The sequence below is a fragment of the Kosakonia arachidis genome (genome assembly GCF_900116535.1).
Taxonomy (GTDB): Bacteria; Pseudomonadota; Gammaproteobacteria; order Enterobacterales; family Enterobacteriaceae; genus Kosakonia; species Kosakonia arachidis.
Window position 1 is genome coordinate 385,070 of record NZ_FPAU01000002.1, and the last position, 56,977, is coordinate 442,046.

The 56,977-nt window shown below is 51.6% G+C and carries 57 protein-coding genes and 1 tRNA gene (2 of these 58 cut by a window edge); 31 read left to right on the top strand and 27 right to left on the bottom strand.

Going from position 1 to position 56,977, the window contains the following annotated elements; translation table 11 throughout:
• The 3 genes from speA to yqgG all read right to left on the bottom strand — a co-directional run.
• On the bottom strand, positions 1–848 hold the 5' portion of the coding sequence (speA, locus tag BM427_RS09955; RefSeq protein ID WP_090121243.1) for a biosynthetic arginine decarboxylase. 1,129 nt of this gene lie to the left of the window's left edge; 848 of the gene's 1,977 nt are visible here — the first part of the coding sequence; its start codon is at positions 846–848; its stop codon lies beyond the left edge, outside the window.
• Between the two features lie 8 nt (positions 849–856).
• Entirely contained in the window at positions 857–1,039 is a 183-nt protein-coding gene (gene yqgB / locus BM427_RS26340; RefSeq protein WP_139234401.1) for an acid stress response protein YqgB, read from the bottom strand.
• 93 nt (positions 1,040–1,132) lie between these two features.
• Positions 1,133–1,276 carry a small protein YqgG gene (gene yqgG / locus BM427_RS26250; RefSeq protein WP_280116120.1) on the bottom strand — a complete coding sequence of 48 codons (144 nt, stop codon included), beginning with the start codon at positions 1,274–1,276 and terminating at the stop codon, positions 1,133–1,135.
• Between the two features lie 417 nt (positions 1,277–1,693).
• On the opposite strand from yqgG, the gene metK reads away from it, so the two are divergent.
• From metK to ruvX, 8 genes are all read left to right on the top strand, one after another.
• Positions 1,694–2,848 (top strand): methionine adenosyltransferase, encoded by a 1,155-nt coding sequence (gene metK / locus BM427_RS09965; protein WP_090121246.1) that lies wholly within the window; start codon positions 1,694–1,696, stop codon positions 2,846–2,848.
• Between the two features lie 395 nt (positions 2,849–3,243).
• Entirely contained in the window at positions 3,244–4,638 is a 1,395-nt protein-coding gene (locus BM427_RS09970; protein WP_090121248.1) for a sugar porter family MFS transporter, read from the top strand.
• A 79-nt stretch (positions 4,639–4,717) separates the two neighbouring features.
• Entirely contained in the window at positions 4,718–5,224 is a 507-nt protein-coding gene (locus tag BM427_RS09975) for a SprT family zinc-dependent metalloprotease (RefSeq protein ID WP_090121249.1), read from the top strand.
• Positions 5,225–5,310: 86 nt separating this feature from the next.
• Positions 5,311–6,009, top strand: coding sequence for a deoxyribonuclease I (gene endA, locus BM427_RS09980; protein ID WP_090121251.1), 699 nt, complete (start codon positions 5,311–5,313; stop codon positions 6,007–6,009).
• Positions 6,010–6,101: 92 nt separating this feature from the next.
• Positions 6,102–6,833, top strand: a complete 732-nt coding sequence (gene rsmE, locus BM427_RS09985; protein ID WP_090121253.1) for a 16S rRNA (uracil(1498)-N(3))-methyltransferase — start codon at positions 6,102–6,104, stop codon at positions 6,831–6,833.
• 13 nt (positions 6,834–6,846) lie between these two features.
• Entirely contained in the window at positions 6,847–7,794 is a 948-nt protein-coding gene (gshB, locus tag BM427_RS09990; protein WP_090121254.1) for a glutathione synthase, read from the top strand.
• A 118-nt stretch (positions 7,795–7,912) separates the two neighbouring features.
• A complete protein-coding gene (locus tag BM427_RS09995; RefSeq protein WP_090121255.1) occupies positions 7,913–8,476 on the top strand; it encodes a YqgE/AlgH family protein in 564 nt (187 codons plus the stop codon).
• Positions 8,476–8,892: a Holliday junction resolvase RuvX gene (ruvX, locus tag BM427_RS10000; RefSeq protein ID WP_090121257.1), complete on the top strand. Its 417-nt coding sequence runs from the start codon at positions 8,476–8,478 to the stop codon at positions 8,890–8,892. The genes BM427_RS09995 and ruvX overlap by 1 nt, the downstream gene beginning before the upstream one ends.
• Positions 8,893–9,044: 152 nt before the next feature.
• Here ruvX and BM427_RS10005 read toward each other — a convergent pair whose 3' ends face one another.
• Positions 9,045–9,737, bottom strand: coding sequence for an IclR family transcriptional regulator domain-containing protein (locus tag BM427_RS10005; protein WP_090121258.1), 693 nt, complete (start codon positions 9,735–9,737; stop codon positions 9,045–9,047).
• Positions 9,738–9,802: 65 nt separating this feature from the next.
• On the opposite strand from BM427_RS10005, the gene BM427_RS10010 reads away from it, so the two are divergent.
• Complete coding sequence (locus BM427_RS10010) at positions 9,803–12,061, top strand: FAD-dependent oxidoreductase (RefSeq protein WP_090121260.1); 2,259 nt, start codon at positions 9,803–9,805, stop codon at positions 12,059–12,061.
• Here the strand turns inward: BM427_RS10010 and BM427_RS10015 are convergent.
• Positions 12,058–13,038, bottom strand: a complete 981-nt coding sequence (locus BM427_RS10015; RefSeq protein WP_090121261.1) for a type IV pilus twitching motility protein PilT — start codon at positions 13,036–13,038, stop codon at positions 12,058–12,060. The two genes, BM427_RS10010 and BM427_RS10015, sit on opposite strands and share 4 nt — an antisense overlap.
• Positions 13,039–13,055: 17 nt before the next feature.
• Here BM427_RS10015 and BM427_RS10020 point away from each other — a divergent pair, with 17 nt between their 5' ends.
• Genes BM427_RS10020 through hemW form a run of 5 tightly spaced genes read left to right on the top strand, consistent with a single transcriptional unit; the run spans position 13,056 to position 16,363 of the window.
• On the top strand, positions 13,056–13,760 hold the full coding sequence (locus tag BM427_RS10020; RefSeq protein ID WP_090121263.1) for a YggS family pyridoxal phosphate-dependent enzyme: 705 nt from the start codon (positions 13,056–13,058) through the stop codon (positions 13,758–13,760).
• Between the two features lie 18 nt (positions 13,761–13,778).
• Positions 13,779–14,345, top strand: coding sequence for a YggT family protein (locus BM427_RS10025; protein ID WP_090121264.1), 567 nt, complete (start codon positions 13,779–13,781; stop codon positions 14,343–14,345).
• The gene (gene yggU, locus BM427_RS10030) at positions 14,342–14,632 is read left to right on the top strand and encodes a DUF167 family protein YggU (RefSeq protein ID WP_090121266.1); all 291 of its coding nucleotides are present in this window, start codon (positions 14,342–14,344) and stop codon (positions 14,630–14,632) included. Before BM427_RS10025 ends, yggU begins: the two co-directional genes overlap by 4 nt.
• Before the next feature lie 8 nt (positions 14,633–14,640).
• Positions 14,641–15,234 (top strand): XTP/dITP diphosphatase, encoded by a 594-nt coding sequence (locus tag BM427_RS10035; RefSeq protein WP_090121267.1) that lies wholly within the window; start codon positions 14,641–14,643, stop codon positions 15,232–15,234.
• Positions 15,227–16,363: a radical SAM family heme chaperone HemW gene (gene hemW, locus BM427_RS10040; protein WP_090121269.1), complete on the top strand. Its 1,137-nt coding sequence runs from the start codon at positions 15,227–15,229 to the stop codon at positions 16,361–16,363. The genes BM427_RS10035 and hemW overlap by 8 nt, the downstream gene beginning before the upstream one ends.
• A 52-nt stretch (positions 16,364–16,415) precedes the next feature.
• Here the strand turns inward: hemW and wzz(fepE) are convergent, their stop codons facing one another.
• From wzz(fepE) to trmB, 4 genes are all read right to left on the bottom strand, one after another.
• Positions 16,416–17,537, bottom strand: a complete 1,122-nt coding sequence (gene wzz(fepE), locus BM427_RS10045; protein WP_244316547.1) for an LPS O-antigen length regulator Wzz(fepE) — start codon at positions 17,535–17,537, stop codon at positions 16,416–16,418.
• 227 nt (positions 17,538–17,764) lie between these two features.
• Positions 17,765–18,484 carry a YggN family protein gene (locus tag BM427_RS10050; RefSeq protein ID WP_090121270.1) on the bottom strand — a complete coding sequence of 240 codons (720 nt, stop codon included), beginning with the start codon at positions 18,482–18,484 and terminating at the stop codon, positions 17,765–17,767.
• A 55-nt stretch (positions 18,485–18,539) separates the two neighbouring features.
• The gene (locus tag BM427_RS10055; RefSeq protein WP_090121272.1) at positions 18,540–18,866 is read right to left on the bottom strand and encodes a YggL family protein; all 327 of its coding nucleotides are present in this window, start codon (positions 18,864–18,866) and stop codon (positions 18,540–18,542) included.
• The gene (gene trmB, locus BM427_RS10060) at positions 18,866–19,585 is read right to left on the bottom strand and encodes a tRNA (guanosine(46)-N7)-methyltransferase TrmB (RefSeq protein ID WP_090121273.1); all 720 of its coding nucleotides are present in this window, start codon (positions 19,583–19,585) and stop codon (positions 18,866–18,868) included. The genes BM427_RS10055 and trmB overlap by 1 nt, the downstream gene beginning before the upstream one ends.
• Before the next feature lie 142 nt (positions 19,586–19,727).
• Between trmB and mutY the strand changes: the two genes are divergently transcribed.
• The 4 genes from mutY (at position 19,728) to BM427_RS10080 (ending at position 23,760) form a co-directional block, all read left to right on the top strand.
• Positions 19,728–20,777 (top strand): A/G-specific adenine glycosylase, encoded by a 1,050-nt coding sequence (gene mutY / locus BM427_RS10065; RefSeq protein ID WP_090121275.1) that lies wholly within the window; start codon positions 19,728–19,730, stop codon positions 20,775–20,777.
• Positions 20,778–20,805: 28 nt separating this feature from the next.
• The gene (locus tag BM427_RS10070) at positions 20,806–21,081 is read left to right on the top strand and encodes an oxidative damage protection protein (protein WP_090121276.1); all 276 of its coding nucleotides are present in this window, start codon (positions 20,806–20,808) and stop codon (positions 21,079–21,081) included.
• A gap of 104 nt (positions 21,082–21,185) precedes the next feature.
• Entirely contained in the window at positions 21,186–22,268 is a 1,083-nt protein-coding gene (mltC, locus tag BM427_RS10075; RefSeq protein WP_090121741.1) for a membrane-bound lytic murein transglycosylase MltC, read from the top strand.
• 238 nt (positions 22,269–22,506) lie between these two features.
• Positions 22,507–23,760 carry a nucleoside permease gene (locus tag BM427_RS10080; RefSeq protein ID WP_090121277.1) on the top strand — a complete coding sequence of 418 codons (1,254 nt, stop codon included), beginning with the start codon at positions 22,507–22,509 and terminating at the stop codon, positions 23,758–23,760.
• Between the two features lie 303 nt (positions 23,761–24,063).
• On the opposite strand, the gene citG is transcribed toward BM427_RS10080, so the two are convergent.
• From citG to BM427_RS10120, 8 genes are read right to left on the bottom strand one after another with little or no spacing between them, the layout of a single operon-like run.
• On the bottom strand, positions 24,064–24,894 hold the full coding sequence (citG, locus tag BM427_RS10085) for a triphosphoribosyl-dephospho-CoA synthase CitG (protein WP_090121279.1): 831 nt from the start codon (positions 24,892–24,894) through the stop codon (positions 24,064–24,066).
• Positions 24,872–25,411 carry a citrate lyase holo-[acyl-carrier protein] synthase gene (citX, locus tag BM427_RS10090; protein ID WP_090121280.1) on the bottom strand — a complete coding sequence of 180 codons (540 nt, stop codon included), beginning with the start codon at positions 25,409–25,411 and terminating at the stop codon, positions 24,872–24,874. The genes citG and citX overlap by 23 nt, the downstream gene beginning before the upstream one ends.
• Positions 25,408–26,934 (bottom strand): citrate lyase subunit alpha, encoded by a 1,527-nt coding sequence (citF, locus tag BM427_RS10095; RefSeq protein WP_090121282.1) that lies wholly within the window; start codon positions 26,932–26,934, stop codon positions 25,408–25,410. Before citF ends, citX begins: the two co-directional genes overlap by 4 nt.
• Positions 26,935–26,944: 10 nt before the next feature.
• Positions 26,945–27,820 carry a citrate (pro-3S)-lyase subunit beta gene (gene citE / locus BM427_RS10100; RefSeq protein ID WP_090121283.1) on the bottom strand — a complete coding sequence of 292 codons (876 nt, stop codon included), beginning with the start codon at positions 27,818–27,820 and terminating at the stop codon, positions 26,945–26,947.
• On the bottom strand, positions 27,817–28,110 hold the full coding sequence (gene citD, locus BM427_RS10105) for a citrate lyase acyl carrier protein (RefSeq protein ID WP_090121285.1): 294 nt from the start codon (positions 28,108–28,110) through the stop codon (positions 27,817–27,819). Before citD ends, citE begins: the two co-directional genes overlap by 4 nt.
• A gap of 17 nt (positions 28,111–28,127) precedes the next feature.
• Positions 28,128–29,147 (bottom strand): [citrate (pro-3S)-lyase] ligase, encoded by a 1,020-nt coding sequence (gene citC, locus BM427_RS10110; RefSeq protein ID WP_090121286.1) that lies wholly within the window; start codon positions 29,145–29,147, stop codon positions 28,128–28,130.
• Between the two features lie 17 nt (positions 29,148–29,164).
• Positions 29,165–30,034 carry a fumarylacetoacetate hydrolase family protein gene (locus BM427_RS10115; protein WP_090121288.1) on the bottom strand — a complete coding sequence of 290 codons (870 nt, stop codon included), beginning with the start codon at positions 30,032–30,034 and terminating at the stop codon, positions 29,165–29,167.
• A gap of 22 nt (positions 30,035–30,056) precedes the next feature.
• Complete coding sequence (locus tag BM427_RS10120; RefSeq protein ID WP_090121290.1) at positions 30,057–31,421, bottom strand: 2-hydroxycarboxylate transporter family protein; 1,365 nt, start codon at positions 31,419–31,421, stop codon at positions 30,057–30,059.
• A 335-nt stretch (positions 31,422–31,756) separates the two neighbouring features.
• Here BM427_RS10120 and BM427_RS10125 point away from each other — a divergent pair, with 335 nt between their 5' ends.
• Both BM427_RS10125 and BM427_RS10130 read left to right on the top strand, forming a co-directional pair.
• Positions 31,757–33,394, top strand: a complete 1,638-nt coding sequence (locus BM427_RS10125) for an ATP-binding protein (RefSeq protein ID WP_090121292.1) — start codon at positions 31,757–31,759, stop codon at positions 33,392–33,394.
• The gene (locus BM427_RS10130) at positions 33,384–34,076 is read left to right on the top strand and encodes a response regulator (protein WP_090121294.1); all 693 of its coding nucleotides are present in this window, start codon (positions 33,384–33,386) and stop codon (positions 34,074–34,076) included. The genes BM427_RS10125 and BM427_RS10130 overlap by 11 nt, the downstream gene beginning before the upstream one ends.
• Before the next feature lie 26 nt (positions 34,077–34,102).
• Here BM427_RS10130 and BM427_RS10135 read toward each other — a convergent pair whose 3' ends face one another.
• On the bottom strand, positions 34,103–36,238 hold the full coding sequence (locus BM427_RS10135; RefSeq protein WP_090121296.1) for an ornithine decarboxylase: 2,136 nt from the start codon (positions 36,236–36,238) through the stop codon (positions 34,103–34,105).
• A 400-nt stretch (positions 36,239–36,638) separates the two neighbouring features.
• Here BM427_RS10135 and BM427_RS10140 point away from each other — a divergent pair, with 400 nt between their 5' ends.
• Together BM427_RS10140 and BM427_RS10145 are read left to right on the top strand one after the other, a co-directional pair.
• Complete coding sequence (locus tag BM427_RS10140; RefSeq protein WP_090121298.1) at positions 36,639–37,355, top strand: DUF554 domain-containing protein; 717 nt, start codon at positions 36,639–36,641, stop codon at positions 37,353–37,355.
• A 105-nt stretch (positions 37,356–37,460) separates the two neighbouring features.
• Positions 37,461–37,536: transfer RNA gene (locus BM427_RS10145), tRNA-Phe, on the top strand.
• 439 nt (positions 37,537–37,975) lie between these two features.
• Here the strand turns inward: BM427_RS10145 and BM427_RS10150 are convergent.
• Positions 37,976–38,230, bottom strand: a complete 255-nt coding sequence (locus BM427_RS10150) for a hypothetical protein (RefSeq protein ID WP_090121301.1) — start codon at positions 38,228–38,230, stop codon at positions 37,976–37,978.
• 629 nt (positions 38,231–38,859) lie between these two features.
• On the opposite strand from BM427_RS10150, the gene hflK (BM427_RS10155) reads away from it, so the two are divergent.
• Genes hflK (BM427_RS10155) through BM427_RS10170 form a run of 4 tightly spaced genes read left to right on the top strand, consistent with a single transcriptional unit; the run spans position 38,860 to position 44,661 of the window.
• A complete protein-coding gene (gene hflK, locus BM427_RS10155; protein WP_167518556.1) occupies positions 38,860–40,692 on the top strand; it encodes a protease modulator HflK in 1,833 nt (610 codons plus the stop codon).
• On the top strand, positions 40,689–41,684 hold the full coding sequence (gene hflC / locus BM427_RS10160) for a protease modulator HflC (protein WP_090121305.1): 996 nt from the start codon (positions 40,689–40,691) through the stop codon (positions 41,682–41,684). Before hflK (BM427_RS10155) ends, hflC begins: the two co-directional genes overlap by 4 nt.
• Positions 41,684–42,754, top strand: a complete 1,071-nt coding sequence (hflK, locus tag BM427_RS10165; protein WP_090121307.1) for a protease modulator HflK — start codon at positions 41,684–41,686, stop codon at positions 42,752–42,754. Before hflC ends, hflK (BM427_RS10165) begins: the two co-directional genes overlap by 1 nt.
• Entirely contained in the window at positions 42,751–44,661 is a 1,911-nt protein-coding gene (locus BM427_RS10170; protein WP_090121308.1) for a heavy metal translocating P-type ATPase, read from the top strand. The genes hflK (BM427_RS10165) and BM427_RS10170 overlap by 4 nt, the downstream gene beginning before the upstream one ends.
• Positions 44,662–45,108: 447 nt before the next feature.
• Here BM427_RS10170 and BM427_RS10175 read toward each other — a convergent pair whose 3' ends face one another.
• Positions 45,109–45,828 carry an SDR family oxidoreductase gene (locus BM427_RS10175; protein ID WP_090121310.1) on the bottom strand — a complete coding sequence of 240 codons (720 nt, stop codon included), beginning with the start codon at positions 45,826–45,828 and terminating at the stop codon, positions 45,109–45,111.
• Between the two features lie 41 nt (positions 45,829–45,869).
• Positions 45,870–46,700 (bottom strand): SDR family NAD(P)-dependent oxidoreductase, encoded by an 831-nt coding sequence (locus BM427_RS10180; protein WP_090121311.1) that lies wholly within the window; start codon positions 46,698–46,700, stop codon positions 45,870–45,872.
• Between the two features lie 105 nt (positions 46,701–46,805).
• On the opposite strand from BM427_RS10180, the gene BM427_RS10185 reads away from it, so the two are divergent.
• Positions 46,806–47,633: a helix-turn-helix transcriptional regulator gene (locus BM427_RS10185; RefSeq protein WP_090121313.1), complete on the top strand. Its 828-nt coding sequence runs from the start codon at positions 46,806–46,808 to the stop codon at positions 47,631–47,633.
• 943 nt (positions 47,634–48,576) lie between these two features.
• Here the strand turns inward: BM427_RS10185 and cspG are convergent.
• The 4 genes from cspG to BM427_RS10205 form a co-directional block, all read right to left on the bottom strand.
• A complete protein-coding gene (gene cspG, locus BM427_RS10190) occupies positions 48,577–48,789 on the bottom strand; it encodes a cold shock protein CspG (protein WP_090121314.1) in 213 nt (70 codons plus the stop codon).
• 930 nt (positions 48,790–49,719) lie between these two features.
• A complete protein-coding gene (locus BM427_RS10195; RefSeq protein WP_090121316.1) occupies positions 49,720–50,052 on the bottom strand; it encodes a hypothetical protein in 333 nt (110 codons plus the stop codon).
• A 48-nt stretch (positions 50,053–50,100) separates the two neighbouring features.
• Positions 50,101–50,514 (bottom strand): hypothetical protein, encoded by a 414-nt coding sequence (locus tag BM427_RS10200; RefSeq protein ID WP_090121317.1) that lies wholly within the window; start codon positions 50,512–50,514, stop codon positions 50,101–50,103.
• Between the two features lie 134 nt (positions 50,515–50,648).
• Positions 50,649–51,371: a hypothetical protein gene (locus BM427_RS10205; protein ID WP_090121319.1), complete on the bottom strand. Its 723-nt coding sequence runs from the start codon at positions 51,369–51,371 to the stop codon at positions 50,649–50,651.
• A 707-nt stretch (positions 51,372–52,078) separates the two neighbouring features.
• On the opposite strand from BM427_RS10205, the gene BM427_RS10210 reads away from it, so the two are divergent.
• From BM427_RS10210 to BM427_RS10225, 4 genes are all read left to right on the top strand, one after another.
• Positions 52,079–52,372 carry a hypothetical protein gene (locus BM427_RS10210; protein ID WP_090121321.1) on the top strand — a complete coding sequence of 98 codons (294 nt, stop codon included), beginning with the start codon at positions 52,079–52,081 and terminating at the stop codon, positions 52,370–52,372.
• Between the two features lie 12 nt (positions 52,373–52,384).
• Positions 52,385–53,002 carry a hypothetical protein gene (locus BM427_RS10215; RefSeq protein WP_090121323.1) on the top strand — a complete coding sequence of 206 codons (618 nt, stop codon included), beginning with the start codon at positions 52,385–52,387 and terminating at the stop codon, positions 53,000–53,002.
• Between the two features lie 807 nt (positions 53,003–53,809).
• Positions 53,810–54,352 carry a hypothetical protein gene (locus BM427_RS25720; RefSeq protein WP_167518555.1) on the top strand — a complete coding sequence of 181 codons (543 nt, stop codon included), beginning with the start codon at positions 53,810–53,812 and terminating at the stop codon, positions 54,350–54,352.
• A complete protein-coding gene (locus BM427_RS10225) occupies positions 54,345–54,839 on the top strand; it encodes a FidL-like protein (protein ID WP_090121327.1) in 495 nt (164 codons plus the stop codon). Before BM427_RS25720 ends, BM427_RS10225 begins: the two co-directional genes overlap by 8 nt.
• Positions 54,840–55,375: 536 nt before the next feature.
• Here the strand turns inward: BM427_RS10225 and BM427_RS10230 are convergent.
• A complete protein-coding gene (locus tag BM427_RS10230) occupies positions 55,376–55,795 on the bottom strand; it encodes an SgcJ/EcaC family oxidoreductase (protein WP_090121743.1) in 420 nt (139 codons plus the stop codon).
• A 771-nt stretch (positions 55,796–56,566) separates the two neighbouring features.
• Positions 56,567–56,977, bottom strand: partial view of a PACE efflux transporter gene (locus tag BM427_RS10235; RefSeq protein WP_090121328.1) — the 3' portion only. 36 nt of this gene lie beyond the right edge of the window; only the last 411 of its 447 coding nucleotides appear in the window; the start codon falls outside the window, past its right edge — the gene reads right to left on this strand; it ends in the stop codon at positions 56,567–56,569.

A 56,977-nucleotide genomic window follows, 5' to 3' on the forward strand; every position in this document is an offset into this window, starting at 1 on the left:
ATATCACGGATGTTGGCCATCTGCGAGCCAAGGTGGAAGTGCAGCAACTGAATACTGTCCAGACGCCCGCGCTCGCGCAGGAGCTCCACCAATTGCAGCACCTGCGTTGCCGCAAGACCAAATTTCGATTTCTCGCCACCGGAGGATTGCCATTTTCCGGAACCTTGTGATGCCAGACGCGCGCGTACGCCGAGGCGCGGCACCACGTTCAGGCGTTCAGCTTCTTCCAGCACGATGGCGATTTCGGTCATTTTCTCAATCACCAGATAGACCTTGTGGCCCATCTTTTCGCCAATCAGCGCAAGACGAATGTATTCACGATCTTTATAACCATTACAGACAATCACCGAACGGGTCATGCCGGCATGAGCCAGCACGGCCATCAATTCCGCTTTGGAACCGGCTTCCAGCCCCAACGGTTCACCGGAATGGATCAGGGATTCAATAACACGGCGATGCTGGTTCACCTTGATCGGGTAAACCAGGAAGTAATCGCCATTATAGCCGTAGGACTCACGTGCGCGTTTAAACGCGGCATTAATCGAGCGCAGACGGTGTTGCAGGATCTGTGGGAAGCAGAACAATGCAGGCAGACGTTGCCCCTGTACTTCACGTGCTTTTACCAGCTGTGCCAGGTCGACACGGGCTTCCGGAACGTCCGGATCCGGGCAAACGCTGATATGGCCCAGCTCGTTGACGTCGTAGTAGTTATTGCCCCACCAGGCAATGTTATAAGTACGAAGCATCTTGCTGGCTTCCTGGGAGCTCATCGCAACCTCCTGCATGGAACGTAGGACACCCTGTTCGCCTGCTGACGAAGGCGAAAATGAAGACATGTCGTCAGACATAGCGAACCTCAATCTATAAAAGTGTATACCCTGCGCGCATCACGCTGGCCGGTTGCCAAAGCGCGAAGAGACACAGGTATAAAATAGTCGACTACTATCGCAGTGACACATAGCGATAACAACCCATAAACAGCCTGGCTTAGCTTGATTTCAGCCCAACGCCACGCCTGTGCGACCGGTTTCTTTTTCATATCATTGTAAAACACGCATCCGAACGTCTATATGACAGCCCGGCGAAACCACGAGAAAACCCCTGTATTAGCAGGAGAGCCCTTGTTCAGGTATCACAACGCCTTACCGGCCCTGGAATCCTGGGAAGCGCCGAAATGGGTATAACATCGGCAGGTTTGCAGATTAGAAATGCAGGTTGCGGGGAATAAATGCACGCCAGAACGGCGCGACAGATTCTGCGGAAAACAACGGTTCATTATCTCTTATCACCTCCAACGCAAGCCATAGCGACCCGCGACAAGCCAAGGCCCTGAATCAACTGCTTAACCCGGCTGGAAGTGGCGACACAGCGTTTTGGCCGTGCGCTTTTTTTAAGAGCCGCGCGCGGCGTTTTATACCGACAACGATGTGAAAATGCAAAATAAAAAAGCTGTGTTTGCCGCATTGTCAGGAAAAATTTCCGTCACTATTTGTGTCAGGTTGAGGCAGGAATCAAAAAAAGGCTGGAAATGGGTTCAACAACTGACCTAAAATAGCCATCCAGATGTTAATCCATCCAGATTGATTAACTCTCAGACTTCTTGTGCCATCATCTGCAATCTGCGCCGCCAGGCGTGAAAACATCCGGGCACAGAATTCGAGCTAACCGTATTACTCCAGGGTGAAAACTTACTATGGCAAAACACCTTTTTACGTCCGAGTCCGTTTCTGAAGGGCATCCTGACAAAATTGCTGACCAAATTTCAGACGCCGTGCTGGATGCTATCCTCGAACAGGATCCGAAAGCGCGCGTAGCATGCGAAACTTATGTCAAAACCGGTATGGTGCTGGTTGGCGGTGAAATCACTACCAGCGCATGGGTCGATATCGAAGAGATCACCCGTAATACCGTACGCGAAATCGGCTATGTGCACTCCGACATGGGCTTTGATGCCAACTCCTGTGCCGTACTTAGCGCCATTGGTAAGCAATCTCCGGACATCAACCAGGGTGTTGACCGTGCCGATCCGCTGGAACAGGGTGCTGGCGACCAGGGGCTGATGTTTGGTTACGCAACCAATGAAACTGACGTGTTGATGCCAGCTCCGATCACCTACGCACACCGTCTGGTGCAGCGTCAGGCTGAAGTGCGTAAAAACGGCGTCCTGCCGTGGCTGCGCCCGGATGCAAAAAGCCAGGTCACTTTCCAGTATAATGACGGCAAAATTGTCGGCATCGATGCTGTCGTTCTTTCTACCCAGCACGCTGAAGACATCGACCAGAAATCGCTGCAAGAAGCGGTCATGGAAGAGATCATCAAGCCAATCCTGCCGACCGAATGGCTGAACGCTTCCACAAAATTCTTTATCAACCCGACTGGCCGTTTCGTTATTGGCGGCCCAATGGGTGATTGCGGCCTGACCGGTCGTAAAATCATCGTTGACACCTACGGCGGCATGGCTCGTCACGGTGGTGGTGCATTCTCCGGTAAAGATCCGTCGAAAGTTGACCGTTCCGCAGCTTATGCGGCTCGTTATGTAGCGAAAAATATCGTTGCTGCGGGTCTGGCCGATCGTTGTGAAATTCAGGTTTCCTACGCTATCGGTATCGCAGAACCGACGTCCATCATGGTGGAAACGTTCGGTACAGAGAAAGTGTCGTCCGAAAAGCTGACGCTGCTGGTCCGTGAATTCTTTGACCTGCGTCCGTACGGTCTGATCCAGATGCTGGATCTGCTGCATCCGTTCTACAAACAAACCGCTGCATACGGCCACTTTGGTCGCGAAACTTTCCCATGGGAAAAAACCGACAAAGCTGCACTGTTGCGTGAAGCTGCCGGCCTGAAATAATCCGCTGACAGCTTTCCTCTAAAGGCCAGCCTCGTGCTGGCCTTTTGCATTTATCGTTCTTTCAGCGCAGTTATTTTTCGCTGTCTATACTGTTAACATGCACAGGTATTTTCTGAAAGCGATTACACCTTACCGTTTCGATGTTTTTTTCAGATTTTTCCTTTTGAAAAAGGAGAGAAGCAGGTCCGTTACATTACATTTCGGTTTAGTCTGAAACTTCTCCCTTACCCTCACCTTTTAACGTGAACAATCCTATAATATTTAACACTTTTATTTACATTGCCGGTCTTATTGGAATGTAAACGATTACACTGATGTGATGTACGTCACTTAATTTTGCCGGTAACTGGCCTATTTTTGTCACCGGAAAAACCAATACAACAATGGAGGGCATCATGCCTGACAATAAAAAACTGAGGTATTCAAATAAGGCGATGACCTTTTTTGTTTGTTTCCTCGCTGCACTGGCAGGGTTACTTTTCGGTCTGGATATTGGGGTTATTGCTGGTGCGCTGCCCTTTATCACTAAAGACTTTCAAATTAGCTCACATACACAGGAGTGGGTGGTCAGTTCAATGATGTTCGGCGCCGCTGTCGGTGCTGTCGGCAGCGGCTGGCTCTCCTGGCGCCTGGGGCGTAAAAAAAGTTTGATGATTGGTGCCGTACTGTTTGTAGCAGGGTCACTGTGCTCTGCCGCCGCGCCAAATGTGGAAGTGTTGATTATTTCCCGTGTGCTGCTTGGCCTGGCCGTTGGGATCGCTTCTTATACTGCGCCGCTCTATCTTTCCGAGATCGCACCGGAAAAAATTCGCGGCAGCATGATCTCCATGTATCAGTTGATGATCACCATCGGTATTCTCGGCGCATATCTCTCGGATACGGCCTTCAGCTACAGCGGCGAATGGCGCTGGATGCTGGGGGTGATCATCATTCCGGCAATTTTGCTACTGATTGGCGTCTTCTTCCTGCCGGACAGCCCGCGCTGGTTTGCCGCTAAACGCCGCTTCCACGATGCCGAGCGCGTGCTGTTGCGCCTGCGTGACACCAGCGCGGAAGCGAAAAACGAGCTGGAAGAGATCCGTGAAAGTCTGAAAGTGAAACAAACCGGCTGGGCACTGTTTAAAGAGAACACCAATTTCCGCCGTGCAGTATTCCTCGGCGTGCTGTTGCAAATCATGCAGCAGTTCACCGGTATGAACGTCATCATGTACTACGCGCCGAAAATCTTTGAACTGGCGGGGTACAGTGACACCAACGAGCAGATGTGGGGCACCGTTATCGTTGGTCTGACCAACGTGCTGGCAACCTTTATCGCTATCGGTCTGGTAGATCGCTGGGGACGTAAACCGACGCTGGTGCTGGGCTTCCTGGTCATGGCCGCCGGGATGGGGATTCTCGGTACGATGCTGCACCTCGGCATCCACTCACCTTCAACGCAGTACTTTGCAGTCGCTATGTTACTGATGTTCATTGTGGGTTTTGCCATGAGCGCCGGTCCACTGATCTGGGTGCTGTGCTCCGAAATTCAGCCGCTGAAAGGCCGCGACTTCGGTATTACCTGCTCAACCGCCACTAACTGGATTGCCAATATGATCGTCGGCGCAACCTTCCTGACGATGCTGAACTCGCTAGGCAATGCCAATACCTTCTGGGTGTATGGCGCGCTAAACCTACTGTTCATCCTGCTGACCCTGTGGCTGGTACCGGAAACCAAACACGTTTCGCTGGAGCACATCGAGCGTAACCTGATGCGCGGCCGTCCGCTGCGCGAGATCGGTTCCCATAATTAACCCTTCAGGCTTCCTCTGCGGAGGAAGCCTCTGTTTTGCCTGTTGCACTCGCGCTTCGCCGATCCTATTCTCTGCAACTATGAAAACGCCCCGCCTCCCCATCGCCGTCCAGCAAGCCGTTATGCAGAGCCTGCGGGATAAACTTGCCCTTGCGAACCAGAAACTGGGGCGCAGCTATCCTGAACCTAAAGTGGTGTATCAACAGCGTGGCACAGCTGCGGGCACCGCCTGGCTGGCAGATTACGAAATCCGTCTTAACCCCGTGCTGCTGCTGGAAAACCAGCAGGCATTTATTGGAGACGTGGTTCCGCATGAGCTGGCACATCTGTTGGTGTGGAAACATTTCGGTCGCGTTGCGCCGCATGGTAAGGAGTGGAAATGGATGATGGAGAGCGTGCTTGGTGTCCCTGCCCGCCGCACGCACCAGTTCGAATTGGAATCGGTACGACGCAATACTTTCCCATACCATTGTCAATGCCAGCAGCACCAGCTTACAGTGCGCCGACACAACCGCGTGCTGCGCGGCGAGGCCGTTTACCGCTGTATACGCTGTGGCGAACCGCTTATTGCCGACACGACTAACTGAATCCATTAAGAAATTTTCCGCGCTTACTGATTGCATCAGACAACACCTTCCGTTACGTTGCGAACTCGTTTCACAGGGAGTTCGCTATGTTTCGTCTTTTCTTACTTTTCATCACATTGGTCGCCGTTCCCGCTTTCGCATCGAATGGCATAAACAGCTTTGCCCAGGCAAAAGCGGCAGGAGCCAAAGTTAACGCCGACGCACCAGGCGACTTCTACTGTGGCTGCAAGATTAACTGGCAGGGTAAAAAAGGCGTGGTTGACCTCGTTTCCTGCGGTTACAAAGTGCGAAAAAATGAAAACCGCGCCAGCCGCATTGAATGGGAACATGTGATGCCCGCGTGGCAGTTTGGCCATCTGCGCCAGTGCTGGCAGGATGGCGGACGGAAAAACTGTGCCAAAGATCCGGTCTATCGCAAAATTGAAAGCGATATGCACAACCTGCAACCTGCCGTCGGTGAAGTGAATGGCGATCGCGGCAACTTTATGTATAGCCAGTGGAATGGCGGCGATGGCCAGTATGGCCAGTGCGGCATGAAGATTGATTTCAAAGCAAAGCTCGCTGAGCCGCCAGACCGCGCCCGCGGTGCAATTGCCCGCACCTATTTCTATATGCGTGATCAATATCAGCTCAGCCTTTCACGCCAGCAAACGCAACTGTTTATGGCGTGGGATAAGCAGTATCCGGTGACGGAATGGGAATGCACACGCGATGCGCGCATTGCCGAGGTGCAGGGCAACCACAACCCTTACGTGCAGCGCGCTTGCATGGCACGAAAGAGCTAACCTACACTAGCGACAACTGATTATTGACAGGTGCAGCGGTGCACTTTTCACTCATAAGCCGCTGCATCGCCTGACAGACGGAATTTCAACACATGCGTATTCCCCGCATCCATCACCCAGAACCTCTTCAGCCGGGCCATGAAATCGCGCTGAGCGAAGATGCCGCAAACCACGTTGGCCGCGTGCTGCGTATGGGGCCGGGCCAGGCCATTCAACTGTTCGACGGATCCAATCAGGTGTTTGACGCTGAGATTGTCCGAGTGGATAAGAAAAGCGTGATGGTCAACATTGTGCGTAGCGAAGTGGACGACCGTGAATCCCCGCTGCATATCCATCTCGGTCAGGTAATGTCGCGCGGCGAAAAGATGGAATTCACTATTCAGAAGTCCATCGAGTTGGGCGTAAGCCTCATTACGCCACTTTTTTCTGAGCGCTGCGGGGTTAAACTGGACACCGAGCGCCTGAACAAAAAGCTCCAGCAGTGGCAGAAAATCGCCATTGCCGCTTGCGAACAGTGTGGTCGTAACCGTGTGCCGGAAATTCGCCCGGCGATGGATCTGGAAGCGTGGTGTGCCGAAGAATATGACGGTCTGAAACTGAACCTGCATCCGCGCGCCAGCCAGAGCATTAACACACTTCCACTGCCGGTTGAGCGCATCAGATTGCTGATAGGCCCGGAAGGAGGCCTCTCTGCCGATGAGATCGCCATGACCGCTCGCTATCAGTTTACGGATATTTTGTTGGGGCCACGCGTACTGCGTACAGAAACTACGGCGCTTACCGCCATCACCGCGCTTCAGGTCCGCTTTGGCGACCTGGGTTGAAAGGAGAAGCAGAATGATCAAGCTTGGCATCGTGATGGATCCCATCGCGGACATTAACATCAAAAAAGACACCAGCTTCGCCATGCTGTTGGAAGCACAACGCCGCGGCTATGAGCTGCACTATATGGAGATGGCGGATCTTTACTTGATCAATGGTGAAGCCCGCGCCCGCACCCGCATGCTTTCCGTCGAACAGAACTACGACAAATGGTACGAATTCGGTAGTGAACAGGATATATCGCTGGCCGATCTGGACACCATCCTGATGCGTAAAGATCCGCCGTTCGACACCGAGTATATCTATGCGACCTATATTCTTGAACGTGCGGAAGAGAAAGGCTCGCTGATCGTTAATAAACCGCAGAGCCTGCGCGACTGTAATGAAAAACTGTTCACTGCCTGGTTCCCGGATCTGACGCCGGAAACGCTGGTTACGCGCAACAAAGCGCAGTTGAAAGCGTTCTGGCAAAAGCATACCGATATCATCCTTAAACCGCTGGACGGCATGGGCGGCACGTCAATTTTCCGCGTCAAAGAAGGCGATCCGAATCTGCCGGTGATTACTGAAACGCTGACCGAACTGGGTAGCCGTTACTGCATGGCGCAAAACTATCTGCCGGCGATCAAAGATGGCGACAAGCGCGTGCTGGTGATTGACGGTGAACCGGTGCCTTACTGCCTGGCGCGCATTCCTCAGGGCGGTGAAACCCGCGGCAACCTGGCAGCGGGCGGCCGCGGCGAACCGCGTCCGTTAAGCGAAAGCGACTGGGCGATTGCGCGCAAAGTTGCGCCAGTGTTGAAAGCCAAAGGGCTGATTTTTGTTGGCCTGGATATTATCGGCGACCGTCTGACCGAAATTAACGTCACCAGCCCGACCTGCGTGCGTGAAATTGAGGCTGAATTCCCCATCACCATCACCGGCATGTTGATGGATGCCATCGAAAAACGTCTGGGTAAATAATCTCAGCGCGACAGGGCGGGAAGGATCCCGCCATGACAGCATTGCCAGGTGACAGCTCCGCGCTTTCCCCCCATACTAGGCTGTCGCTTTTTTGAACCAGGAAACAGAACCTCTGACAATGAATTTACAGCATCACTTTCTTATTGCCATGCCTGCTCTTCAGGATCCTCTCTTTCGGCGCTCGGTAGTCTATATCTGCGAGTACAACGACGAAGGCGCAATGGGGCTGATTATTAATAAGCCGCTGGAAAACCTGAAAGTTGACGGTGTCCTGGAAAAACTCAAAATCCAGCCAGAAGCGCGTGATCCGGCCATCCGCCTGGACAAACCGGTGCTGCTGGGCGGCCCGCTGGCGGAAGACCGTGGTTTTATCCTGCATACGCCGCCCGCCGCATTCGCTTCCAGTATTCGCGTTTCGGATAACACCGTGGTCACCACCTCACGCGATGTGCTGGAAACCCTTGGAACGGCAGAACAGCCGAGCGAGGTACTGGTCGCACTGGGATACGCCTCGTGGGAAAGAGGACAACTGGAGCAAGAGATCATGGATAACGCCTGGCTCACCGCCCCGGCCGATCTCAACATTCTGTTCAAAACGCCGATCGCCGACCGCTGGCGCGAAGCGGCAAAACTTATCGGTATCGATATCTCCACCATGCCTGGCGTAGCGGGGCACGCCTGATGAGCGGAACCTTGCTGGCCTTTGATTTTGGTACCAAAAGCATTGGCGTCGCCATTGGACAACGTATTACTGGCACGGCGCGTCCGCTCACTGCACTGAAAGCGCAGGACGGTACGCCAGACTGGAAGCTTATCGAAAAATTACTGAAAGAGTGGCAGCCGGAAATGGTCATCGTCGGTTTGCCGCTTAATATGGATGGTACCGAACAGCCGCTGACGGCACGCGCGCGCAATTTTGCCAATAAAGTGCACGGTCGTTTTGGCATGAAAGTTACGCTGCATGATGAGCGGTTAAGTACCGTAGAAGCGCGTGCCGGTTTGTTCGAACGCGGAGGTTTTCGCGCGCTCGACAAAGGCAGCGTTGATTCCGCCTCCGCCGTGATCATCCTCGAAAGCTATTTCGAGCAGCACGCCTGATCCCCTCTTCAATTCGGTTTTGTAACAAGCTTACCTGACTACTGCCGCGCGTCGACCGCGGCTTTTTGCCGATCCTTTTCACAGTTTCTGACTGCCCTTTTTGCATTTCCATTATTGTTTCTATAAAAGAAACATAGTAGAGCAAAAATCTGTCAGGCTTTTTCCGTCAAATGGCTGACCAGTGTATGAAGCGCCTGCAAGCGGATTTCAACCTCAGCGTCTTCGATGTTCCACATCCCGGCAAAGGCCAGTGCCGCAGAGTGTACGCCGAGGGGTTTGGCCATCGATACTTCACCATCGTCATGATGCCAGACCACATGACCATGCTGACGTTGCAGAGCCACATGCGGGCCAAGCCGCTGCCACTGCTCGTCAGTAAAGCGTTTTTGCAGTTCATCATCGTTTTCCGCCGCCAACAGCGACATGCCGATGACGGATTGCCAGGCGGGCAGCATGTGAAAACCGGCCAGCGCCTGGCTGACCTGGCTACCAGGTTTGGAGTGATAGATATAAATGACCTGATCCTCCCACAGCACGCCCATCGCCACCACGATGTCTTTCGGCGCGTAGCGTTCAAGCAGAGGGAGTGCCTGGGAGAAAAGCGTCGACCCACGAATCGCCTGCGCCGCCAGCGCATGGATACCAGGCCCTGGCAAATAGCGTCGCTGAGCATCCTGCATGGTCAGGCCGATCGACGCCATGGTCATCAGTAACCGGTTGACGCGCGTGGTGTTAATGCCCATCAGGCGAGCCAGCTCACGGCAACCAATGGCGCGACCACTAGAAACCAGGTATTGCAGGCAGCGGATACCGTCAATCAGGCTTTGGTTAGGTTGTGAGGACATTAAGGATTCGCTTCTCAGATTGCTCGAAATTCGATTTTACCCTCAGTAAAGAAGGATACAAGGTTATGAAGATCTTTCCCCATAGCGAGGTGAGAACCTTTCCGACGCAGCATCTGCACTGCGATCTGTTGGTCGCCGGCGGCGGCCTTGCCGGTCTTTGTGCCGCTCTTGCGGCTGCCCGCGACGGTTTACAAGTGGTGATGATTCAGGATAGGCCGGTGCCTGGCGGGAATGCCTCCAGCGAAGTAAGACTGTGGGCGAATGGTGCCACGTCGCATATGGGGAACAATAACCGCTGGGCGCGTGAAGGCGGCATCATGGGCCAAATCATGGAAGAGAACCTCTGGCGCAACAAAGAGGGTAACCCGGTGATGTTCGATCTGGTCCTCCTGGATTTGGCAAAAAGCCAGTCGGGGTTAACGCTCTTGCTGAATACTGCCGTTTATGAGGTGGAAAAAGAGCAGCAGCATATTACCCGCATCAAAGCCTTCAATCCGATCAATGAAACCTTTTACAGCGTAAATGCGGCGCAGTTTTGTGACGCTACTGGCGATGGTGTGCTGGGTTTTCTGGCGGGCGCTGAATATCGAGAGGGCGCAGAAGACGCACAAGAGCTGGGCGAAAAGATGGCACCAGGGGAGCATTTCGGTCATAAGCTAGGCCATTCGATCTACTTCTATACCAAACAAACCGATGGACCGGTCAACTTTGTGCCACCCTCTTTTGCGCTGCAAGATATAACCGCGATCCCGCGCTACAAGCGGCTGACATCAACGCTGAACGGTTGTGATTTGTGGTGGCTGGAGTGGGGAGGCCGCCTTGATACCGTGCATGAAAGTGAAGAGATCAAATGGGAGTTGTGGAAAATCGTCTGGGGCGTCTGGGATCATATTAAAAACTCCGGCAACTTTCCGGAAGCCGCCAATATGACCATCGAATGGGTAGGCGCAATTCCGGGCAAGCGCGAGAGCCGCCGATTCCTTGGCGATCATTTACTGTGCCAGCAGGATATTATCGATCAACGCGATCACTACGATGCCGTGGCATACGGCGGCTGGTCAATCGACCTGCACCCGGCTGATGGCGTTTACAGTACTCACGACGGCTGCCGCCAGTTTCACAGCAAAGGCACCTACACCATTCCATTTCGTAGCCTTTATAGCCGCTCGCTGGACAATCTGTTCCTCACCGGCAGGTTGATTTCCGCCTCCCATGTCGCATTTGGCAGCGCCCGCGTGATGTGCACCTGCGGCCTGCTGGGTGAAGTGGTGGGACGCGCCGCCGCACTTTGTAAAACAGAGCACCTTACCCCACGTGAATTAGCGGAGCCTGCACATATCGGCTTACTGCAACAGCAGCTACAGGTTAACGGCTGCTATATTCCACGGCGCTGGCTGCACGATCCGGCGTGCGGTGCGGAGGTCAGCGCCAGCAGTGAGTATCAACTGACTGAACTTCCTGCCAGCGGTCGCTGGCACGCATTAACCGGGCGGATGGCACTTCTACTGCCAGTACAGGCTGGCGAACCGTTGCCGGATATCTCATTGTTTCTGCGCGCCAAAACGCCGCAAACGCTGACAGTATCTCTGCTCGGCAGCGCGCGAGCCGGAAATTTCACCCCTGATTATCAATATGAAGAGTGTGTATTACAGGTTTCCGGCGAGGCCTGGCACACCCTGTCATTCCGCTGGCAGAGCGAGCGCGACCAGTATCTGTTTATCGCCTTCGAGGCGCAGGATGCGATCGAGATCGCTCTGACGGATATGCATTTGCCCGGCATGATGACGGTATTTAACAGCCTGAATGTACGCGTGGCGAAACACACTCGTCAGGTTGTCGATGGCGATTATGGCGTCGACGAGTTCGACTTCTGGCTGCCGCGCCGTCATCCGCAAAAAATTATGCCAGCCCTGCGTTTAAGCCTGCCGTTAACAGCCTGGAGCGTACAGAATGTGCTCAACGGACGACTGCGCCCGGAACAACAGACTAATGGTTGGACGCCGGATGCTAATGATCCGACCCCGGAGATTGTCTGGCGTTGGGCCGCGCCGCGCCAGATCCATCAGTTGACGCTGGTGCAGGACAACGACTTTGATAACGCCATGGAGTCGGTACAAATGGGCCATCATTACGCTGTGACGCCCCACTGTATTACGCACTACCGCCTGTGGGCGGGCGATAAACTCCTGGCCGAAGTGCGGGATAATCACCACTCCGTCTGCCAGCACCGGTTCCCCGAACCACTGGCAGCATTAAGCGTACGGCTGGAAATTCTCGCAACTGCAGGCGCCCTGCCAGCGGTTTACTCGCTAAACGTACGTTAAAGCCAGCCCTGCTGAACGCGCTGCTGATGACTCTGCGCAAAGGTCTGCATGCCCAACTGCTGCCCGGTCTGCATCACGCCGGGCAACTGGTGCGTTTTGCCCTCGCGAATCAGATTAGCGACCGCCGGAGAATTAATCAGTAGTTCAAACAGCGCGATCCGCCCTCCCCGCGTGTCTGCTTCCAGCCTCTGTGCCAGCACCGCTTGTAGGCTTCCGGCCAGTTGGCTGCGTACCGGATCTTTCTCCTGTGCCGGAAACGTATCCACCAGACGTTCAACCGCCTGCGCTGCCCCACGCGTATGCAGCGTGGCCAGAACCAGATGGCCGGTCTCTGCGGCGGTCAAAGCCAGACGGATGGTTTCGCTGTCCCGTAGCTCGCCCAGCAGGATCACATCAGGATCTTCACGCAGCGCTGCACGCAAACCAGCAGCGAATGAGTTACAGTGCTGGCCGATCTCACGCTGCTGGATTAAGCAGCGTTTGCTGGTATGGACAAATTCGATCGGATCTTCCAGCGTCAAAATATGCCCATCATGATGTTGATTGAGATGATCAACCATCGCCGCAAGTGTCGTGGATTTGCCGCTGCCGGTGGCGCCGGTCACCAGAATAAGCCCGTTATCCCGCTCCAGCAGAGTGTTCAGCGCAGCGGGCGCGTCCAGCTCTGCGAGCAATGGGCTGCTTTGCGCCAGCAGCCGCAACGCCAGTGAGACACCCTGATGATGGCTGAACGCGCCAGCACGCAAGCGATGTCCGCGCGCAGTGGTAAGGGCGAAATCAACCTGCCCCTGTTCTTGCCATTGCTGCTGCAGCGCACTGCTCAGATGCTTATTGATAAACCCACTGACGTCTGACGTGGGAAAAGGCGCTGGCACCAGACGTCCCTGTTGTCGCCAGCGCGGTGGACAATGACTGCACAGGTGTAGATCCGAGACATTATGCTTTACACTAAGCTCCACTATTTCATCTATATCCATAACGCTATCCTGGAAACATGAACGATATCGCGCATAACCTGGCACAGGTCCGGGACAAAATCTCCGCTGCCGCAACGCAATGCGGCCGTGCCCCAGCAGAAGTTACTTTACTTGCAGTGAGCAAAACTAAGCCTGCGAGCGCTGTCGCAGAAGCCATCGACGCCGGACAGCGCGCGTTTGGGGAAAATTATGTTCAGGAAGGGGTCGATAAGATCCTTCACTTCCGCGAAGCGGGTGTGAAGGACCTGCAATGGCACTTTATCGGGCCGTTGCAGTCCAACAAAAGCCGTCTGGTCGCCGAATATTTCGACTGGTGCCACACTATCGATCGTTTGCGCATCGCCAGCCGCTTAAGCGAACAGCGCCCCACTGACCTACCGCCGCTGAATGTGCTGATTCAGGTCAACATCAGCGATGAGCAGAGCAAATCGGGCATTGCCCTCAGCGAGCTGGATACGCTGGCGGCACAGGTCATTGAATTACCGGGCATTTGCCTGCGAGGTTTGATGGCGATCCCAGCGCCAGAAACGGATTACGCGCGGCAGTTTGCCGTAGCACGGCAAATGGCTGTAGCATTTGAAGCGCTCAAAACACATTATCCAACGGTGGATACCCTGTCGCTGGGCATGACGGATGACATGACCGCCGCCATTGCGGCTGGCAGCACGATGGTGCGCATCGGGACAGCCATTTTTGGTGCGCGCGATTACACGAAAAATTAAGGAATACAGAGGAACGCCATGAAGACGTTGACTTTCCTGCTCTCGACAGTGCTTGAACTCTATACGATGGTTCTGCTGTTGCGCGTCTGGATGCAGTGGGCACGCTGCGATTTTTACAACCCGTTTTCGCAGTTTGTAGTGAAAGCTACACAGCCGATTGTCGGGCCGCTGCGCCGTGTCATTCCGCCGCTGGGGCCGCTGGATAGCGCCTCGCTGCTGCTCGCTTTTATACTCAGTCTTATCAAAGCGATCGTGCTGTTTATGGTGATCACATTCCAGCCGATCATCTGGATTTCGGCGCTGCTGATTTTACTGAAAACCATCGGTCTGATGATTTTCTGGGTGCTGATGGTCATGGCAATCATGAGTTGGGTTAGCCAGGGCCGTAGCCCGGTCGAATACGCTTTAATACAGTTGACGGAACCGTTGCTGCGTCCAATTCGTAATCTGTTGCCAGCGATGGGCGGCATCGACTTCTCGCCGATGATTCTGGTGCTGCTGCTCTACGTCATCAATATGGGCGTTGCGGAACTGCTGCAATCCACCGGCGATATTCTTCTGCCGGGGTTGTGGATGGCACTATGAGTGCCGTTTCTACCTGTGAAGAGGGGCTGGTTTTGCGGCTGTACATTCAGCCGAAAGCCAGCCGCGACAGCATTATCGGGTTACATGGCGATGAACTGAAAGTCGCCATCACCGCTCCGCCTGTAGACGGCCAGGCCAATGCGCACCTGATCAAATACCTCGCAAAGCAGTTTCGCGTGGCAAAAAACCAGGTGGTGATTGAAAAAGGTGAACTGGGCCGCCATAAGCAGATTAAAATTGCCCACCCGCAACAGATCCCGACGGAAGTCGCGGCGCTAATCGATTAGGATCTACTATGCAAAAAGTTGTCCTCGCGACCGGTAATGCCGGTAAAGTGCGCGAGCTTGCCTCGCTATTGAATGATTTCGGCCTCGACGTGGTCGCACAAACTGAACTGGGCGTAGAGTCCGCAGAAGAGACCGGACTGACGTTTATTGAGAACGCCATCCTCAAAGCCCGCCACGCGGCGCAGGTTACCGGTTTGCCCGCCATCGCTGACGATTCCGGCCTGGCGGTTGATGCGTTGCTGGGTGCTCCGGGGATCTATTCGGCGCGCTATTCGGGTGTGGATGCAACCGATCAGCAGAACCTGGAAAAGCTGCTTGATGCGCTGAAATCAGTCCCGGATGAACAACGTACCGCACAGTTCCACTGTGTGCTGGTCTATCTGCGTCATGCGGACGATCCGACACCGCTGGTGTGTCACGGTAGCTGGCCCGGGGTGATCGCACGACAGCCGGCTGGCAGCGGCGGTTTTGGCTATGATCCGATTTTCTTTGTTCCTTCGGAGGATAAAACTGCGGCGGAACTTACCCGCGAAGAGAAAAACGCCATTTCCCATCGCGGTCAGGCGTTAAAACTGTTAATGGAAGCACTGCGTAATGGCTGATTTGCCACCTCTGAGCCTTTATATCCATATACCCTGGTGCGTACAGAAATGCCCATACTGCGACTTCAACTCACACGCACTGAAGGGCGAAGTTCCGCATGACGATTACGTTCAACATCTGCTGAACGATCTCGATGCTGACTCGCCGTGGGCGCAGGGACGTGAAATAAAGACTATCTTTATTGGTGGCGGCACACCGAGTCTGCTGTCAGGCCCGGCGATGCAAACGCTGCTGGATGGTGTACGCGCCCGGCTACCGCTGGCGAACGATGCGGAAATCACCATGGAGGCCAACCCAGGCACCGTGGAAGCAGACCGTTTCGTCGATTACCAGCGTGTGGGCGTGAACCGTATCTCCATCGGCGTGCAAAGCTTCAGTGAAACCAAGCTTCAGCGGCTCGGGCGAATTCACGGCCCGGAGGAAGCGAAACGTGCGGCGAAGCTGGCACGCGGGCTGGGGCTGCGCAGCTTTAACCTTGATTTGATGCACGGCCTGCCGGATCAGTCACTGGAGGAAGCACTGGACGATCTGCGCCAGGCCATCGAACTCAACCCGCCACATCTGTCGTGGTATCAACTGACTATCGAACCCAATACGCTTTTCGGCTCGCGCCCGCCGGTGCTACCGGATGACGATGCGCTGTGGGATATTTTCGAACAGGGGCACCAACTTCTTACTGTGGCTGGCTATCAGCAGTATGAAACCTCAGCCTATGCGAAACCGGGTTATCAGTGTCAACACAACCTCAATTACTGGCGCTTTGGCGATTACCTGGGTATTGGTTGTGGCGCGCACGGTAAAGTCACTTTTGCGGATGGGCGCATTCTGCGAACGGCGAAAACTCGCCATCCGCGTGGGTATATGCAGGGAAAATACCTTGATAAGTTGCACGATGTTGAAGCACAGGATAAACCGTTCGAATTCTTTATGAATCGCTTTCGTCTGCTGGAGCCTGCGCCGCGCGCTGAATTCGCCCGCTATACCGGGCTGGATGAGAGCACGATACGCCCGCAGATCGAGCAGGCGCTGGCATTAAATTATTTGCGTGAATGCGACACATACTGGCAAATAACCGAACACGGTAAGCTGTTTCTCAATTCTCTGCTTGAGTTGTTTCTGGTTGAATAAAGACTTTGGCCCTCTGCACAGAACGCAGAGAGCCGAAAGTATGACAGAAATATTAATGATGCCGTTGCTGCAAAGTGTGTCGCACTAATACCACAGCACTGGCAAGAATCCCACCACACAACGCCGCTAAAATAATAAGTAAAACCCGCCCCGGCCCCTCTTTTTTGGTAGGTAAAGACGGAGAAAGCTGATATTTAAACGGCATGAAAGTGATATCTTTAATATCCAATTTGTCCAGCTCCGCCAGGCGATGCTCACGATAGCGGAAATCTGCATTAAGCCGGGTAACATCGGTAATTGATTGTTCTATTTTAAGCTTTTCAGCAATGCCATCAGCACCCAAAGCAATAGAATAATCCGGGTCATCCTGCACGGATTGCCCATTACTGTACACAGGGCGCTTAATACCGGCAGCATTGGCCACTTCCAGCGAGTAATTGAGTCGCTTCAATTTGGTATCATGGAGCGTATTCATCCGCTCACGCTCCAGCGCCAGCGACTCCCTCTCCGTATCCTTTTTTAAATCTACTTCTTCACGCAAATAATCTAACGTTTCTTTAACAACCAACGCAGAAATATAATTGATGTAGCTGTTAAGAATGTCCCTGGCCTCGCCAGCTACAGGGGCAGTGAAGCTTAGCGTCCAGGACTGGTAAGGCACAGCATCAGCACTTTTCACCGACGTATTATTGACCGCCTTAATCTTGTCTGACAGTAGTACAATGCCACGACGCAGCTCTTCGGCATCAGGATTAGAAGCCATCAGCTTACCGGCCACCAGCGGTGAGGATGTCAGGAACTCTTCGCGCAGTGACTCAGAATTAAACTTTTTCAGGAACAGGTTAAATACTTCGCCTTTATCAAGGGAAGGCTTAACGTCAAGAACATGCAAAGTAGACAGCGTCTTTTGCAACTGGCTCCATTGTGCGTTTTCTGCTGGCGTGATCTCTGCCCGGCTGGTCCATTTTGGCGTTAATAACGCACTAATAAAGAATCCAATCAGAGAAAATATCAGAACAGTCGATATAATGATGCGTTTACTTTTCCACAAGGTACTCATTAAACCGAGCAGATCAATCTCGGTATTTTTGTAGCGCTCAGGAAAACCCTCATAGATGGAGGCGTCATTTTTAGATTGAATATGTAGTGTCATACAGGCAAGCATCGGTTCCATGATTTGAAATTCGATATTATCATCAATAGGAGAATTCTTGAAGTGATATTAACTCGCTGCATTTCAATAACACTAACACAAACCTATGTCAACCCACCTTAATTAATATCAAAAACTGGCTTGAAAATATTTCAGACATGTAATAAATAGCGAGTAAGATAATAAGCCCGACTATTATAGTCGGGCTTATTTGAGCATTCGAAAATAAAAAAGTCTGTAACAGGGGATCACTTCAATCCGGCGGTTAACACTTTGCGATTTTCTTCCAGCGAAACGACACGCTTACAAACGTCTTTGCCAAACTGCTGGAAATCCGCTTCCTGGTTTTTCCATTCATCCTGAATAGCCGTCTGCAAACCACCGAGGCTCCCCAGCACGCTCTGTAGCGGATTACCACCGCTCTTCAGCACGGCTTTCGCACCCATTTCGTTGATGCTGTCCTGCAAAATGCCGCCCATTGCCTGGTTCACCAGTTGCTGACCATTGGCACGCACTTCATCAATCGCTTTGTAGTGGAATGTCAGGCCATCGTTACGATGTTCAATGATGCGGTTCATCTGCTCTTTCAGCTGCATATCCAGCTTGGTCAGACGGTTACGCATGCTGCTGTTTTCTCCCACCTGTTTAACAATGATCGTGTCCAGTGCCACGCGGCTTTTCTCCACGCGACGGCGCGCGCCATCGTCAATCCATGGCAGAGCGCTGCGCAATTCGGCCTGGTAATCCTTCGCCTGCTCGCGCTGCGCAGCAGTTAGCGAAGGTTGCTTGCCGTTAAACATAACATTGCCGTCCGGGGTGATCACCAGGTTACCGTTCTCACCTTTCACCTGCACGGTTTGCGGGCTGATGATCACGTCGTCACGCGGCGTCACGCCACATTGATAATCAGCCTGAGCCGCAAATGCGGTAACCGTAAGAGCCGTCGCCAACAGCGTTTTGCGCATCATAAAAAACTCCTGTAGAGACAAAACGGGCCAGCTAATGCTGGCCCCTTATGCTTTATTAGTCCCACCAAACGTCGAAAAGTTCGCTGATGCGTACCTCGCTCAGTTTGCGGTCTTCCAGCCACTTACGCACAATGGCCTGATGTTCTTCGGTACATTTACCGACTTCCTGCAAACAAATCAGACCGTCCCAGGCCAGATAGCCACTGCCGTCAAACGCCAGCTTATTCGGCTCGATCACTTCCTGAATAAAGTCATCAACGGTTTTATCGATCTGTTCTTCGCTGGTACCTTCCGGAAAACGCCATGCAACGGAAAAACCTACTTCCTGGAATTCGTCGATATGCATTTTTTTACGCAAGCGACGACTGCGGTTTGTTGCCATTATTTCACCCTCTCGAACATTAAGTCCCATACACCGTGACCAAGACGGTGGCCACGCTGTTCAAATTTAGTCACTGGACGCGAATCCGGACGCGGCACAAAGTCATTCGTCGCCGACAGGTTTTTATAACCGTCAATAGAGGACATCACTTCAAGCATATGTTGTGCATAGGCTTCCCAGTCAGTCGCCATATGGAACACGCCACCCAGTTTGAGCTTGCTTTTCACCAGTTCAGCAAACGGTACCTGAACGATGCGGCGTTTATTATGACGTGCTTTATGCCACGGGTCAGGGAAAAACAGCTGCACCATATTTAAAGAATTGTCAGGAATCATTTTATGTAGCACTTCGACCGCGTCGTGGCACATCACGCGCAGGTTCTCAACGCCCTCTTCATGCGCAGAAGAGAGGCAAGCACCGACGCCCGGCGAGTGAACTTCGATACCGAGGAAGTTCTGCTCAGGACGCATTTTCGCCATCTCCACCAGCGAAGCGCCCATACCGAAGCCAATTTCCAGCGTAACCGGCGCCGTGTGGCCAAACAGCGCAACGAGATCCAGCGGCTGTTCGCTAAACTCAACGCCCATCACCGGCCAGTAATTTTCCAGCGCGTGTTGCTGCCCCTTGGTCAGGCGGCCCTGGCGACGGACAAAGCTACGAATCCGGCGCAATGGGCGGCCGTTTTCATCAAATTCCGGTGAAATGACGTCGTTATTCATAAAGTGATCTGCTCGTGAGAGTGTTCAGGAAACGGGCATTATCCAAAGTTAATCGCATGATGCAAGCACCGGAAAGTTCCGGTTTACAGGCCAACGCCTCTGTGCTGCAATCTTTGCCCCTGACAACGCGATTCTGGTGACCATGCAAGCGTCTCAATTTTCAGCCCAGGTTCTGGACTGGTACGATAAATACGGGCGAAAAACCCTGCCCTGGCAAATTGAAAAAACGCCTTACAAAGTATGGCTGTCGGAAGTGATGTTGCAACAGACGCAGGTTGCAACCGTGATTCCTTATTTCCAGCGTTTTATGACCCGTTTCCCGACGGTGGTCGATCTGGCGAGCGCTCCGCTGGATGAAGTGTTACATCTGTGGACCGGGCTGGGCTACTACGCCCGCGCCCGCAATCTGCATAAAGCTGCGCAGCAGGTGACGAACCTGCACGGCGGTCATTTCCCGGAAACTTTTGATGAAGTGGCTGCGCTTCCTGGCGTTGGCCGCTCCACCGCAGGCGCGATCCTATCTCTGTCGCTGGGTAAACATTTTCCCATCCTTGACGGTAACGTTAAACGCGTGCTGGCACGCTGCTACGCCGTTGCGGGCTGGCCGGGTAAAAAAGAAGTGGAAAAGCGGCTGTGGGATATCAGCAGTGAAGTTACACCGGCGAAAGGGGTGGATCGCTTTAACCAGGCGATGATGGATCTTGGTGCTATCGTCTGTACCCGGTCCAGACCGAAGTGCGAATTGTGCCCGTTGCAAACCGGCTGCGAAGCAAAAGCAGCGCAGTCGTGGGCACAATATCCCGGTAAAAAACCCAAACAGACGCTGCCTGAACGTACCGGCTATTTCCTGCTGATGCAGCATAAAGGCGAGGTTTATCTCGAGCAGCGCCCCCCGAGTGGGCTGTGGGGTGGTTTATTCTGTTTCCCACAATTCAGCGATGAAGAGGGGCTGCGCGACTGGCTGGCGCAGAGGAGCATTAGCGCCGATAATCTCAGCCAGCTTGTGGCGTTCCGCCATACCTTCAGCCATTTCCATCTGGATATTGTGCCTATGTGGCTTGGCGTGTCCTCGTTCTCATCCTGCATGGATGACGGCGCGGGTCTCTGGTATAACTTGGCGCAACCGCCATCCGTCGGTCTGGCGGCTCCAGTGGAACGCCTGATACAGCAATTACGCGCCGAAGCGAAGTAGCGTGGCGCGCAAGTAGAGAGGATTTTTTATGAGCAGAACCATTTTTTGTACCTTCCTGCAACGCGAAGCAGAGGGGCAAGACTTCCAGCTCTATCCGGGCGATCTGGGTAAACGCATTTATAACGAGATCTCGAAAGAGGCCTGGAAGCAGTGGCAGCAGAAGCAAACCATGTTGATTAACGAGAAAAAGCTCAACATGATGAATACCGAGCACCGCAAGCTGCTGGAACAGGAGATGGTGAATTTCCTGTTTGAAGGTAAAGACGTGCATATCGAAGGCTATACGCCGCAAGATAAAAAATAAGCGGCTAAACACATGCACGACTGGCAATGTCGCGGAACAGGGAGATATTGCCAGCGCCCGGGCGTCACAGGCGCGTTTCCCCCAACACAACTACATCCGGAATGATGAAAAAATTTTTAGCGCTAGTGATGATCGCGCCGTTACTGATTTCTTGTTCCAGCTCTAACAAATCGGGCGAAGCCTATAACGAAGCCTGGATTAAAGACACTAACGGTTTTGATATTTTGATGGGGCAGTTCGCCCACAATATTGAGAATCTTTGGGGATTTAACGAAGTCCTGATCGCCGGGCCGAAGGACTACGTCAAATATACCGACCAGTACCAGACTCGCAGCCACATCAACTTTGATAAGGGTACCATCACCATCGAAACGATCTCCGGCACCGATCCGGCTGCTCATCTGCGTCAGGCGATTATCAAAACCCTGCTGATGGGTGACGATCCGGGATCTATCGACCTCTATTCCGATGCCGATGATATCCCTATCTCCAAAGAACCGTTCCTTTATGGCCAGGTTCTGGATAACAATGGTGAAGCGATCCGCTGGGAGTGGCGCGCAGCACGCTTTGCAGATTACCTGCTGCAAACCCGGCTGAAAAGCCGCAGCAACGGTTTGCGCGTTATCTATAGCGTGACGCTCAATCTGGTGCCGAACCATCTGGACAAACGTGCGCATAAATATATCGGCATGGTGCGCCAGGCCTCGCAGAAATATGGCGTTGATGAATCGCTAATTCTGGCGATTATGCAGACTGAGTCGTCGTTTAACCCGTACGCGGTTAGCCGCTCCGACGCACTGGGTCTGATGCAGGTGGTACAGCACAGCGCCGGGAAAGATGTCTTCCGCGCGCAGGGCAGATCCGGTACGCCGGATCGCAGCTATCTGTTCGATCCGCAGAGCAATATTGATACCGGCACCGCGTATCTGGCAATGCTGAATAATGTTTATCTCTCCGGTATCAGTAACCCAACATCCCGGCGTTATGCGGTCATCACCGCCTACAACGGCGGCGCGGGCAGCGTACTTCGCGTCTTTTCCAGCGATAAAATTCAGGCGGCCAATATTATCAATACGATGACTCCAGGTGATGTTTACCAGACCCTGACCACCCGCCATCCGTCGGCGGAATCCCGTCGTTACCTCTATAAAGTCAATTCGGCGCAGAAGACCTGGCGTCGCAACTGATCCCGTGCCTCTTTCGTACATTTGTGCGCAAGAGGCATAAGCTCTTCTTCTGCATGATGCAAACGGTTGCGCTAAAGTGTGATATACGTCACCATATGTAAATGCAATCAGAGGAAGTTTGCATTTTTATGTCGGGCATAACAAATTCGCCGCCCTGGTGATGATAGAATCCTGACACATAACACTATTAATTGTGCCCATTCCAACATCTGTCCGTCTCCTTTGTGAGGAAATTAGCATGAATCTTAAGCTGCAGCTGAAAGTCATTATCTTTCTGCAGTTCTGCCTGTGGGGAAGCTGGCTGACGACACTTGGCTCATATATGTTCGTCACGCTGAAATTTGATGGTGCATCTATTGGTGCGGTGTATAGTTCGCTGGGCATTGCCTCGCTACTGATGCCGCCGCTGCTCGGTATCATTGCCGACAAATGGCTGAGCGCGAAATGGGTTTATGCCCTGTGTCATCTGGTCGGTGCGATCACCCTGTTTATTGCCGCAGGCGTTACCACGCCGGGCGCAATGTTTGCCATTATTTTGCTTAACTCACTGGCCTATATGCCAACGCTGAGTCTGGTAAATACCATCTCTTACTTCCGCCTGAAATCCGCCGGGCACGATATCGTTACCGATTTCCCGCCAATTCGCATCTGGGGCACCATTGGCTTTATCCTGGCGATGTGGGTGGTGAGCTTCTCCGGCTTCGAACTGAGCCATATGCAACTCTATATCGGTGCCGCACTGTCGCTGGTACTAAGCCTGTACTCCCTGACGCTGCCGTACATGCCGGTTGCGAAAAGCACCGAGAAACAGACCTGGGTGGAAATGCTGGGCCTGAATGCTTTCGCGCTGTTTAAAAACAAGCGCATGGCAATCTTCTTCATCTTCTCGATGATGCTGGGCGCAGAGTTGCAGATCACTAACATGTTCGGCAACACCTTCCTGCACAGCTTCGATGCCAACCCACTGTTTGCTAATAGCTTTATCGTGACCCATGCGTCAGTGATGATGTCTATTTCGCAGATTTCCGAAACAGCCTTCATCCTCGCGATTCCGTTCTTTATGAGCCGCTACGGCATCAAGAACGTAATGATGATCAGTATTTTCGCCTGGGTACTGCGTTTTGGTTTGTTCGCCTATGGCGACCCGACACCGTTCGGCACTGTGCTGCTGGTACTGTCGATGATTGTCTACGGCTGTGCGTTTGACTTCTTCAACATCTCCGGTTCTGTGTTCGTTGAGAAAGAGGTTAACCCAGCGATCCGCGCCAGTGCGCAGGGTATGTTGCTGATGATGACCAACGGCTTCGGCTGCATCCTCGGCGGTATGGCCAGCGGCAAAGTGGTAGAGATCTACACCACCGCAGGTGTTACCGACTGGAAAACCGTATGGCTGATTTTTGCCAGTTATTCGCTGGTGCTGGCTTTTGCCTTCGTGGCACTGTTTAAATACAAACATGTGCGCGAACCTGCAGCAGTCGCCCAGAAAGCGTAAGACAATAACCCGGCCTGAGCGCCGGGTTATTTATTCCTTTATCCACACACTAAGAGCCCATCCCATTAGGCTATTTTATTTGCCATTTTGGTCCTGGGCAGTACTCACACAAAATGTGTCGGCATTTTGAACGCCGTTTGCGGTGGCCCTTTAGGGCGAGCGAAGCGAGTCATCCTCACATACTGCGTGTACGCCCCGGTTGTTGCGCACTGTCCGTGTCCAACCTGGCTGCAACAATATACGCCTACTGGGACAGGCTCTAAGTCTGTTCCGTCCGGGTAAATCCATTTAACGGATATGGCATTATGGAAGTTGTGCCAAAACGTACGCGACTGCCAGCAAATCGGCGCTGCCGCCAGGGCTTAAGTGCCGTGCCATCAGCGCCTGGTCCATTTCAGACAACGCATCATTATCCCAGCCGTCCGCCAGTAACGTTGCCGCATAATCCTGTACGTAGCGCAATCCTGCAATACCGCCGCGCGACACAAGATTGCTGTCCGGGTTTGTCGCCATCAGACGCAATAACGCATGCTGCAAGCGCCGTTCGCCCTGCTCCTGATGCCAGAACGGCAGTACCGCGCGGCGCACGGTGACAAAACCCTGTTCAGCCTCGCCGCGGGCACCGGTAAGACCATACTCCAGGAACTGTTTCTCACCTGCCGTCACAGCCTGCGGCCGGGCTGCAAGTTCACGCGCCACCAGCCCGCGACAGATTTCACTGACCTGCCGACACAACGTTTCAGCCTGCAGCGCACGGCGTTGTCCCTGCAATCGTCCGGCGGCAAAACAGAGCAGACCTAGCGAAAAAATCCCGCCTTTATGGGTATTCACTCCGCCGGTGGCAGCAAACATCGCCTGCTCGCAGGCGATGCCCGCCGGTCGCAGCAGGCGCAACTGGACATCTGCCGCCTTGTGGGCATGTTCGCGCCCGGCCTGTTCAAAGACAGAAAACCATGGCGTGATGGCCGCAATGCTGCGTAAAAACAGCGCATGATCCATATCCTGGTGCGAGCCGTTGTTCGCCCGGTCCACCAGCCCCGGTTTCGGCGTGAGATCCAGTTCCAGCCGCAGTGCCCAGGCAGCCAGTGCCGGTACGCTGATAACAGCGGGTTCAGTCGCGAGTAAACCAGCCATCAATCAGTTTCTCCACGCGGGCAACCACTTCATCAATCGGATGGCGGCGCGAACGCGCACAGCCGTGCGCTGGCTCATCGCACACCAGGCAACGGCGAGTATTCAGATCCAGTGAATGACGCCCGACCTGTCCCGCCTGCGGGCACAACACATCAAAATCCCACAGACGACCCAGAGGATGCGTCTGTTCCATCTCAACGCACTGCGCCTTGATTTCCACCGCCGGATGCGCAACACACCACAGGGCTTCTGCGCCGGTCGGCAGCCACAGCACTTGCCGGTCCAGCACCTGCCAGCGGTTCTGCCATAGCAATTGATCGCAGGTCTGCAACGCCACACCCATGGTATTGCGATAGCGAATGCTGTCTTTAACCGCGCCGGGCGTCACCAGCGTCAGTGAAATGACCGGTTGTTGATAGTGAGCGAGCCAGTCAGCCTGACGCGCTGCACGGCTATCTTTCGCCGCCAGCAGCGCTTCAAGGCTGACGCCCGATCTTATGGGCGTCAGTGTCGTCATGCATTTTCCTCTTTAACCTGACGGACAACGTCAATGACGGTGCCATCACGGTAGCGGATCACCCCGACAATACGGTCAGTAAAGGCGATCGGTTTAGGTTCACCTGTCAGCGAGATGGCGCGTTGATACAGTGTTTCGATATCAACAATTTTCAGCCCCGCCGCCAGCAGGCGTTCGCGGATCTCAGGACGCGCCGGGTTCACCGCAATCCCATGGTCAGTCACCAGCACATCGATGCTTTCCCCGGGTGTCAGCAACGTGGTCACGCGTTTCACCACCGTCGGAATACGGCTACGTAGTAAGGGCGCCACAACAATGGTCAGGTTTGCCGCAGCCGCCACATCACAGTGGCCACCAGATGCGCCGCGCATTACACCGTCTGAACCGGTAATAACATTGACGTTAAACTCCGTGTCGATCTCAAGCGCGCTGAGGATCACCACATCCAACTGGTCGCAGCAAGCAGCTTTGCCGCCGGGGTTGGCATAGACATCAGTCGAGATCTCAACGTGGTTCGGGTTACGGTGCAGTGATGCCGCGGCCTCGCCGTCAAAACACTGCGTGTCCAGCAGCTTACCGATTAGCCCTTTTTCATGCAGACTCACCAGCGCACCAGTGATACCACCGAGCGCGAAACTGGCCTTCACCCCGAGGCGCTCCATTTTCTCTTCCATAAAGCGGGTCGCCGCCGTCGACGCTGCGCCGGAGCCGGTCTGCATGGAAAAACCATCCTTGAAATAGCCGGAGTGCTCGATCACATCCGCCGCATAGCGCGCGATCATCAATTCACGCGGATTGCTGGTGACACGCGCTGCGCCAACGCTGATTTTTGCCGGATCGCCCACACTCTCCACCTGCACAATCAAATCCACCTGCTCCTGACCAAGGCTGGCGGGCATATTCGGGAACGGCACCAACGCTTCCGTCAGCAGCACCACTTTGTGGGCGAACTTCGCATCCACCATTGCATAGCCCAGCGAACCGCAGCAGGATTTGCCCTGTGTGCCGTTGGCGTTGCCAAACTCATCGCTGCAGGGTACGCCAAGAAAGGCGACGTCAATCTTCAGTTCGCCATCCTGCAACAGTTTGACGCGCCCGCCGTGGGAGTGAATCTGTACCGGTTCTGCCATCAGTCCATGAGAGATTGCATCCGCCAGCTTGCCGCGCATGCCGGAAGTATAAATGCGGGTAATCACACCGCTCTCAATATGTTCGATCAGCGCATCGTTGCAGGTCATCAGTGAACTGGAGGCCAGCGTCAGATTTTTGAATCCCAGACGCGCCAGCGTGGCGACAACATGGTTAATCACCCGGTCACCTTCGCGGAAAGCGTGGTGGAACGAGATGGTCATCCCGTCTTTCAGGCCACTGCGGGCGATGGCGTCTTCCAGCGTGGCGCAGAGTTTGCGCGTGTGTTTGCTGTTAACGTCCGCCAGCCACGGCGTGGCCGCATGAGCGCTGTCGAAGGGTTTTAACTCACGCAGATGGGGAAAATTAACGTGAAGAAGCTCTGTCTGATTCATTATACTGTCCTTACCGACGCACGCCGGACGCGGCCGCACGTTCCAGCACCATCTGCGCGTGATTAATAATCGGGGCGTCGATCATTTTGCCGTTCAGCGAAACGACGCCAAGCCCGTTGCGTTCACCCTCTTCTGCCGCTTCAATAACCCGTTGCGCGTGGTCAACTTCCTCCTGTGTCGGCGCATAAGCATTATGCAGCAGATCGATTTGCCGCGGGTTGATCAGCGACTTACCGTTGAAGCCCATTTTGCGGATCAACCCGACTTCGCGCAGGAATCCGGCTTCGTCGTTAACGTCTGACCACACCACATCAAAAGCGTCGATACCGGCGGCGCGTGCGGCGTGCAGCACTGCGCAGCGAGCATAAAACAGCTCTGTACCGTCGCCGCGTTCGGTCTGCATATCCATCACATAGTCGAAAGCGGCCAGCGCAATACCGATCAGACGCTGAGAGCTACGGGCGATCGCTACGGCATTAATAACGCCGATCGCGGATTCGATGGCCGCCATTACGCGGGTCGATCCCACTTCACGTCCGCAGGCCAACTCGATACGTTCGAGATGACGTTCCAGTTCGTAGATATCTTCTGGGGTATCCGTTTTCGGTAAGCGCACCACATCCACGCCAGCACGAACGACCGCTTCCAGATCCGGCAGGCCAAACGGCGTGTTCAGCGGGTTGATACGCACCACGGTTTCGATATCCTGGTACATCGGGTGTTGCAGGGCATGAAATACCAGCAGTCGTGCGGTGTCTTTTTCACGCAGAGAGACGGCATCTTCCAGATCAAACATGATCGAATCCGGACGATAGATAAACGCGGTGGAGAGCATGGCGGCGTTAGCGCCTGGCAGAAACAACATGCTACGACGGAGTTTTTTCACAGCAGTTTCCCCCAGTCGATCTCTGTTCCTTCCGATGCGCGCAGTACCGCGCTCTGTAAACGTGCGCGGATAACACAGTCCAGCGCGCCTTTGTCTTCAATGATGATCAAGCCCTGGTGAACCGCCATTGCACGCAGCGTGTCGTTCACCACCTTACGGATCTGATCGCCAAATTGCTTGATAACCTCGCTGTGAATAACGACTTCTAACTCGCCTTCGGCGGGGGCTATTTTTACCATCAGGTCGCTGGACTCCATGGTTCCGGCCAGCGCCTCCCTCACAATTTTCATATTTAGATTCCTGATTTTTAAACAGCTTCCGCGCTGTAGTGGGATTCGAGATGCGCGAAAGTGGTATCCGGTACAATTTCCCGAATACGGGAAAACTGGTGTGTTTGCAGTAAACGGCGCACTTCAGACGCGGAGATGGCATTGCCGGTCGCTTTAAGGCGCGGAATTTCCACCACCTCCACCGTCCCCGCCAGCAGTTGATGCATCGTCTGATTGTACTGGCGGGTAATGTCGCAAAAGGGTTCGCTACCGATAAAGCGGTGGGTGATACCCAGCGCGGGTGCAATGTAGTTGCGGAAAATCAGCAGGTCGATTTCGCTCCATGCCTGCTGTACTTTGCCGGTCTCTTTCAGGAAATAAGCCGGGAAAGTGGCGCGGGAAATAATGTACTGAGAGCCTTCGTGAACGATGACATTCGGCAGATGTGCCACACCCGCCTTCACCATTTTCAGCCGCGCGGCAAAGGGGAAGAACGACGCGTCTTCGCGCACCACGAACAGGTGCAGCCAGTCGCAGACACGTGCGGCCTGCTCCACCAGATGGCGGTGCCCCAGCGTAAAGGGATTAGCATTCATCACAATCGCGCCGATGCGTTTGCCTGGCATGCGATCGATCTGCAACGTGCGGCAGTAACGCTGAATCCCCGACGGGGTATTCTCCATCAGCACTGCGTTGTTGCCGCTTTGCGCCACCGGCCAGAAGCCACTGTGGCGGAAACGTTCCAGGTTGCAGGGGCGCGTGCAGAGAAATAGATGAAAATGCCCCCGCGCCAGCGCCAGATGGGAAACCTCCGCCAGCAGACGCGCACTGAGATTTTCGCCGCGTAGCTCTTCATCCACTGCAACACATTTGATGACATTGGCGGCCAGGCCCGCACAACCCACCAGCCGGTTTCCCGACCAGGCTTCAACGAAAGTGGTGATATCACTGTCCATACCTAATCCACTGTCTGCGAGCAACGTGCGGATCGAGGCCAGCCGTTGAGTATTGCCGTTGACTTCCGCCACGCGGAAGTCGATGGGGGGTCGTGCCTGCATGGTATTGCCTTTCGTCCTTAGTGTGCCGCCGTCAGCGAATAAGCTGGCGCTGGCGCATCAATAATCACATTACTGAGGTGACCGATATTCTCGATCTCCACTTCGATGCGATCGCCCGCCTTCATAAACAATGGCGGGTTGCGTTTTTTGCCGACGCCGCCCGGCGAGCCGGTGATGATGACATCGCCCGGCGTCAGGCTAGTGAAGGTACTGATGTACTCGATAAGCTCAGCCACCTTATGAATCATGCTGGCGGTGTTATCGTCCTGCACCATGCGGCCATTCAACCAGGTGCGGATCGCCAGTTGATGCGGATCAGGGATCTCATCCGCCGTCGTCATCCATGGGCCGAAAGCGCCAGTTTGCCGCCAGTTTTTCCCGGCGGTAAACCAGGTGTGTTGCCAGTCGCGCGCCGAACCATCCATGTAGCAGCTGTAGCCGGCAACGTGGTTTAAAGCCGCCTCACGGGAGATATTTTCGCCCCCTGTTCCGATGATCACTGCCAGCTCGCCTTCATAGTCGAATTCACTGGAGTGACGCGGCTTCAGTACCGGCGCGTTATGACCGGTTTGCGAATCCGCAAAGCGAACAAAGAGCGTTGGTGCCGGGTTATGCTGATCGAATTCTTTGCGCTTTTCGGCGTAGTTCATGCCGACGCAGAGAATTTTGGCCGGATTATCAATGACCGGCAGAAATTGCAGATCGTCGAAGCGGATATCTGCCGTTTCACCGTCCAGTTGTTGCGCTTCATTCAGCGCGTTGGCAGCGAGCAGTGATTTCAAATCACCGTAACGGTCGCCCAGACGCTGCCCCAGATTGATTACGCCATCAGCCTTGACGATGCCGTAACTCCGGATCCCCTGATGGACAAAGCTTGCGAGTTTCATATCAGTTCCTGTAACACTTGAATCAAACGAGGAAATTGCCGAGCACCAACAGCGATACCGAGACGTTGATCGCACCGCCGATACGGGTTGCGATCTGCGCAAACGGCATCAGGCTCATGCGGTTACCCGCGGTCAGGATGGCAACATCCCCTGTACCGCCCTGGCCGCTCTGGCAGCAGGAAACAATGGCCACATCAATAGGATGCATGCCGATCTTTTTGCCCACAAAAAAGCCAGTGGCAACCAGTGCGGAAACGGTGCTCACGATCACCAGCAGGTTGTTGATGGTGAACGCATGAACCAGCTCTTCCCATGGCGTGATAGCCACACCGACGGCGAAGAGGATGGGATAGGTAACGGAGGTCTGGAAGAATTTGTATACCACCTGAGAGCCTTCCAGCAGACGCGGAGAGACACCGTTCGCCAGCTTGATCAGAACGGCAACGAACAGCATACCAACCGGCGCAGGCAATCCAATCAGCTTGTGACCGAGCATGCCGATCATGTACAGCAGCACAGCAAGCAGCGCGCCAGCCGCAATAGTGGTGACATCAGTTTTACCGGATACAGCCGGTGTAGCCGGAGCCTGTTCATCACCGTTGCTGCGATTAGGCATTAACTGCCCTTCGCCGGTCAGGTGCGGGAAGCGTTTACCCAACTGATTCAGACAACCAGAGATGATGATGGCAGTCAGGCCACCAAGCATGACCATCGGCAATACACGACCGAGCGCAACGCCCTGATCCATATGCAGCAGTGTCGCGTAACCTATCGAGAGCGGGATCGCGCCCTCACCCACACCACCCGCCATGATCGGCAGAATGATAAAGAAGAAGATCTGGAACGGCTCCATACCGAGCGCCAGGCCCACACCCATTCCCACCAGCATGCCGACGATTTCGCCACACAGCATCGGGAAGAAGATACGCAGGAAGCCCTGGATCAGCGTGGTGCGATTCATGCTCATGATACTGCCGACAATGATGCAGCAGATATAGAGATAAAGAATGTTGGTGGATTTGTAGAACTTGGTGGTGGATTCCACGACCACATCCGGCAACAGGCCGTAGTAAACCATCGCCGAGGGAATAAAGGTCGCGCAAATAGCCGCTGCGCCCAGTTTGCCGACGATCGGCAGACGTTTGCCGAATTCACCGCAGGCAAAGCCGAAGAATGCCAACGTGGCTACCATTACCACGATATCGCTCGGCAACTTACCGCCCAGGCAGTCAATGGCAATTAATGCACCGGCTAACAGGAATAATGGCAGAGGAATAATCCCGATTTTCCAGGTATCCATAATGTGCCACCATTTTTCTTTCAGTGGTTTCTTTTGAATCTCAAGCGATTCAGAGGTAACAGAAAATGAATCGTCAGTTGTGCTCATAATTAAGCCCCTTGGTTATTTTGTACATACAGAGTAAAGGGCTAAAAACGCACTTTGTGTGAGGAAATGCATAATAAAATCGTTGTTTTAATGGTACCTATGGTTTTTATGGTTTCTTTTATTTTGTGTGATTCATCGCTTATTTATTGCTGTGGTTTTTATGGTTTTTTTATATAGAAATACAACTTAATAACATTTCCAAAAAACAATATTTAACAGAGTGTTTTTAAGCACCAAACCATGCTGTGCAAAGGATCACAAGTTTCCAGTAAACTCCGCACGCATGTTAAAAAAGATGCTACATTGTCGCATTGTTGGCTGCTGTGCGTAATGTCATGAAAGTCTCTTTCCAAATCAAACTTTTTATTTCACTGGTACTTTTTTTCTCCGGCCTCTTCGTTTTATTAGGTGTTTATTATTACAAAGACGTTGGTCGCCAACTATACCAGGAGATGAGCGCCAGAGCCAAAATACAGGCGGAAGAAATAGCGATTATTCCGAGTTTACGCCAGTCGGTTGCCGATAAAGACATTCGAGCCATCGCGCAATTTATGCATAAAGTAGTGGCACACAGCGATGCAAGCTTTATTGTTATCGGCGATGATAAAGGGCTGCACCTATTTCACTCAGTGCATTCTGATGTCGTAGGAAAAACGTTGATTGGCGGCGACAATGCCGACGTACTCAAGGGGAAAAGTACAACCACCATTCGCAAAGGAGGGCTGGGTATTTCACTGCGCAGCAAAGCGCCAATATTTGATGATGTCGGGCATGTCGTGGGGATTGTTTCTGTCGGCTACCTGACCAGCTATCTCGACAGGATCACCCTGGGGAAAGTGATCAACATTTTTCTCGCCGCAGTACTTTTACTGATGGCTCTGTTTGTTTTTTCCTGGTTTTTTACCCGCAGTATCAAAAAGCAGATCTTCTCACTGGAGCCACGCGAAATTGGTCTTCTGGTGCGTCAGCAGAAAGCGATGATGGAGTCGATCTATGAAGGGGTGATCGCCATTGACAGCGAATTGCGTATCGAGGTGATTAACCAGGCAGCACGTAAACTGCTGGCGTTAAGCCAGCCGACGCGTGCACTGCGCGGGCAAACCATCGCCGAAGTCATTGCACCAGTGCCCTTTTTCGCCCGCGAGGTGATGCTGGAGAATGACACACACGATGAGATGTGTCGGTTCAACCAGTTGACAGTTATTGCCAGCCGGGTGCGCATTATGCTGGAGAATAAGTTACAGGGCTGGGTGATCACCTTCCGTGACCGCAATGAGATTGACAGCCTCAGTGCGCAACTGAGCCAGGTAAAACGCTATGTCGACAATCTGCGCATTATGCGTCATGAGCAACTCAATCGTATGGCCACGCTGTCGGGGCTACTGCATATGGAGCGTTACGATGACGCCATTCGCTATATTCAGGCGCAGTCGGAACATGCGCAGGAGCTGCTGGACTTTATCTCATCACATTTTAGTTCGCCGACATTATGCGGCCTGTTGTTAGGTAAAGCGGCGCGCGCCCGCGAAAAAGGCGTTGAACTGGCGTTTGATCCGTCGTGCCGGATGGATCGCCCCAGTAGTACGCTGGGCGAGGCGGAGCTGATTTCGATCATCGGTAATCTGCTGGATAATGCCATTGAAGCGACACAGCGCGCAGAGTTACCACACGAGCCGGTCGAGGTGCTGATCCTGCAGCATGAACACGAGTTGATTATTGAGGTGGCAGATCGCGGCGTGGGGATCGAGCCGGAAATCCATGAGCACATATTTGAACGCGGGATAACCACTAAACGCCACGGCGATCATGGCATCGGGCTATACCTGATCGCCAGCTATGTTGCGCATGTCGGTGGTTCGATTGAGGTTTCAGCCAATGAACCGCGCGGTACCATTTTCTCTTTGTTTATTCCTGAAACGGGCAACGTACTGCGTCCCGTACCGACCCTGGAAGATCAGAATTATGCAACATGAACTGATAGACGTGCTGATAGTGGAAGATGAACACGCCCTTGCGCAACTTCATGCGGAGCTTATCGGCAAGCATCCACGCTTGCGGCTGATGGGGATTGCCTCGTCGCTGGCAGAAGCAAAAGTCATGCTGGACAGCATGCAACCGCAGCTGGTTCTGCTGGATAACTATCTCCCGGATGGCAAAGGTATTACGCTGATCAACGATACGCAAATTATCCGCGCCAACTGCTCAGTCATTTTTATTACCGCTGCCAGCGATATGGATACCTGTAGCCAGGCGATCCGCAATGGCGCGTTCGACTATATCCTCAAACCCGTGTCGTGGAAGCGGTTGAGCCAGTCGCTGGAGCGTTTTGTACAGTTTGCCGATCAACAACGGGTGTGGAAAATCGTCGATCAGCAAAACGTCGATTCACTCTATCAATTGCAGGCCAAAAACTACCGTCAGGACAATGGCAGTAAAGGCATTGAGGAGAATACGCTGGCGCTGGTACAAAAGCTGTTTGCCGACGATGCCGAACGCTGCTTTTCCGTTGATGAAGTGGTCAGTGAAACGGGATTAAGTAAAACCACTACCCGCCGCTACCTCGAACACTGCGTGGAGGCGGGTTTTCTGGTGGTTGAGATGCAGTACGGAAAAATCGGCCACCCGCGCCGTATGTATCGCCGGGTGGCCGCGTAACGCTGTTCCTTACCGCCGAACCGATGTTACTTCAGCACATAGCCGTACAGGCGTTTGATCCCGTCGGCATCGGTTTCCGAATAGACGCCCTGCAACTCCGGTGAAAAGCCCGGTAGCAGGTTGACGCCTTCTTCCAGCGCCAGGAAGTAGCGCTGGACGGCTCCCCCCCACACTTCACCGGGTACCACGCACAGCACGCCCGGCGGGTAAGGCAGCGCGCCTTCAGCGGCGATACGCCCTTCCGCCTCGCTGATACGTACCAGTTCAACATTGCCGCGAATAAACTCGTTATTTGCGTCCTGAGGATTCATCACTACCGCTGGCAGACTCTCTTTGCGGAACATCGCTTTTTGCAGATCCTTCACATCAAAGCTGACATACAGATCGTGCATCTCCTGGCACAGCTCACGCAGAGTGTAATCGCGGTAGCGCACCGGGTATTTGTTAAAGATGGTCGGCAGTACATCGGCAAGCGGCGTGTCATCCTCAATATGCTGTTCAAACTGGGCGAGCATCGCCACCAGCTGCGCCATTTTCTCTGCGCTCTCAGCTGGCGTCAGCAGGAACAGGATCGAGTTGAGATCGCACTTCTCCGGTACGATGCCGTTCTCGCGCAGGAAGTGCGCCAGAATGGTCGCCGGAATACCAAAATCGGCGTATTCCCCGGTTTCCGCATCGATACCTGGCGTGGTCAGCAGCAGCTTGCAGGGATCGACAAAATACTGTTCGCGCGCATAGCCCTCAAAGCCGTGCCATTTGTCACCCGGCTCAAAGCTGAAGAAGCGGCGTTCGCGGGCAATCATCTCGGTGGGATGATCCTGCCACGGACGACCAGCGATCTCTGGCGGCACGAAGGGTTTGATCATTTTGCAGTTGGCAATGATCGCCTTACGCGCGTCTATCCCCAGCGCCACACACTCGGCCCACAGGCGGCGCCCGCTCTCACCCTGATGGATTTTAGCGTTAACATCCAGCGCGGCAAACAAGGGATAGAACGGACTGGTCGAGGCATGCAGCATAAAAGCGTTGTTCAGCCGCTTATGCGGGCAGAATCGCGCCTGGCCGCGCAGATGGTTATCCTTCTTGTGGATCTGCGACGTTTGCGAGAAACCGGCCTGCTGTTTGTGCACCGACTGGGTGACAAAAATACCAGGATCGTTTTCGTTCAGATCCAGCAGCAACGGTGAGCAGTCCGCCATCATCGGGATAAATTGCTCGTAACCGACCCACGCAGAGTCAAACAGAATGTAATCACACAGGCTGCCAATCTTGTCGATCACCTGACGGGCGTTGTAGATAGTGCCATCGTAAGTCCCAAGCTGGATCACCGCCAGACGAAACGGCCGTGGCTTATCGGCCTTATGTGGCGCAACATCGCGGATCAAATTGCGCAGGTATTTCTCATCGAAACAGTGATTGTCGATGCCACCGATAAAACCAAACGGGTTGCGGGCCGCTTCCAGATAAACTGGCGTGGCTCCCGCCTGGATCAGCGCGCCATGGTGATTGGATTTATGGTTATTGCGATCGAACAGCACCAGATCGCCGCGGGTTAGCAGCGCATTGGTCACCACCTTATTGGCGGCGGATGTGCCGTTGAGGACGAAATAGGTTTTGTCAGCATTAAACACTTTTGCTGCGAATTTCTGCGCATGCTTCGCGGATCCTTCGTGGATCAATAGATCGCCCAGTCTGACGTCGGCGTTACACATGTCAGCGCGAAAAACGTTCTCACCGAAAAATTCATAGAACTGGCGTCCTGCCGGATGCTTTTTGAAAAATTCACCGTGCTGGTGACCCGGACAGGCAAAGGTGCTGTTGCCCATCTCGACATACTGGCGCAGTGTATCGAAAAACGGCGGCAGTAAATTGTCTTCATAATCGACAGCGGCTGCTTCCAGCTCCAGCCACTCCTGATCTTTGCCAGCGATAACCGCCGTAATGCCTTCAGGCATATCGACCGGCTCACTGGAGAATAAGAATACCGGCACGTTAAAACCTGTCCGTTTGAGCAGCGCCAGAATGCCGCTACGACTCTCCGCTACTGTTATGACGACTGCCGCTACATCCGTAAAGTCGGTGCTCTCCAGTGTCACCACTTCGCGGTGGGTGGAAAGCAGGGATACCAGCTCGCAGCTGACGGCAATTTTCATCGATTTCATAAGCACGAATACCCGTTTCAGGGGAGTAAAAAACCCCGGACAAAGCTGCTGCTTCGCCCAACGAACGTGTCTGACTGGAACCAGCTCCAACCGTCAGACATCAGTAAAAGCAGAGCGTCTCTGATCTTACTGTTGTCCTACAGTGAGCGTGCGTTACCCTCACCGCATGGTGAGTGAAGTAGGAGATAAAATGAGACGGGCACCCGTTTGCGCAGGTGCGCAATCTCTCTGGCTAACGGCTGAATAGTGCGTCATCAGGCGGCCCCGTAGAGGTAGAAGAAAATTCGCGCAATCATGGCACCTTTCCCCCACTGGCGCAACTAACGCAGCCTCAACCGCGCATAGAAATGCTATTCTGTGCGGCATATTATTCAGTTATATGAAACACAGGAGTGAAGGTGTGCTAACAGGTCCTTTCATCAATGCCGCCGCCGTATTGCTCGGCGGAACAATTGGCGCTTTGCTCAGCCACCGGTTGCCGGAGCGGGTGCGTGATTCAATGCCGTCGATTTTTGGTCTGGCCTCGTTAGGTATAGGCATCTTGCTGGTCATCAAATGCGTGAACCTGCCAGTGATGGTGCTGGCGACGCTGGTGGGGACGCTCATCGGGGAACTTTGTTATGTGGAGCGTGGTATTAGCAGCAGCGTAAATGCGCTACGGAATCTGGTGCAAAAACGCAAAGAGGGTGAAGCCAACAGTGCGCATGAGTCTTTTATTCAAAGCCTGGTAGCCATTATTATTCTGTTCTGCGCCAGCGGCACCGGGATCTTTGGCGCCATGCGTGAAGGGATGACTGGCGATCCGAGTATTTTGATCGCCAAAGCATTTCTCGATTTCTTTACGGCGGTGATCTTCGCCACCTCACTGGGTTTTGCCGTTGCGGTGATTTCTGTGCCGATGCTGATTATTCAACTGACGCTCGCCACCTGCGCGACGCTGATCTTGCCACTGACCACACCTGCAATAATGGGAGATTTCACCGCCGTGGGTGGTGTTTTACTGCTGGCAACCGGGCTACGTATTTGCGGCATCAAGATGTTTGCAGTGGCGAATATGCTGCCTGCGCTGGTGATTGCGATGCCCATATCCGCGCTGTGGACGGCATTTTTTGCCTGAGTCAGCGTGCAGTATCAACCAAGTGGTGATAGATTGTGCAGTCCGCTACGAATTAAAGAAATTTCGTTGACGGAGCGTGGGGAATCAGGTTTAATGCGGCCCGTTGCCCGGATAGCTCAGTCGGTAGAGCAGGGGATTGAAAATCCCCGTGTCCTTGGTTCGATTCCGAGTCCGGGCACCACTATTTAAAGAACCCGCCCACAAAGCGGGTTTTTGCTTTTCAGGATTCCGGTAGATTTCTGGACGTTGCAAAACGTTATTCGTTTGCTGGATTCCTCGCCATTTTCGCTAATCTTCGTTACTTTTAGAAACCTCAATACTCTCTACCAACCTTTCTCTCACTACAAAGCTACAGTCTTTCTACTGTCCACTACAGTTCCCTTCTCTTAGAGCGCTCATAGTGTTAAAAACAGAGGAGAAACGGGGAGCAGACCAACGGACATTCACAGATCTGTTTAGTTGGCTAAATTTAGTTATTCACTTCAGGTAGCCAATTAAAAAATAGACACCAAAGCAGTGGTGAATTCTCTGTGGATGACTCTCTGTCGCTGTACCGAATTCAGTCTGATTTCTCCGCTTTCCACATGGCAGCACCTCTATGTAGGTTCATATATGTAGGTTCAGGCCTTTTGACTACGCAGCATCGAACAGAATGGACAATTACAGTTGGGAATTGGCACGGCCGCGCATGTTCCTGTGAGGCGCGTCTGGTAGGTAGCACCATGCTGACTGTATAAATTGCTGAGAATGGTATTCTCAACCAGATTTAGTTGGTGTCCTGAAAGCCCGGTGTCTGGTGCATCTTTTGCTTGAAAAGCCAGCGCTTGCGTCGACGCAACCGTCAAAGACAGGGCAATAAGTTTGCTGATTTTCATCTATACCCCTTGTTAAATTTTCGTTCGAAACTAAACGCTGCATTAAGCAGATAATAACTCTCTCTATTTGCTGAACGAAGCTTAGTCAGATTGTTATGGAATAACACAGCATATACATGAAAATGATATCAGTAACAACGCTGTGCTTCGCCTTATGGTGGTATAGAGACAAGACCCAGTAGCCACTATTCCAAAGAGAGAATGAATGAGGATACCTTTCTTGGTAGTGGTCATTTCAGCAAGAAGGATACATGGAAAAACCGCGCCTTATGCTATACAGGGCTGGTAACCAGGCCTGCATCCTGTACGCGAACCAGAAAGTTTTAGTGATACTGTCGTCAGTAAAATCCAGGAATAAAGCTGACTAAAAACACATATTGTTACAATATAACATAGCGTTATTAGTTACGCTTATAGCCGAAATATTTAACACTATCTAACAAAAGTCGATTTGCCTATTTTGACTATGTAATCTCACAGCATCATTGATACGTTGTGTGTACAAAATTGACGGTGAAATATGCTGATATGATGCGGACATGGAAGGGGCAACTGGAGAAGATATGTCGCAATCCCCCTTACCTGTGGGAACCCCTCAAGTAACGCCAAGAAGCCGGCGCCTATTAATAGTGCAAACCTGCCTGTATTGTCTTCTGGTTACAACCGGCGCGGTCTATTTATTCGCGCAACTGTTTTCCGTTCCCGGTTTCTGGCTACCCGCTACGCGTCTACTCCTCGCGACAACGTTTGTGGCGCTGGCCTTTGTGGAGAATTCACTGCGCTGTGAAGGCGTTGAGCCCCAGGAGCCAGCGCCCGCTGCTGAAACAACAACTGAAGCCCCCCGAACAAGCCGGTTTTTGCCGCCGGGCCTGCAGGCCTGGCTGCAATATTTTCACCAGCATCTGGCAACAACGCTTATCACAACCCTTCTGGCAACCGTATTTGCCATCGCAAATATCGCGGATGCGCAAAGCCTGGACCAGACGAGTGCTCCCCCGCTGGCATTAACCGGCATTTTTATTCTGCTCTGTTTTACCCTGCTGCTTATTGAGCGCATGCTCAGCTTCAAAGTGATTCGGGGATGGCAATATCAAGAGCAACACACAGAACTTGTTCGTGCCATTCTGAGCATTTTTTTGCTGCTTACCACGGCATTTCTGATCACAACGCTTTCTCCCACTACGGCTCTGTGGTTCATAAAGTTGGGGAGCCTCATCGTTTTACTGATTGCGATGGAATATCTGCTGCGTGCTGCGATGGCAATAATGCTTCCCCTCCCCGCAGAATCAGAACCTCGTTTCCTCACCCGTAGCCTGTTTACGGCACTGTATCAGTGGCCGCTGCAGCCGGTGCTGCTGCTCCTGGGTGCATTTCATCAGCGATTTGGCGTCGATCTTCGTCAGATTCAGGCGTTCCGGTTAATAGGTAAAAAGCTGCTACCCGTTACCTGTGGCATCGCTGTTCTGGGCTGGTTACTCAGCGGGTTAACCGAAGTGGATCTCTATCAGCGGGGTATCTATGAACGCTTTGGACGTCCAGTCGCCGTTCTCCCCCCAGGCCTGCATATAGGCTTCCCCTGGCCGTTTGGACGCGTCATACCGGTAGAAAACGGTGCGGTACACGAATTGCAGCTTAGCGATAATTCGGAAATGAAACAGCCTCTCGCACAGCCGGACATCGCCGAAGGCCCTGCCCCGCAGAGCAGTTGGCGTCTGTGGGATAATAGCCACGCCACAGACCAGTCGCAGGTCATCGCCAGTACCGCCATGAACAGTCAGAACTTCCAGATGGTCAATACGGATATCCGTGTCATCTGGCGCGTGGGTCTGAACGATCAAGATGCGTTTAACAGTAAATATCAAACGGAGGATTTGCCGCTACTCGTACGCAGCGTTGCGCGTCAGGTGTTAATGACTCAATTTGCCAGTAAACAGCTCGATCAGTTACTTGATGAACAGCGGGTAACTCTGGCGGCCACGCTTAGCCAGGAAATTCAGCAGCGTCTTACCCGGCTTGATACTGGTGTGGAATTACTGTTCATCCGTATTGAAGCCATACATCCCCCGGCCGGGGCGGCTGATGCCTATCACAGCGTCCAGGCGGCGCAAATTGCGGGAAATGCTCTGATTGCGCGTGAAAAAGGGTATGCGGCCACCGTCAGCAATGAGGCGCAACGCAAGGCCCGGACCGGCTTCGATACGGCAGAAGCTGCGGCGGCAGAAAACCTTTCACGCGCGAAAGCCGCCGCCACCAATTTCTCCGCTGAAGAGCAGGCATGGCAACTGGCGGGAGAGGCATTTATCACCGAGCGACGCTACCAGATCCTGAGTCAGGCGCTGGCCCATACGCCGCTTCTGATCCTTGACAATCATCTGCAGGGTGAGAATGAACCGGTACTGGATTTGCGCCAGTATCCAGCCCTGGCAGACAGTACCGCACCACAGAAGGCCAGAACAAAATGAAGATCACTGCGATAACCCCCGCCAGCGATACGCCCAATGCCGTTCAGCGGCAGAGCGTTCCACCAGCCCGGTTGCCGCGCAAGCGCGCCCTTCGTATCGCCGTGGCGGCACTGCTGGTTCTACTCGCCGTCCTGACGGCCAGTTTGCTGGAAGTTCGCGCCGGCAGTGCGACCGTGATTACCCGCTTTGGCGATCCGGTACGCGTTCATCTCACGCCAGGCCTGGCGTGGAGGCTCCCCACGCCTTTTGAGTCTCCTCTGAATGTCGATCTGCGGATCCGTTCCACCTCCAGTGGTCTGCAGGACGTCGGCACGCGTGACGGGCTGCGGGTACTGGTACAGGCCTGGGTTATCTGGAAAGTCAAATCAGACGACACAGATGTACTGCGTTTTATTCGCGCCGTACAAAACCAGCCGGATGAAGCCGCCCGACAAATCCGGACGTTCATTGGTTCTGCGCTGGAAACCACCGCCAGCAACTATGCGCTGTCAGATATTGTTAATGTCGACAGAAAAAAAATCAAAATCGCACAGTTTGAGGAACAGCTGCAGACGCAGCTTAAAACACAATTGCTTAATAGCTACGGTATCGACGTTATTCAGACAGGCATTGAGCGCCTGACACTCCCCGCCGTCACCCTGAATGCTACCGTTGACAGGATGCGCGCAGAACGCGAAACCATCGCGGCTGAACGCACGGCGGAAGGTAAACGTCTGGCGGCGGAAATCCATTCAACAGCCGATCGCGATGCCCGTATTCTTGAAGCGGATGCGTCTGTAAAAGCGGCAGCCATTACGGCTGCGGCCCAGCGCGATGCCGCCAGTATTTACGGTAAAGCCTGGCGCAGCGATCCGCAGCTCTATGAGCTGCTGCGCTCGCTGGATACATTGCGTTCCATTGTTAATTCCACTACCCGCATTGTGTTGCGTACTGACGCGGCCCCATTCAGCACACTGGTGCAGGAGCCAGACCCGTTGAAAGGGAAAAAATAATGACGCCCACATTGCCAGGTCGTACGCCGTGGGGGCAATCTTACCGCATCGCCTTCTTCACGCTATATGGTACGGCGCTCATTGCTGCTGGCGCGTGGCTTTTATCCTCTGTCTATGAGATAGCGCCCGACAGCAGAGCGGTGGTATTCCAGTTTGGCAAACCCACTCGCGTGGAGAATGCGGGTCTGCTGTTCGCATGGCCGCACCCCGTCGGGCGGGTAGAGAGGGTGCCAGCCGCAGAACGGATTATGGAGCGCGAGGTCAGAATGCTCCGTCGCGATCAGCAACTTGAGCTGGTCAATAGCTGGGATCGCGAGGGGGACGCCGGGGCTGGTGCCGGCTACCTTCTGACCGGCGATGAAGGCGTCGTGCAACTTGACGTGCGTGTCTTCTGGCGCGTCAGCAATCCAATCCATTTCGCACTACAACGCCCGCATATTGATCCGCTGATCGACCGCCTGGCCGAACGTGCTGCAGTCGTCGTTTGTATGGAGCGCAACCTGGATGCCATTTTGGTGACAAGACCTGAAACGCCGCAGAACGATCCGCATTCGGCGGAAGAACGTATCCGTCTGCGCAGCGATTTTAAACAGAGTATGCAACATAGCCTCGCACGTATGGCCGCCAGCGGCAACGACCCGGGAATAACCATTGAGCGTGTCGATATTGTCTCATCGTTACCGAATAACGCCGTTGCGGCATTTAACGCGGTACTGACCGCCAGCCAGCAGGCCGATCAGGCCATTGCTGCCGCGCGTACCGCAGCAGCGTTACGCACCCAGCAGGCGCAACAGCAGGCCGATCGACTGATCCAGCAGGCCCAGGCAAGCCAGCAGGAAACGATGGCAAAAGCCAGTACCGATACCCAGACAATACTGCAGCTTGCACAGGTCCAGAAAGACGGTACGGATGGCGGGCTGTTACAACGGTTGTGGCGCGAGAACGTCACCCGCATTCTTTCCCAGGCCGGACAGGTTGTTACCGTTGTGCCCGGAGACGACAGCCATTTGATCCTACAGGGCCTCGCGGCACAGCCTGCCATGCCTTCCGCCAGCGAGAAGACACCATGAGTCACCAGTGTAGCCACGGACATATCCACTTTACCAGCGATCTGCAGACCCCGGCCGAACAGCGCCGTATGTCGAGACAGATCACCCTCGCGATGATTACCCTCGGACTGTTGCTGTTAAGTCTGCTCTGGCGCGCAATAGCGCCAGGCCAACTGGCTGTCAGCGATATTCTGGCCGGCATTGCGTGGTTCCTGGTTGCGGTACCCGTTTTCCGCGCCGGCTGGCATAGCCTGCTGCATCCGGATCTGCACGGTGTAACGGACCAACTGATCGTCCTGGCCATGCTCGGCGCATGGGCACTGGGCGATCTTATGACTGCGGCGTTACTGCCGGTGATTATGATTTTCGGTCACATTCTGGAAGAACGAAGCGTAATGGGAACCCGTCAGGCCATTGCTGGTCTGAGCCGGCTCGCACACAGCAGGGCAAGGCGTGTGCTGCAGGATGGTTCGCTGGAAAATATCAGCAGTCAGCATCTTCAGCCAGGAGATATTGTCGATGTCCGTCCGGGCGATCAAATTCCCGCGGATGGTCGCATTATTTCCGGTCACGCCAGCGTTGATATGGCCTCCATCACCGGCGAACCCGTCCCGGTTGAGGTCACAGTAGGAATGTCTGTTTTCGGTGGAACCCAGAATCTGAACGGGTTATTGCGGATAGAAGTCATCCACACGGGGGAAGATTCAACGCTGGGAAAAGTGATCGCTCTGATGCAAGAGGCCGAGCAGGCAAAGCCTCCAATTACCAGAATGCTGGAGCGTTACGCCGGTCACTATCTCATTCTTGTCCTGTTGATCGCAGCGACCACCTGGTTTTTAACCTATGACAGTCAGGCTATGCTAGCGGTGCTGGTCGCTGCCTGTCCCTGCGCCCTGGTGTTGTCGGCACCTGCAACGTCAATGGCCGGGATCGCTGTGGCCGCACGCCATGGCATATTAATCCGGAATGCGGCGTTTCTGGAGGAGTTGGCAGATGTCGATGCTGTGATTATTGATAAAACCGGCACACTGACCCAGGGCAGGCTGCAGCTGGTCAATGCCATACTGACTACCGAACGCCCCCGAGAATCCGTCTTACAGCTGGCTGCGGCTCTCGGTACGGCAAGCAATCACCCTGTAAGCCGTGCTCTGGCGGAGGCCAGTCCGACACTCAATGTCATTCCACTGTGTGACGTTGAGGAGATTCAGGGACTGGGGGTAATCGCTACCACTGGCTCGGGCCAGGCGCTACTGGGGCGGAGTGAACTGTTTGAACGCTATGGCATAAATATTTCCCCCCAACCCGACCATGATGGTCCGATCGTCGGCGTGGCGGAAAATGGCGTGTTTCTCGGCTGGTTTCTACTCGATGACACCATACGTCCGGAGGCGCCAGAAGCGATGGCGATGCTTAAGACCCTGGGTATTGACCGTCAGCTACTCCTGACAGGCGATCGACACCTGGCCGCGCAACGTGTCGCACAACAAACCGGGATAAGTGAATTGGCCGCCGAAGCACTACCGGCTGAAAAACTCCAGCAGGTTGATCAGGCGGTAAAAGAGGGATGGCGCCCCATGGTTGTCGGGGACGGCATCAACGACGCGCTGGCGCTGAAAGCTGGTGCCGTCGGTATCGCCATGGGTAGCAACGGGGCCGATATCGCGCTGGCGTCCGCGGATGTGGTATTAACCAGCAGCGATTTACGCCGCCTGTCCACAGCGGTACGGTTGAGCAGGCAATGCCGCGCCACGCTCAGGGTAAATGTGATTATCGGGCTCGGCTGGACGGTTGTGATCGTCATCGCTGCATCGATGGGATTTCTCGGTGCCGCCGGGGCGCTGGTGGCGGCCATACTGCACAATCTTAGTACACTGATCGTATTGCTGAATACCGGTCGTCTGTTGCAGTTTAGGGAAGTGGCTGATTAATATCGGCTGCTAAGACAGGAGCTTTCAGACTGGCAAGTAACCAAGACACCAGCGTTCGATCGCCGATTCCAGGCAGATAAATATTCATCAGTGGCCGGACGCAGCACTTCAGCCTCAGGGAAATAAAGACCTACCTGTCAGTCTGAACAAATCACATGATTCTGGCACAATATTCGTAACCAGTAAGCGCATACCCTGAATCAATGAAAAGTGTAACTCTCAGGTTTCGAATGACTATACCTGGCTGTGAGTTCAACCGATGGATGCAACACATTGATTGAACTCGCAACTCGCAGCGGGCCTTGTGACCTTGATTTCTGTCCGCTCCGTGCCAACAGCGGACGTTACCCGTATTCAAAATAGATGTATATCGCAGATCCAGGTGAAAGGCGGCAAATACCCACCGCCTTTCAGCTATCAGCCTCCGCAGCTTAAAGAAACTGGCGTTCAGCCTTTCAGATGTAATCCCCCGTCGCAGACAATGGTCTGGCCCGTGATGAACGTGTTGGCAATAAGAAAGATCACGGCCTGCGCAATATCATCCGGTTTACCGATGCGACCGACCGGTGTCTTCGAAGCATAATCAGCGAACACGGATGCCTTGTCTTCTTCCGACAGAAAATCCCACCAGGGGGTGTCCGTAACGCCCGGCGAAACAGCGTTAACACGCATTGGCTGGAGTTCTGCCGCCAGTACCGGAACCAGTGCAGCGATCGCAGCATTGGCTGCACCAATACCCGCCGTACCTGGCATGGCCGCATGGGCTGTCACTGCCGAAATAAAGGTCAGGCTCCCGTTCAGGGCAAGGTAAGGAAGCGCGGCCTGAGCGGTCGCGAAGTGTGCATAAACCTTTTCTTCGAAGCCAGCTCTGACTTCATCAAGCGACACGGAGGCAAAAGGCCCCGCCCCTCTGCTGCTGCCAAGCGCCAGTACCAGATGGGAAAAACTCCCAATATGCGCAAAACCCTCAGGTAGTCCCGACGGTTCCGCAGCGTTCATGACAAGTGTATGGATATCCCCGCTCAGCGTATCGCGTGCAGATGCCAGTCTGCTGGCGCTCCGGCCGGTAATCGTCACTTTATATCCCTGGACCAGGAGCAGCCTCGCCGTACTGAGACCAATACCGGATGAGCCGCCAACAATAACAACGTGTTGTTCTGAAGTCATAAAATTTCCTCTGATAAATGTGAAAACAAGGGGGAAATTGCTTACGAGACCGGATCGGTGAGACCCGTGAGTGTAAAACTGAGGGCGCGGAGTTTCTGACGTGCGTCAGCATCGTAAGCCTGAGCTAGCGCGCGTGAAGTACGGAGTCCGTCAAAGTACTGGCCTGACTGGCCGTTGAGGGCAGACGAGAGGGCAAGATTCAGGACAGCGTCCGCCCCCTCTTCAACGCTGGTGACCGGAATAATGCCGTCTCCGTACACCATCCCTGTGTCCATATATGTTGCCGGATGCAGGGCGTTCACTGTTATTCCTGTCCCGCTCAGTTCCCGGGCGAGGTCGAAGGTGAAAAGAATCTGTGCAAGCTTGCTCTGGCAATAGGCGCGCACCCCGCTATAGTGTTTTTTCAGCATTACGTCGGAAAAGTTGATGGACTGCTGACCTGCTGAAGCGACATTGATGATGCGGGCATCTCCACTGCTTTCCATGGCCGGTAACAACAACCGGGTCAGGAGAAAACTGGCCAGGTAATTGACTGCGAAGCGGAGCTCAAAGCCGTCCGGGCTTTCACAACGTCCGATGTAAACGCCAGCAGCGCCAATACCGGCATTGTTGACAAGTAAATCGAGCCCCGGATGCTCATGCCTGATCTCTGCAGCAAGCCTGCATACCTCAGAAAGAACGGACAGATCGGCCATGTAAAATACCGCCTTACCGCCAGCATCCAGAATGGCTTTGGTTGTTTCTGCGCCACGTTTCCTGTCACGACCGTGAACCAGCACGGTCATCCCGGAGCCTGCAAGCCGTTCGGCTACGCGCCGACCAAGTCCATCCGTTGAGCCTGTAACAAGAGCTATTTTTTCACCTGTTGCCATGATATTGCCTCCCGGATATGTGTTTGCCGGAAGGGATTTTTACAGAACTGAAAATGCTAACCAGTTTCGGTATTATCATGGTACCCATACTAACAGGGTGAGCGTATGTACAAGAGTCAGGCTGAGAAACGAGAAGCCCGCAGGAAAGCGTTTGGTGATTTTTTACGTTCCCGGCGGGAACGGCTGACACCTGCGGCTGTCGGTCTTCCTGCGGGTTTCAGAAGACGTACACCCGGCCTCAGGCGTGAAGAGGTTGCCCTGCTCGCGGGAGTGGGTACCGCCTGGTACACATGGTTGGAACAGGGCCGCGACGTACGGCCGTCTGCCGACGTGCTGTCCGCCCTGGCTGTGGCCCTTATGCTGAGTCCTGACGAACGCAGACACCTGTTCACCCTTGCAGACCGCTCCTTTCTGAATGCAGATACTTTTAACAGCAGTGAAACCGTCCCGGACGCGCTTATCCGGATGATTGACGGTATGAAAGCGCAGCCAGCTTACGTGCTGGGGCGCCGATGGGATATTCTGGCCTGGAATGCGGCAGCCGTGCATGTTTTCGGCGACTTTGGCCAGCTTGAGGGCGATGCCCGGAATATGATGCACCTTATTTTCACCAGTGAGCGACACCGAAACCTCCTGAAGGACTGGAATGAGGTTGCCCAACTGTCGCTTGCCATGTTCAGGGCAGACAGCGCACTGTATGTCGGTGATACTGATTTTGAACGGCTTATCGGTTTGCTGATGGAAAATAGCGCGGAATTTTTTGCGTGGTGGCCGCGGCAGGATGTGGTGCAACAGCCATCTACCGTGAAGCGTATACAGCATCCTTCTGAGGGCCTGCTTGAATTTGAGTATCTGAATCTTGACGTCACCCAGTCTCCGGGAATGCGGTTTATTGTTTGTACACCCCGCATGGTGTCAGGTCATGGAGATTAAGGCGCTTAAATACATTTTAAGCATGAGCAACGTCCCCCCTTCGATTAAGGATAGCGTTGCATTGCCCCATTGAACTCACAGCACGAAGCGGACAAACTAACTGCGCTGATGGTCCGCTGTGAGCGATGAAAAAGACGTTACCACAAAAAATACAACCAACGCTGACCCGAAAGAAACTGGCTTGATTATGGTGATTAAAATCCTCTGACCAGAGGATAAAATGATGTGTATATCACCGGGGTAACAGAATGATGTTTCCCCTCTGATTGTTCAGACGGAACGAACATCATCGATGGCAAGTGCGTCGTAGCCTTTCCATTTGTAATTCAGTATCGAAATCAGCCAGCAAAGACTTAAAAGTGTTGCCAGACAGCTCAACAAGAGGCCAAGAAAAACTCTGGACTATGAATCACACGCAGAGCGGTTCAATCAATGTGTTGCATCCATCGGTTGAACTCACAACGAGGAGCGGACATTGACTTAACTGGATCACAAGGGTCAGGTCACCCGTACAGCAAAATCTGATAGCACTTAATTAACGACTGTTGAATGTGGTTTATATTTGGTAATGAAGTGAGAGACGCAAACAGACTTCCTGTGAAAGTTACTGATACTGCTTATTCTGAAAAACACCCGCACCGGTTGGTTGACCTGTGAATCATGAATATTATTATCTCTCAGGCTTATTATTAAACAGACTTAGGGAGAACTGGTGTTGGGCTGGAAATAACTAATCGGCTTTCTTTTTGTCACCATCATTGGGTTTGCGCTATTTGGTTTCATTTTTTCACTCCAGCAACTGCAGTAAAATGACTGTCACCCTTATTACATGCCATCCATGAAACACAAAAACCCGCTCAGGGCGGGTTTTTGATCACGTTCACTTATCTACTCAGGCCAGTGCCGTCATCGCTGTCGTAAGCGTCTGTGTTGTTATCGGCAATTAAAGCGCGACAACATTTCCGGCAGCCGGACCTTTGGCACCATTCTCAATCGAGAACTCAACCTTCTGGCCTTCGTCGAGTGTTTTATAATCGTTGCTCTGAATGGCAGAGAAATGAACAAAAACATCTTTGCTGCCGTCAGCTGGCGTAATGAAGCCGAAACCTTTGTCAGAGTTAAACCATTTTACTAAACCAGTCATTTTATTCGACATAGATACTTCCTTTAATTTTCTTGAGCCACACGTTGTGGCGAACATGGCCTGCTTGCAGATGAGGACTTACTGGGCACTTAGGAGGAGGCTCATGCAGAAGAGTATCTGAAGATAACGCTTGAAATGAGGACTGCTTTACTAAAACTGCTTTCATAAGGTCTGTATGCCAAACCGATGACGCATAGTGGACTCATATGAGTTGATAAGCAAGATTAATTTTGTCAGTAATCTGTTGAGGAAACTTACGATTCAAAGGGTGAGCAATCTTAAAAGCCCTGACCATTGCAGACAGGGCTTTTAAGGTACTACAGACTTCAGATTTAACATTAATGGACTTAATAAAGTGATACAGCTATTTATACTGCTTTCAAATGTACCCGTTCATTACAGATAATATTGGGCATTAATACTAAAAAGCCTCCCTCTATTTATCTCGTTATACACCGCCTGCACTTTCAAAACTTAAGTGTGGCAACTTAAACAAGCACATCACCCATCGCAACATATACTCTTTGATGCGTTGCCCGTTGCTGATACGGTTATCATCAAAAAAAGAAACCGTCAGCATTAACTAAAAAAACAAGGCCTTACATCGTCGCGCTAACACTACCATTCTGCGAACCAGCACAACCACTACAAGGCCTGAAATCGAACTACATCCCAAACAACAAACTTCGTGGCCTGTAAAGCAAAATGGATTAATCAAGAACTTCTTTGCTATTCAATAAATTACTAACAACTTTCATTGTGCTGCTGAGCACTAATTTACTTATTTGAGATGTGAGGTCAATACTGTTTTTTAAAACATGTTTTTATTAACAGCGATTGTGACTGTGCTACATCCCGCGACCCATTGTACCGACCCATTAGCAACGTCCGCTGTTGGCACAGAGCGGACCTTAGTTTGACAAATCTGAACACTTTCGGGTGCTATGACTCAATAGTCCCGCCAAAAATGCGCATGGTATTAAGCTGCTCAATACTGTAAGGCCGGGATATCCAGTAACTGTCGAACTCTTCAACACCAAACTCTTCATGATTAATTCCATTGATGGCAATCACACGACCATTCGGAAGTTCAACCTGATAGTTGGGCCTGACACCTGTTCCTGACAAACCGATGCGTATAAATATATTTTTGTCGTTCACTTTCGGATCGTCAGACGCCCTACGGCGTTCAGCCAAATCACGAGCTGCCGACTTCATCCTCTCGAAGTGATCCAAAGGGATGTCTTTGAAATTACCGTCCCATAACTTGTCCATAAAGCCTCCAAAAGCCCAAATATTTACGCCAGAATTGTAGTCTGCTGCTCAGACGCGAATAATAATTTCAATACTATCGACAGAAACTTCATACTTTTTAGATAAAAGTATCTTCACGTTTTGAATTGTTATTCCTTCGGGGAAAGGATCTTCTTCAGGTGCAGCTTTTGGTGATTCGATGTTAACTTCAGGTATCTTATTGAATTTTAATTTTCTTTCATCAATACCCAACTCGGATAGTGATGGGCAGGCTACTGGATTTCTGGCACCATCCCACATGTCAGGGTAAGAGACTTCAGCATACTGTCTGACTTTGATTAACCATTTTTTAGGGCACTTTCCATCCCATTCAGGAGAAAGAACAACGTCCGATATCATTCCAACAAAGAAGGCGTTTTTGTGTGGTGCAGTTACTGTTCCACAGTCGTCATTATGATTATCAGTCAGGTCTCGGTTCTGCACACAAACCACGTATTTACAACGTGATGCTCGTTTTCCGCTTAGCACCCATGCACTGGAACCTCCATCGCTTTTCAGACGATCAATGCCACGTTAACCTGCGAAGGAGGAAACGTTAAAGGTACCAAAGATTCTTGTCAGTCACAGGTGAGCGTAGCAGTAAGGTATGACGTGAATTGTCCAGCGCCAGTCATGGCGTTGGTTTTAAGATTAAGGCTTATCCCTGTATCGCCGGGCGAAGAGAGCCACGAATAACGCCCCATGTTCTTAGCATTTACGGGGGTTATGGTGAGTTGTGGGTTATCAATTGAGAGGACACCGTTCTCCCCTATGTCATTACCGGTGAAGGTGACGCGGCCGTTACCAGATGTCGTTACCGGTAGCATGATGCTCCTTGATAAACCTGGGAATATACGGCCTGAGTCAAGACTGCTGACATTTGCGGAGCAGGTTTTTGCGGCTTCCACAGCAGCGATCTGGTTTGTGACTCGGGAATAGCTAACACCATAACCCCAAGAGTCACAGGTGAGCGTACGTGGAGAAGAAGCGTCGTTTTTGATCACGACATACACCCTCTTTCCGTCACTGTAGAGATTCGTTGCGCCGCATTGAGTATCTTTTCCGAATTGCAGGTCACAGACCTTACCGTCATACGTGTTATAGACCGTCCCGGACAGGCCACCGCCACCGCTTCCCTTGCAATGATACCAGAGACCAGTGTCTTCCATTGGGAAAACGAATTTTCTTAATGCCAGGTCTAAGGTAGCGCTACCTGGAACAGATGCGCCCAGTTCAATGGCGATGCTGTCAGCGCAAGCGCACACAAGTATTACGGAGACGAGTGTTTTACGAAGGTTCATTGAGTTCCCTTTCTTTAAAATCTTTAAATATGCGCAACTCTGACGTGGGCGAACGCCTATTGTGTTTGTCGTGGTTTAATGAATTTGGCCGCTTGATTTGAGGATATATTCTCCACACCCAAGCCGAATTTGGGTAGTTACACATTAAATATTTGAATATATATTTTTATATTCATAAAAATTAATATTTCAGTTTTTTTTATTCTGTTTTTTGGTCACCGCGCATTCAATTACCACTTTAATACAAGCCCGGGAAGAGCAGATTTAGCTCACGTAAGCAGGAACAGTCTAAAAGAGCAGTGGTAATCCCCTCATTTAAACCGGACACTTCACCAGTAAGACATTGTCATATCGGCTGGAGTGCCACCACAGGGGGATCAGCAGTGTCATGGTTCAGGACTTACTTATAGTAAGTCTTAAGAAGTGGTGAGTAATACACTGAGGGCTCCACACCCGGTAGAATCATGCTGTCTAAGTAATAGCATTCTCTTTCATACCTCACACCGAGCGATAATCAGGCGCAATGATTTTGTACAATCACGCATCTTGCAAGTTCTTGAAAACAATATTACTAGTGCAATATGCATATATTCATCAAAAAATTAGATTAAAAATCTAAATATGTCGAAATTATCAATCAATATTGCTAACAGTAGTCACATTACTCAGGATACTGACAAGTAAGATTAAGTGGTATCAGATAACGTATGAAAAAAGTTTCTAAGACAGATGACTCAGTAATGATGACCCCTTTTGAATTCGATGATCAGATGGTCAGTCGCGACGCTATCGTTGACAGACTACGTAAATATGGCTTTATTGAAATCGCGACACTGAATCATTTCCTTTATTTTTTCTGTGGCATCGTTCCAGATCGTGCAAGTTATCTTTATATAAAGGAAAAGCTACAAGAGTGCCTGGATATACATAATAACGGCAGTGATTATTTTCTCGAAATACACAGACTGGTACAGGATATTGATTATGCCATGTCCATATAAGGAGCAATCACTGTGAATAACAAAACGTGCATTGTACTGACCGAAGATTACTACTTGTATCTCGGTTTTAAACATCTTGCCAGCGATTACGACTGTATGATGTGTGACTTCTCAGGAAAACAAATAAATCATATAGATTTTTTGCATCCCATTATTATCGTTGATCTCAGAATGTTAATCACCGGGAAATGGGTTGGATTTTCTAAACTCAGGGAGCGATATCCTGGATCTCTTTTTTTACGTTTGTCGCATCGTTCAGTAAGTGGGTTTATATCCGGAAACGCGGAGCTTGAAGCTGACAATAAATATATTAATAACACTATTTTTCGCATGGCCTCGACCATTCCCTGCGCCATGCATTTTGATGACAGGAATGACGACAGCGCGACAAAACTTACAAAAGTCGAAGACAGACTGATACCACTGTTCGCCGGAGGAACAATTATCGCGTTGCAGTCAAGAGCTATTAGAAGCTCAACCAAAACACTTTACGCACACAGAATTAAGATCAGCAACAAACTAGGGCTACGGCGTCCGTCTTATCTTACTTTTTTCCTCAAAAGTATGTCTGACAAATTTTTTGCAGTAAGGCAAACTGGACTTAGTATATTTGAATACGACTGCAAGTAAGATCCATACTTTGAGCCACCGTTGAAAGCTGCTGGTCTGGTTTAATCTCATTATTCAGTTAGCCTTTCTTCTGGCAACACGCACCTCCCCTTTGGGCATAGGTTTATATGCCCTGGCGTTGGTTACTCTGCTTCGCATAAAGGCCTATCTCTGTAAAGCAGGCAAACCACTGATACAATGTTTATGCACTTCAATATTAACCTGGAGATACCGATTGGTCTGAACAAACTCTGAATATCTTCTCATGGTTTCTAAAACCTGAGAATGCTCTCAACGATCGGCTACCCTGTTGGATTTACGTCCAGCACATACGCAAATATTGTATCAGCGATGCTTAGATGACCATGTGCGCAAAGTGATAGCGTAAATTCACAGATAAATTAGTTCTCACAAAGAATACGGCAACTTCCTTGACCCTGGCTTTTTCAATTACATATATATTCAGCCAATGATTATATTTCCACATGGAGGAGAGATAGAAGTGGTGCATTAGAAAATGGGTTGTATATCTATAATACTTTTAGTATTTATCATGTGTCAGTTTTAAACGCAACAAGTGGAGGTTTTGTGCGGTATATAATAAATAATTCGATAGTTTTTGACAGAGGAGATGGTTCGCTCAAACACCCGGAGACGAATGACGTCGTCCAGCTCCCTCTTCCTGCGCAGCGCTTGCTACTGATAATTCTCGAGTCAGGAGGTGAAATTCTAAGCAGAGATTTTTTATTTCGTGAGGTTTGGGACAAATTCGGACTTACTGGTTCGAATAGCAATCTGAACCAGTATTTGAGCCTTTTACGGCGAAACATGACGGTATTTGGGTGTGAAAATTTTGTCATAACTTTGCCAAAAGTCGGAATAAGACTTGATGAGCATGTTAGCATTGTGAAGGATACAGAAGAGGAAATATCTGACCATCCTTCTGCTCCAGCACCGGTTGAGCCACAGGATGAAAAAAAATCAAACGCATTTTTTTTAAAATTTATCTTGATCGGGCTAACTGTCCTTATCTTTATTACACTGGCAAGCGTGTGGATCTTTAATGTCAGGAATACAGCACGGGACCCAGTATTTTCCGCACATACCTTACAAGCAGGTTGTATTATTCACACTATTAAATCTGAACGTGAGTACTATAGTGGAAAAATCGAAAAGCAGGTTTTAAAGATTCTTAAAGAAAACAATCTTCCTTGCCGGAAAGGATTTAATGTTTACTTTGACTACTACACTTCAACCAAACCCCAAACATATGGCCGGACAATGCTGTCATTTTGTCGCCCGGCAGCTAATGGGGTCAACAGAGCGTGTGATAACATTTATTATTTAGACCGGAAAGAAATTAATGATTAAGAAAACTGTATTTGCTCTTATTGCCGTCATGGTGGTTTCCGCACCTTTTGTTGTCAAGTTGGCACAAGATAAAATAAATAGATTCAATAATTTTCCATTTAAATGCCTCTCCTTCACGAGGTATGTTCTTGATGACGAGGGCAGGAAAGTCCATATGAACATTGCCCAGGATTTGAGACTTTATACTTCTGACAGAGGATATCTTCTGCTGAACGGGAATGTTGTTGACGGCGATAAAACAAGCAGATTAAGCCGTGCAATTCGCCTGGGAAATGGTACCTTAGTACAGGGTAAAACATTCACTTATGAAATCAAAGATATTGAATCTCTGGACGGTGATGGTAGTGATGACAAAATATTCCAGCTACTTCTCAATGAATACAGAACGGGAAGTCGTGAGTTTCAGATTGATGTGTTCAAAATTGACAAGCGCACCTGGTTAATAAGGGGACCCTATGCGTTTATTAATACTTGTACGCGTTACTAGTGTGTAAGTATTATGTCATTGCATGGCCCACCATAATTCCATAATGCATTGATAAACAAAATAAATAACAGTTCTTTTTTAAGGAAAAGTGTTAAATAGAGAATATTTGATATGTTTTTAGCCTGACGGTAATAAATTCGATGGCAGCAACTTAAACCTTCAGGACATCGCTCGCCCTTTCATGCCGTGTTGCTCAGTGACACTGTTAATCTGCACTCGCCCGCATGACCTAAGATGATATATGTGTAGCCACCGAACTCAATATCCTGTTGGATGTAAATATTCTTACGAAGTCCTGGCAAGCTAAAACCAACATCACTGGCCAGACACCGAAGGAATTTATACGAAGTATGAAAAAGGACGGAATCGCTGATTAAGCCAGGTATAGATATCAGGAAGGGCGAAAACGCTATGGCATCTGTAATCCCAGGATGCCTTATACAGGGTGCTGATTACCCCCTTACATCCTGATACTCCGGGCGAGGACGTAAGGGGATTTGTTAATTAATATTTAAATTATCCTAAAATCTATGCATTTAACCTTCAGGCATTGCAGATGAATGATGGGAAGAAATTTTCCAATCCTTTCCATCCCAGACATAGGTAAATGTATAACGAGCAGATACTTTGGTTTTATCTGCAAATGTGAACGTGTATGTTCCTACGTCTATTGCTTTATTGCATCCCAGACGTATTGTTCTACTGTCAATCTTACCAACTGGTTTTTTCTCAAGAAAATGCTCAAAATAATCAATTCGCTCTTCGTCTGTAAGCCTTACTTTATTTGATACTGTAGGTAATAAAACTGCATCGCTAAGATAATTTTCACTGACCTTTTTTGCATCACCGGTTTGAAGTGAAGCATTCCATTTTTCAAACAATGCTTCAATTTGTGTATGATCAACCTTTACACACGAAGTTGTCGTTGTGGCTAATGAAACATTTGTTACCAGCATTAATGTAGCGAAAATTCCTAGCGATTTTATTCCATGTTTATTATACATACGTATCCTTATGACGAAAAAAAATTAAAAAATAAAAATGAAGAGGTAATATTAATAACAGTAATGCATTTCAAAATCAACTCTCATTTACCTTTTCATTTTATTATTTACACTGACATACAGACGCTGGCATTTTCTTTTTAATTGGTGGATTTGTAACGTATATTTTTTAAATAAATCTTAAACTGCGTTACTTAAATCCCTGCTGAAATTGTTATCGCAATGTAAACAGAAATCATTATGTACCATCAAATGCAGCACCACATTTTCACTGTCTGTCAGGGATTAATAAAGCACGGCTAATTGCAGCTCTGCGACTTCTTCCCTTCCCGACTACTAAAACGCTGATTACTTTCTCCGATAATAGTTTTACCACCGATAAAGTAATGGTAAAAAAACAGCTCTCGCAATGAGCCTGAAGGATAAAACCAACGCAGATTGTATAAGTCATGTTATGTTTTTCACCATGTCGAGATGGCTGTCGGCTCTGGATATCACTGTGGTTTGATTACGTACTATTTTTCATGTCATTAAGAGGAAATCATGATGAGATATATTTTATAATGATTTTGAATCAATTTAACTCAAAACTATCAGAAAATCACTGGCAGCTAAATTTTCCAGAGATATAGCTCTTATGTCCGAATAACATAAACATCTACAAAAATAAAATCGTTCTCAACCTTCTATTAAGTAACATCCTACGGCTGTCATTACTTATCGTTAACCATTCCTGATAACTCTGCTCCCAACAAAAAACCAGCGAAGATAGTCGTAGATCCAATTAAATACCAGGGTGTAAGGAAGAAAGAAAAGAACTAATCCAACTTCTATCCAAAAAGCTTCTTGCACAGACAAATTCAAAGTAAACATGGCCACAGGAATTAAAATGATGATAAGTCCGGCTTCGAACGTAATCGCATGAAGAGATCGTGCAATAAAATTACGACAAAATTTATACTCTTTCTGAATATTGTCGAAGCATTTATTAAAAACGAAATTCCACACCGTAGCTGTAAAGGCAGAAATGACTGACAGAAGGCCAGATTGCAGAACGGAAACATTCATTATCCATGCAAGCAAGAAAGCAATACTGACGTTCGCAATCACTTCAAACAGGACTGCATGAAGAAT

What these genes read in the sequence shown, in the direction of transcription:
- yqgB (WP_139234401.1), bottom strand. Translation starts at nt 1,039, where the DNA reads ATGAAAAAGAAACCGGTCGCACAGGCGTGGCGTTGGGCTGAAATCAAG.
- yqgG (WP_280116120.1), bottom strand. Translation starts at nt 1,276, where the DNA reads ATGAACCGTTGTTTTCCGCAGAATCTGTCGCGCCGTTCTGGCGTGCAT.
- metK (WP_090121246.1), top strand. Translation starts at nt 1,694, where the DNA reads ATGGCAAAACACCTTTTTACGTCCGAGTCCGTTTCTGAAGGGCATCCT.
- BM427_RS09970 (WP_090121248.1), top strand. Translation starts at nt 3,244, where the DNA reads ATGCCTGACAATAAAAAACTGAGGTATTCAAATAAGGCGATGACCTTT.
- BM427_RS09975 (WP_090121249.1), top strand. Translation starts at nt 4,718, where the DNA reads ATGAAAACGCCCCGCCTCCCCATCGCCGTCCAGCAAGCCGTTATGCAG.
- endA (WP_090121251.1), top strand. Translation starts at nt 5,311, where the DNA reads ATGTTTCGTCTTTTCTTACTTTTCATCACATTGGTCGCCGTTCCCGCT.
- rsmE (WP_090121253.1), top strand. Translation starts at nt 6,102, where the DNA reads ATGCGTATTCCCCGCATCCATCACCCAGAACCTCTTCAGCCGGGCCAT.
- gshB (WP_090121254.1), top strand. Translation starts at nt 6,847, where the DNA reads ATGATCAAGCTTGGCATCGTGATGGATCCCATCGCGGACATTAACATC.
- BM427_RS09995 (WP_090121255.1), top strand. Translation starts at nt 7,913, where the DNA reads ATGAATTTACAGCATCACTTTCTTATTGCCATGCCTGCTCTTCAGGAT.
- ruvX (WP_090121257.1), top strand. Translation starts at nt 8,476, where the DNA reads ATGAGCGGAACCTTGCTGGCCTTTGATTTTGGTACCAAAAGCATTGGC.
- BM427_RS10005 (WP_090121258.1), bottom strand. Translation starts at nt 9,737, where the DNA reads ATGTCCTCACAACCTAACCAAAGCCTGATTGACGGTATCCGCTGCCTG.
- BM427_RS10010 (WP_090121260.1), top strand. Translation starts at nt 9,803, where the DNA reads ATGAAGATCTTTCCCCATAGCGAGGTGAGAACCTTTCCGACGCAGCAT.
- BM427_RS10015 (WP_090121261.1), bottom strand. Translation starts at nt 13,038, where the DNA reads ATGGATATAGATGAAATAGTGGAGCTTAGTGTAAAGCATAATGTCTCG.
- BM427_RS10020 (WP_090121263.1), top strand. Translation starts at nt 13,056, where the DNA reads ATGAACGATATCGCGCATAACCTGGCACAGGTCCGGGACAAAATCTCC.
- BM427_RS10025 (WP_090121264.1), top strand. Translation starts at nt 13,779, where the DNA reads ATGAAGACGTTGACTTTCCTGCTCTCGACAGTGCTTGAACTCTATACG.
- yggU (WP_090121266.1), top strand. Translation starts at nt 14,342, where the DNA reads ATGAGTGCCGTTTCTACCTGTGAAGAGGGGCTGGTTTTGCGGCTGTAC.
- BM427_RS10035 (WP_090121267.1), top strand. Translation starts at nt 14,641, where the DNA reads ATGCAAAAAGTTGTCCTCGCGACCGGTAATGCCGGTAAAGTGCGCGAG.
- hemW (WP_090121269.1), top strand. Translation starts at nt 15,227, where the DNA reads ATGGCTGATTTGCCACCTCTGAGCCTTTATATCCATATACCCTGGTGC.
- BM427_RS10050 (WP_090121270.1), bottom strand. Translation starts at nt 18,484, where the DNA reads ATGATGCGCAAAACGCTGTTGGCGACGGCTCTTACGGTTACCGCATTT.
- BM427_RS10055 (WP_090121272.1), bottom strand. Translation starts at nt 18,866, where the DNA reads ATGGCAACAAACCGCAGTCGTCGCTTGCGTAAAAAAATGCATATCGAC.
- trmB (WP_090121273.1), bottom strand. Translation starts at nt 19,585, where the DNA reads ATGAATAACGACGTCATTTCACCGGAATTTGATGAAAACGGCCGCCCA.
- mutY (WP_090121275.1), top strand. Translation starts at nt 19,728, where the DNA reads ATGCAAGCGTCTCAATTTTCAGCCCAGGTTCTGGACTGGTACGATAAA.
- BM427_RS10070 (WP_090121276.1), top strand. Translation starts at nt 20,806, where the DNA reads ATGAGCAGAACCATTTTTTGTACCTTCCTGCAACGCGAAGCAGAGGGG.
- mltC (WP_090121741.1), top strand. Translation starts at nt 21,186, where the DNA reads ATGAAAAAATTTTTAGCGCTAGTGATGATCGCGCCGTTACTGATTTCT.
- BM427_RS10080 (WP_090121277.1), top strand. Translation starts at nt 22,507, where the DNA reads ATGAATCTTAAGCTGCAGCTGAAAGTCATTATCTTTCTGCAGTTCTGC.
- citG (WP_090121279.1), bottom strand. Translation starts at nt 24,894, where the DNA reads ATGGCTGGTTTACTCGCGACTGAACCCGCTGTTATCAGCGTACCGGCA.
- citX (WP_090121280.1), bottom strand. Translation starts at nt 25,411, where the DNA reads ATGACGACACTGACGCCCATAAGATCGGGCGTCAGCCTTGAAGCGCTG.
- citF (WP_090121282.1), bottom strand. Translation starts at nt 26,934, where the DNA reads ATGAATCAGACAGAGCTTCTTCACGTTAATTTTCCCCATCTGCGTGAG.
- citD (WP_090121285.1), bottom strand. Translation starts at nt 28,110, where the DNA reads ATGAAAATTGTGAGGGAGGCGCTGGCCGGAACCATGGAGTCCAGCGAC.
- citC (WP_090121286.1), bottom strand. Translation starts at nt 29,147, where the DNA reads ATGCAGGCACGACCCCCCATCGACTTCCGCGTGGCGGAAGTCAACGGC.
- BM427_RS10115 (WP_090121288.1), bottom strand. Translation starts at nt 30,034, where the DNA reads ATGAAACTCGCAAGCTTTGTCCATCAGGGGATCCGGAGTTACGGCATC.
- BM427_RS10120 (WP_090121290.1), bottom strand. Translation starts at nt 31,421, where the DNA reads ATGAGCACAACTGACGATTCATTTTCTGTTACCTCTGAATCGCTTGAG.
- BM427_RS10125 (WP_090121292.1), top strand. Translation starts at nt 31,757, where the DNA reads ATGAAAGTCTCTTTCCAAATCAAACTTTTTATTTCACTGGTACTTTTT.
- BM427_RS10130 (WP_090121294.1), top strand. Translation starts at nt 33,384, where the DNA reads ATGCAACATGAACTGATAGACGTGCTGATAGTGGAAGATGAACACGCC.
- BM427_RS10135 (WP_090121296.1), bottom strand. Translation starts at nt 36,238, where the DNA reads ATGAAATCGATGAAAATTGCCGTCAGCTGCGAGCTGGTATCCCTGCTT.
- BM427_RS10150 (WP_090121301.1), bottom strand. Translation starts at nt 38,230, where the DNA reads ATGAAAATCAGCAAACTTATTGCCCTGTCTTTGACGGTTGCGTCGACG.
- hflC (WP_090121305.1), top strand. Translation starts at nt 40,689, where the DNA reads ATGAAGATCACTGCGATAACCCCCGCCAGCGATACGCCCAATGCCGTT.
- hflK (WP_090121307.1), top strand. Translation starts at nt 41,684, where the DNA reads ATGACGCCCACATTGCCAGGTCGTACGCCGTGGGGGCAATCTTACCGC.
- BM427_RS10170 (WP_090121308.1), top strand. Translation starts at nt 42,751, where the DNA reads ATGAGTCACCAGTGTAGCCACGGACATATCCACTTTACCAGCGATCTG.
- BM427_RS10175 (WP_090121310.1), bottom strand. Translation starts at nt 45,828, where the DNA reads ATGACTTCAGAACAACACGTTGTTATTGTTGGCGGCTCATCCGGTATT.
- BM427_RS10180 (WP_090121311.1), bottom strand. Translation starts at nt 46,700, where the DNA reads ATGGCAACAGGTGAAAAAATAGCTCTTGTTACAGGCTCAACGGATGGA.
- BM427_RS10185 (WP_090121313.1), top strand. Translation starts at nt 46,806, where the DNA reads ATGTACAAGAGTCAGGCTGAGAAACGAGAAGCCCGCAGGAAAGCGTTT.
- cspG (WP_090121314.1), bottom strand. Translation starts at nt 48,789, where the DNA reads ATGTCGAATAAAATGACTGGTTTAGTAAAATGGTTTAACTCTGACAAA.
- BM427_RS10195 (WP_090121316.1), bottom strand. Translation starts at nt 50,052, where the DNA reads ATGGACAAGTTATGGGACGGTAATTTCAAAGACATCCCTTTGGATCAC.
- BM427_RS10205 (WP_090121319.1), bottom strand. Translation starts at nt 51,371, where the DNA reads ATGAACCTTCGTAAAACACTCGTCTCCGTAATACTTGTGTGCGCTTGC.
- BM427_RS10210 (WP_090121321.1), top strand. Translation starts at nt 52,079, where the DNA reads ATGAAAAAAGTTTCTAAGACAGATGACTCAGTAATGATGACCCCTTTT.
- BM427_RS25720 (WP_167518555.1), top strand. Translation starts at nt 53,810, where the DNA reads ATGACGGTATTTGGGTGTGAAAATTTTGTCATAACTTTGCCAAAAGTC.
- BM427_RS10225 (WP_090121327.1), top strand. Translation starts at nt 54,345, where the DNA reads ATGATTAAGAAAACTGTATTTGCTCTTATTGCCGTCATGGTGGTTTCC.
- BM427_RS10230 (WP_090121743.1), bottom strand. Translation starts at nt 55,795, where the DNA reads ATGCTGGTAACAAATGTTTCATTAGCCACAACGACAACTTCGTGTGTA.